Source organism: Rhizobium indicum (genome assembly GCF_005862305.2).
In the GTDB taxonomy this organism is placed as follows: Bacteria; Pseudomonadota; Alphaproteobacteria; order Rhizobiales; family Rhizobiaceae; genus Rhizobium; species Rhizobium indicum.
Map to the genome: position 1 here is coordinate 4319387 of NZ_CP054021.1, position 57407 is coordinate 4376793.

Consider the following 57407-nt stretch of genomic DNA (forward strand, 5'->3'; position numbering starts at 1 on the left):
GAGGGTATCGGCGAGGTCGTGGCGCGCGCCATCGTCGAATTCTACAAGGAGCCGCGCAATGTCGAGGTGATCACCCGGCTTATTGAGGAAGTGACGCCCGAGGAGGCCGAACAACCGAAGACGGCAGGCAGCCCGGTCGCCGGCAAGACCGTGGTTTTCACCGGCTCGCTGGAAAAGTTCACGCGCGACGAGGCAAAGGCGAGGGCGGAAAGCCTCGGCGCCAAGGTGGCGGGATCGGTCTCCAAGAAGACCGACATCGTCGTCGCCGGCCCCGGCGCCGGCTCCAAGCTCGACAAGGCGCGTGAGCTCGGCGTGCAGACGATGGACGAGGACGAGTGGCTGGCGCTGATCAGCGGGTGAGGGGCTGACGGCAAACCGCCAGCCCCGTTGCTCATAGCCTGAGCCGCGCCATCGTATAGGCGTCGACATATTGACCGGCGCGATATCCGAAGGCCTTCAGCAGCCCTTCCTGCTCGAAGCCGAATTTCCGGTAGAGGCCGATGGCAACATCGTTATCGGTGTAGACGGTCAGTTCCAGACGTTTGATATCGAGCCAGTCGTCAGCAGCATCGACCATTGCTCCGAGCAGGATCCGTCCGAAGCCGCGGCCGGTGAAGTCGTCATGCACACCCATGCCGATGCTGGCGACGTGCTGCCTGCGGCCGGAAAGACGGTTGAGGCCGCTATTGCCGACGATTTTGCCGTCCTGGGTGACGACGAGGTTGAGCGCGCCGGGCGATGGATTTTCCATGTGTTTGCGAACCTCTTCGATCCTCTGATATGGCGGCCGTAAGGTGCCGGCCCGGTAGCTCGGCAGATTTATGAGATCGGTGATCTCCTCCGCATCGGACAGGCGGACGGCGCGCACGAGGACGCCATCCGGCAAGCGCGCTCGGCCGCGAGGTTCATTCTCTTCGTTTTCAGACATTCATGCTCTCCATCGTGGTCGGGAGGAGAGCCGGTTTCCGAAAACCCTGCTCGCCTCGGCAGGGTTTCGGGATGATGATCGGATCGCTGCTAACGCGCCATCGCTCCCGCGTACCCTTCAAGGGTCGTGGTGTGATGGATAAGCGCTGCCATGGTTAGGGAACCGATCATGGCAATAAGTTTCGATATGCGGGTTAAAAAGTCAACCGGGCGTCGTGTCGAATTTGCGCGGCCAGAAGCGGGGCGGTATTCCTGTGCCGGAAGAAACGATTCGGACTGCGGCATTGAAAACTATCGCGATTGACTTCGAGACGGCGAACGAACAGCGCGGCAGCGCCTGTTCCGTCGGCCTTGCCTGGATCGAGGACGGCAGGGTGACGCGCGTCGAGGAGCGGCTGATCCGGCCGCGGGACATGCGCTTTTCAGGGATGAACATCGCAATCCACGGCATCCGGCCGGAGCATGTCGAGGACGCGCCCGAGTTCCCCGAGGTAATGGATGAGTTCGAGGAGGATTTTCGCGGCGCGACGATGATCGCGCACAATGCGGCCTTCGATTTCAGCGTCTGGCGGGCGAGTCTCGATCTCTACCGGCAATCCTATCCTGAGCTTACCTATCTCTGCAGCCTGAAGATGGCGCAGCGGATCTGGCCGCATTTCCTCTCGCACCGGCTGAACCTGATCGCCGAGCATCTCGGCCTGCGTTTCGTGCATCATAACGCCGCCGAGGATGCCGCCGTCTGCGCAGCGGCGGCAATCGAGATGGCAAGGGCGGTCAAGGCCCATGCCGTCCATGCTATACCGGCGCTGATCGGCATGAGACCCGGCCGGCTGACGGCGCAGGCCTATGAGCCCTGCACCTGCCGAAAAGGCTGATCCCTTTCCGCAAAGGCCGTTTTCTTGCAAAGCATGAGTGCATGCTTATCTAGAATGCGGATATTCAGGGAGCCGCCATGTCCAGACTGCGCAATCTTCTCCTCGCCGCCTTCTCCTTCGCCGCCCTTTCCGCCGGTGCTGCCTCGGCCGAAGTCGTCGGCAAGGTCGGGGTCGACTGGATCGGCAACGACATCATCGTCGAGGCGGTCTCCGACCCTGAGGTCAAGGGCGTTACCTGCCACGTCACCTATTTCGACCGCAGCCTGATCGACCGGTTCAAGAACGGCAACTGGTTCGAGGATCCGTCCAACAATTCCATTGCCTGCCGGCAGACCGGGCCGATCGAGATCGGCAATATCGACCTGTCCAAGGATGGCAGCGAGGTGTTCCGCCAGGGCATGTCGCTGATCTGGAAGACGTTGGTCGTCAACCGTATCTACGACAAGACGAACGACACGCTGATCTATCTCGCCCATTCGCGCGAACTGACCGACGGTTCGGCGAAGATGTCGATCTCGACCATTCCGCTCTATGGGCAGAGCGTGACCTGGAAGAATGGGAAGCCGCAATAAGTCTGGGAGGTTCCGGGGTCTTTCGCTATCGAGATTAAAGACCCCGCCCCAAACCCCTCCCCACAAGGGGAGGGGCTTAACTTGCCGCACCAGCTTTCCTGATTTTCGACGTTTCGGTAGGAGCGGGGCGTCGGATTAGTCCCTCCCCCTTGTGGGGAGGGGTTGGGGAGGGGTTTTCGCAAAGTCTGATCCCATGCCCGTTTTGCCTCCACCCCAAAATCAAAAAGGCCCGGACGAGCCGGGCCTTCGAATTCCAGGTATGAGCATTCCTCAGGCGGCTTGTGTCAGCTCGTCGGCAATGACCGTGTCGAGGTTCAAGAAGCAGACCATGGTCTTTTCGAGCGCGACGATGCCGCGGCAGAAGGCGCGCTGGGCTTCCGGGATGATTTCCGGCGGCGGCTGCAGGTCTTCGCTCTTGATGGTCATCATGTCGGAAACCTGCTCGACCAGCAGGCCGACCAGCTTGCCGGCGATGTCGGTGACGATGATCGCCGAGCGCTCGGAGGGCTCGGTCATTTTCATGCCGAGACGGCAGGCCATGTCGATAACGGGGATCACGGCGCCGCGCAGGTTGATGAGACCCAAGACGTAGGGCGGGGTGTGCGGCATCGGCGTCACCGGCGCCCAGCCGCGGATCTCGCGGATGGCCATGATGTCGATGCAGAATTCCTGATCGCCCAGGTGGAACGAAACGATTTCGAGATAAGCGCCCGACTGCTTGATGGCGTTATTGTTGTTCATGGTCAGAATTCTTCCCAGTTGTCCCCAGCGGGAGAGGCGATGTAGAACCGCCGTTAAATATAGATGTGACGGCTTAAGTCTTTCCTAACGATATGTATTTTCGGATTGGCAGTCGCTCTAAAGGTAAGCTATTCAAACACATGCATTTTTGATCGGTGCAGATTCCTGAGGGCGGATTTCGTTGCCGTGGCAGTTTCTACCGGTGAGACAATTCAACACGGGTTCGAAAACATATTCTTGAATTGCGCGCCTCCGGTCGAGGCTATAATCACGCCAGCAGGGGCGGGCGGCACATCCGCCTGAATCGAGGATCATGCCAATGAAGACATTCCGCATCGCCGTCTGGGTCGGTGTCCTGATACTTGCCGGGTTTCTTGGCGCGTACACGCTCTACCTGACGAAGTCGAAGAATGTCGTGGCGGAAGCGCCTTTCGGCGTGCCCTTCACCCTGGTCTCCCAGAACGGACAGCCGATCACCGAGGAGGCGCTGCGCGGCAAGCCGACGGCGCTGTTCTTCGGCTTCACCCATTGCCCGGAAGTCTGCCCGACGACGCTTTTCGAGCTGAACGGCTGGATGGAGAAGGTCGATCCGAAAGGCGATAAGCTGCAGGCCTTTTTTGTCACCGTCGATCCGGAGCGCGACACGCCTGAGATCATGAACGAATACGTCTCCAATGTTTCCAAGCGCATTACCGGCATTTCAGGCGCGCCTGACAAGATCGCCGAGGTCGTCAAGGGGTTCCGCGTCTACGCCAAGAAAGTGCCGGTCGACGAGAAGGATCCAAACGGCGACTATACGATGGATCACACCGCCTCGGTCTTCCTGCTCGATTCGGCCGGGCGGTTTGCCGGAACGATCGCCTATGGCGAAAACCCGGACACGGCGGTAAAGAAGCTGGAGAATCTCGTCAGCAAGGGGTGACAGCTTCAGCGTGATGGGGCGTTGGCTCGAGCGGCGGCGGGTAACGGAAACGGGAAAGACCGCCTATCGTGAGTGAAATCCGCCTTTACGTGACGACGACCGAAGCCAAGGCCGAAGAGATCCTCGACCTTCTGAGCGCGGTCTTCGGTGAAGAAGACTTTGCCATCGGCACCACCGAGATCGATGAGAAGAAGGATATCTGGGAAGCCTCGATCTACATGATGGCCGAGGACGAGGCTGAGGTGCAATCCCGGGTCGAGGACGCATTGAAGGTCTCTTTCCCCGATGCCCGGCTGGAGCGGGAAGTCATCCCCGAGATCGACTGGGTGGTGAAATCGCTGGAGGGGCTGAAGCCGGTCCGGGCAGGGCGTTTCCTGGTGCATGGTTCGCATGACCGCGACAAGATCCGCCCCGGCGATATTGCCATCGAGATCGATGCCGGCCAGGCCTTCGGCACCGGCCATCACGGCACGACGGCCGGCTGCCTCGAGGTGATCGATAGCGTGGTGCGTTCGCGCCCGGTCCGCAACGCGCTCGATCTCGGCACCGGCAGCGGTGTACTGGCGATTGCGGTGCGCAAGCTCAGGAACATACCGGTGCTGGCGACCGACATCGATCCGATCGCGACGAAGGTGGCGGCGGAGAATGTGCGCCGTAACGGCATCGCCTCGGGCATCGTCACCAGGACCGCGCCGGGCTTTCATTCGACGGCCTTTTCCGAGCATGGTCCCTTCGATCTCATCATCGCCAACATTCTCGCCCGGCCGCTGATCCGCATGGCGCCGAAGCTTGCGACGCATCTTGCGCCTGGCGGATCGGTCATTCTCTCCGGCATCCTTGCCGGGCAGCGCTGGAAGGTGATTGCCGCCTATAGCGGCGCGAGGCTTCGCCATGTCAGAACCATCTGGCGCAACGGCTGGGTGACCATCCACTTCGACCGGCCTTGAGTTTTTTGGCGGGGCGAAGGCTTGTCCTGCACTGCACGCCTTATTTGAGGCGAGACGTCTCCTCCTCACCTCATTCCTGTGCCTGTCACAGGAATCCAGCCATCGCGCGTCTGCGTGGTGAATGACTCCGTGACCTTGAGAGTTCCCGCGCCCAAGGACTTGGGCGCACTGGATCCCTGTGACGAGCACCGGGATGAGGGTGGGGAGAGGTCTGCACACCTATCGAAACGAAGCCGCTTCTTGCGCTGCCTTAAGGGCAAGAAAGCCTTTCCTGACACAACAAAAAAGGCGGTGCCGATGGCACCGCCTTGGACCGGTCTATCCGGTCAATGCCCGCGAGCTCAAGGGGAGGAGCGCTCGAGCGGGCTCTACTGCATTCCAATAGGCCGGTCCGGGAGGGAGGAGACGGACTGGCTTTCAGGCTTAGAACGCGTAGCTGAGGGCGCCCTTGTGGCGCGTGGCCCGCTGGCCGGCGCCGAGCAGCTTGAGGCTGTCCTCGTTCTGCGGGCGGCGGGCGCCGATTACGTGACGCACGGTCTGGCGTTCGCCAGCCTGCACCGGGCTGCTATATGCGAAGCGCGAGAGAGAGGCGGTCATTTCAAGAATTCCTTTGTTTATAGGTTCATCGCGAACCGTTCGATGACGCTTATATAGCTATTCTGAAATGCGGAGGCAGAGGGTTTTGCTCATGGGAGCCATGCGGCCAACGCATAAAGCGTGCCAAATTAACTTTTGGCGTCACAGTTCTGTCAAAATGTTGAGCGGCCCCAGAGGTTTCGACTCGTTTGGTCGCTTTTTCTCCCCATCGATTGAAATTTCGCTAACATGGCCGGCATCCCATTAACCGGATTCGTCTCAATCATTCGGGTTTCCAGCATGTTCCAGTCCTTTGACGTCACCTCCACGCCGCAATTCGGCAGGGATCGGGTTTCCGCACTGCGCGCCAGTTTCGATTCTCTTGGCATCGACGCCTTCCTCGTGCCGCGCGCCGATGAATTCAACGGCGAATATGTTCCCGCATGTTCGGAGCGCTTGGCATGGCTGACGGGCTTTACCGGCTCGGCCGGCATTGCGCTGATCCTGCGCACGCAGGCGATCGTCTTCGTCGATGGGCGCTATGTGACGCAACTTGCCGAACAGGTCGACAGTTCGGTCTTTTCGGGCGGCGATCTCGTCAACGAGCCGCCGCATGTCTGGCTTGCCGCAAACGGAGCCAAGGGTCTGCGGCTCGGCATCGACCCCTGGCTGCATGCAGGGGCCGAGGTGCGCCGTCTGGAAAGGGCGCTGTCGGAGATCGGCGGCACGCTGGTCTTCCTGCCGCACAATCCGCTCGACAGGCTTTGGGCTGACCGGCCGGCCGAGCCGCTTGGCGCGGTCAGCATCCAGAACGTCGCGCAGGCTGGCGTGCTGGCGAGGGAGAAGATCGCGACGATCGCCGCCGATCTTTCGAAGAAGAACCTTGCGGCGGTGCTGATCGCCGATCCCTCTTCGGTCGCCTGGACCTTCAATATCCGTGGCGCCGATGTGCCGCACACGCCGCATCCGCTGGCGCGCGCCGTCATCCATGCCGACGGCCGGGCCGAAATCTTTCTCGACAAGCGCAAGACCGGCATCGAGCCGGAGGCCTATCTCGGGCAGATCTGCACGCAGCTGCCGCCCTCGGCGCTGGAAGAAAGGCTTGCCGCCGTTTCGAGAGATGGCGGCCGCGTGCTGATCGACCCAGACATCGCCGCCTATGCGCTGGCAGAGATCATCCGCAAGGCGGGCGGCGAAGTGGTGGAGGGCGCCGATCCCGCCAAGTTGCCGCGCGCAGTGAAGAACGACGTCGAGATCAACGGCTCGGCCGCCGCGCATCTGCAGGACGGGGCGGCGATGGTGGAATTCCTCTATTGGCTGTCGCAGACGAAGCCCGGCACGGTGAGCGAGATCGCTGCTGCCGAGCATCTCGAAGCGGCGCGTGCCCGCGTCGGCCAGAGCATGCAGAACCCGCTGAAGGACATTTCCTTCGACACGATTTCTGGCGCCGGCGAACATGCGGCGATCATGCATTATCGCGTGACGACCGAGACCAACCGGATGATCGAGGCCGGCGAACTCTTCCTGATCGATTCGGGCGCGCAATATATCAACGGCACGACCGATATCACCCGCACCGTTGGCATCGGCACTGTTTCGGAAGAGCAGCGGCGCTTCTTCACGCTGGTGCTGAAGGGGATGATAGAGATCAGCACGGCGCGTTTCCCGAAGGGCACGCGCGGCTGCGACCTCGATCCGCTGGCGCGCATCGCGCTGTGGCGGGCCGGCGCCGATTTCGCCCATGGCACAGGCCACGGCGTTGGCTCCTATCTCTCGGTGCATGAGGGGCCGCAGCGCATCTCCAGGCTTTCGACGCAGGAACTGCTGCCCGGCATGATCCTTTCGAACGAGCCTGGCTATTACCGGCCCGGCAGCTTCGGCATCCGCATCGAGAACCTGATCTATGTGCGGGGTGCCGAGGAGATCGAGGGCGGCGATGCGCCGATGCTTGGATTCGAGACGCTGACTTTCTGCCCGATTGACCGCAGCCTCGTCATTCCCGAGCTTCTGACCCATGACGAGCTGCACTGGTTCAACGACTATCATCGCCGCACATGTGAGGCGCTGATGCCGCTCATCCACGATCACGATGTCAGGGCGTGGCTCGAAAACGCGACGCTGCCGCTGGAATATTGAGAAAACGGCATTACAGCGTCGGCGACGCTGTAATGCCTTGAATTTCTGTGCCGGCTTTCGGGCCGGTGCTCAGGCGCCGATCGAGTGGCGCCAGGTCATCACGACGATCCAGGCGGCGACCAGCATCCATGTATGGCTGAAGCGCAGGCCGATGAAGAGAGCGACGATCAGCGCCAGCTTCGATTCCCAGCCACCGATGAAGAAGGCGGGGGCGACCAGCGTCGTCAGCACGGCCGCCGGCACGGCGTTCAGCGCCGCTTCCATGCGCGGGGGAATGCTTTTCATTCGGGTGATGAGGATATAGCCGCCGATGCGGGTGGCGAAGGTGGCGGCTGCTGCGGCGAGGATGACGAGTGCCATGTGAAGATCGAATTCCATGGCTCAGACCTCGTGCACTTCGGATTTGAGGGCGTCGGCTTCGAGATCAGCCTCTTGCGGCGGCAAAGGCAGCACGGCGGCGAGCAGGATGCCGACGGCAGCACCGAGGCTGACATGCCAGGGCGAGCCGACATAGCGGTAGGCGAGCACGGAAGCCACCGCGCTGACGAGAGCCACGGGCAGGAAATTGTCTCGCTTGCGGAAGCCGAGGACGATGCCGAGGAAATAGGCCGGCAGCAGAATGTCGAGGCCGATGGCCTTGGGATCGCCAATGAAGCCGCCGAGCATGCCGCCGGCGACGCTGATCAGCACCCAGGGAATGTAGATGATGATGGCGAAGCCGAAATACCAGGCGAAGGTGAGTTGCCGGCCGGACTCGCCACGCTTTACCGCTTCGGCGAATTGCGGATCGACGAGCAGGAAGAAGGTGAAGAATTTCTGCACCGGCGTGAAATGGCCGATGTAGCGCGCCAGCGCCGCCGAATAGAGCACGTGGCGGAAATTGACGGCGAGGATCGACAGAACGATCAGCCAGGCATGGACATTGTGACCGAAGAGTTCGATGCCGACCATCTGGCTGGCGCCGGCATAGACGGTGGCGCTCATGAAGGCGGCTTCGGAGAGCGACATGCCGTTTTCGACCGCAAGCGCTCCGAACAGGGCGCCAAAGGGCGCCGATGCCAGCGCAACGGCGGAGCCGCCCCGCAAACCTTCAACAAAGTCGGCGCGATTCATGGGATCTTCCTGTTGGAATTCAGGTTTCCCCTTATGGCCTGCGGTTTGCAACGGCAATTGAATTTCATTGATTGACCAATCGATTTCGCTGAACCATCAAACTCCTGATCGCATTCGATAAAGAGGCAACCATGAAGAAGATCGAATTTTCGAAGGAAGAAAAGGCTGAGATCGTTTCGCGCATCCGCGCTTATTTCGACCGGGAACTCGATCCCATCGGTGCATTGCCGGCTGAATTCCTGCTTGACTTCTTCGCCGAGGAGATCGGGCCGTACTTCTACAATCGAGGGCTAAGAGATGCCCAGGCCGCCTTATTGCAGAGAATGGACGACGTAGCCGAGGATATCCATCTTCTTGAGAGGGAGGAAAAATTCTAAAGCGCGTCGCGATCTTTCAGATTCGCTTGTCGCGTTCAAACCGCTCCACAGTTTTGCGCGACATGCTTCAGCGCCCACGAAATCAAAAGATGGCCTTCACTTAACGCCAAATTATTTCTGCCCCGATATGGTCGTGACGCTTTCGTTCACCGGGTTGCGTGTTATTTGGCCGTGATTGTCTCTGTTATCGATGCGCCTCGATCCGCCAAGCTCGGCAAGGCGTTGATCTTCATGACCTGGCTTGCGCTGGCGTCTGCGCTTTGCTGGTCCGAAACGGTCTGGCGTGACGAGGTTCGTGCATTGTCACTTGCCCTCCAGGGGGATAATTTCATCGATATGCTTCGCCAGATGCATGGCGAGGGTCATCCTGCTCTTTGGTACATTCTGCTGCGCGCCGCCTATGTCGTGGTCGGCTCACCTGTCGTCCTGAAAGTCGTCGCCCTGACGATTGCGGCAGCGGCGGCCTATCTTCTTGTTTTCAGGCTGAAATTGTCGCTTTCCATCATGCTGCTGTCGCTGTTCAGCAGCTTTTCGATTTTCGACTACGCCGCGATGTCGCGAAATTACGGCATCAGCATGCTGGTGATTTTCCTTATCGTCGTGAGTTGGGAGAAAGGAACACGAAACGGGCTATTGCTCGGCCTGTTGTTTGCCTTGCTGGCAAATACCAACGTCCATTCAGTCGTCCTCGTCGGCGGCTTCCTCGCCTATTGGTTTTTCGATTTAATTCTGGCGCGGCCAAGGCCTGCCCTGACGGAATATCGGGGCTTTGCGACAGCCGCTGCCATTGCCGCGGTTGGAATTATTCTATGTTTCGTAACAGTCTATCCGACCTTCAATGATACGGGGCAGAACGATCTCACTGGCAAGAATTTCGCTTTGCTTGCCCTTGGTGCACTTGCCGCGCCCAGTTCCCATTTTATGGCATTCTATCCCGACCGGATCCTCGAATTGGTCGTGGCATACCCGTTGGCCTCCCGGGTTTTCGCAGCGTTGATGTCCGTGCTCATCTACGCCAGTCTTTTGGCGCTGGCGAACCGGCGGCCGGCGATGATCGCAGCCGGACTGGTTCTCTTAGGGCTTTCGCTGCTTTTTACGCTTGTCTATCCCGGCGGATACAGACATCAGGCGCTCTGGCTGGTTTTCATGATTGCGATCACCGCCTTGACCAGGCATACTCAGCGCGAGGGGGCGGGCGCTGCCGGCATCGAGGCTGCTGGCGGCATCGTAAAGTTCGGGCGCCTGTGCTTCCTGATATTGCTGGCGCTACAAGTCGTGTCCGGCATTGAAAAGGTCAATCAGGCCTTCATAGCCGAAATACCGCTGAGCCGAAGCAAGGATTTCGGTGCGTTCATGCAATCGCGCCCTGATCTCAAGGACGCGGTCATCATGGCGGATCCCGACTATCTCGTGGAAGCCTTGCCCTATTACGTTTCCAATCGCACCTATCTCCTGCGGGAGGAGCGGTTCGGCGCCATCGTGCGATATACCCGGAACGCGCGGCTTTCGCTCAGCCTTGCCGATATTCTGCAAACGGCACATCGATTGCAGCAGAGTGAGCATGCGCCTGTCGTCATTCTTCTTTCGCAGCGGCTCGATCAGATTGCTGCGCCCGTCTCCCTGCGTGAAAGCTATGTTTGGCGGTTGTCTCTGACGCCGGAAGACATTTCTGCTTTCCAGAGCGCGACAAGCCTCGTCAAGCGCTTCGGCCCGGTTGCCGGAAGCGATGAGACGTTCGACGCCTACGTATTGAAATAAGACGCCGGTCGGCAGCCTATTTGGGCAACACGTCCACACTGTCGCGGCTGGCATCCTCGATGAAGCGCAGGTGCCTGTGGAATGCGCCCGGCGCGTCTCAGCCCTCGCGCTTCATCCGTTCTCTGCGTGCGATCTCGGCTTGCGAAGGCTCGGGCATTCCGAAGCTGCCGGTTTCGACCTCGCCGGCGCGCTCGTAGACGCTCATGATAACGCCGGTCGTCGATACCGAGTTGGCCGTGAGCTTCAGCGCTTCCGGCCTGGCGCCCTTGCCGAACAAGCGCTTCCCGGGGCCAAGGATGAGCGGGAAGGTCAGGAGCCGGAGTTCATCGATCAGGTCGTGCGCCAGCAGCGTTTGCAGCAAGCCACTGCTGCCCTGCGTCAGGAGGTCGGGACCATCCTGCTGCTTCAAGCGGGCGATTTCGGCGGCGACGTCGCCGCGCAGCGCAAAGGAATTTTCCCAGGTGAGCGGCTCGTTCGAGGTGGTTGCGACATATTTGGTCGCGGCATTGAAGGCTTTTCCGATGGGATCGTCTTTGCCGACGAAGGGCCAGTGCGCCGCGAAGATCTCGTAGGTCTTGCGGCCGAGCAGCAGCGCGAAGGGGTCGGTAAAAATCCCGTCCATGAAACCGCCCATCGACTCGTCCCAGTAATTGACGGTCCAGCCGCCAAGGGTGAAGCCGCCGGTCGGATCCTCCTGCGGCGCGCCCGGCGCCTGCATGACGCCATCCAAGCTCACGAAGGCTGCGGTAACAAGCTTTCTCATCTCTCAACTCCCATGATTGGTGTGTTCAGAGCCAAGGACGGATGGACGTGTGCCGATCCGACATTCGCCACATTGTCTTTTATCGCTGATCTCAATCAGTCGGCCAGGACCCTGGCGCTGTCGATGATCGCGATGCCATGCGTCCGCATCTCCTCGATGGCGGCGGTGACGCCTTCGGGCGTGATGCCGCGGCTTGCATCCTCGACGAAGCGCACGCGAACGTCAGGCATCATCTCCAGCGCGTCGAGCGCGGAGAACTTGACGCAATAGTCGGTCGCCAGCCCGCAGACGTCGAGGTCGGTGACGCCCTGGTCCTCGAGGAAATCGGAAAGGCCGGTCGAGGCGTCGCGGTCATTGTCGCGGAAGGCCGAATAGCTGTCGATATCAGGATTCTCGCCCTTCTGCTGGATCAGGTCGATCTCTTCGGATTTGAGCTCGGGATGCAGTTCGGCATCGAGCGTACCCTGAATGCAGTGGTCGGGCCACATCATCTGCGGCTTGCCCGACAGTTCCCCCATCTCGAAGGGGGCGGCACCGGGATGGGCGGAGGCGAAGCTGCCGTGGCCTGGCGGATGCCAGTCCTGCGAGGCGACGATCAGATCGTATTTGCCGCTGTCGATCAGTCTGTTTGCGACGGGAACCACCTTGTCGCCATCAGGCACCGGCAGATTGCCGCCCGGACAGAAGCCGTTCTGAATATCGACGAGCAGCAGCGCTTTCATCAAGGCCAATCCCTTCGCTCTATTGCAGTGTAAGACGCCAAGCACACTGAATGGATCAACTAGTGGATTTCCAGGCGCGGACGCGCAAGTGTTAATTCTGGCACTAGCGGTAGTAAGTCTTCGAAACAGAATGCTCTAATGCAATCATTGCGATAGCCGGCGGCGGTTCTCGTGTTGAAATCGAACGGAGGGGGAAGGCGCGTGCATGATTTCCGGATCGCAGACACGGCCCACGACGGTGGCAAGTGCCGGCAAATCGATCTGCCTACGTAGGATACTTTTGTGCTGCATCGATGGATCGAGGCTCCCCCGGCAGAGCCCGGATCTCGGCCAGCTAGACCGCCGCCACGTCTTCGGCCGCGGAATCACCTGCTACGGCGGAAGCGCCGTAGGTATTGCGGTAGGCCTGAAGGGCCGTCTGCATGTCGCTCAGCACCTTGGTGAGGAGCGGATCGCTGTCGCCTGAAGTCTTGATGCTGTTCGGATCGGCGGCAAGAAATTCAGACTCGGTCAACTTGCCGTCGCCATCCGTATCCATCGCGGTGAAGACGCCCTTGGAAGCGTCGTCGCTCTGATCGCTGCCGTCGCCCTGATCGTCGCTGCCGTCGGTCTTCTGCATCGACAGCATCAGCGACAGGATGTCGGCGGTGATCTTCTTGACGATGTCGGTGCTGCTGTCGTCGCTGTCGGTCGACGCCGTGCCCGATGTAGAGGACTGCGAGGCGGCGGCCAACTCGTCCGCCGATATGACGCCGTCGCCATTCTTGTCCAGACTGGAAAGCGGAGACTGATATTGAGTTAAGGTGCTGCCGAGAGATGAAACACTGGTCACTGGAACCTCCTTCGAAAAGTTCGTCGTGAAGCCTGCCTTTCATGGGCGGGCAGCCTCTGGGCTAAGCTGATTTGCGAAAGACGTCAAAGCGACGTTTTGACAGGGCAGAAGTGCGATTGACGACGTGAGGCAACGCACGTTAACCTTTCGGTTACCAAAGTTTTTTCATTGGATTTATTGGCTTTTGTGGGCGGTCGGTTTGTCTGGGCGCGATTAAATCCATGCCGGTGTTGGCCCGAAATTGCCGTAACGCAGCGCGCGGAGGAGCTCTGGGCGGAGTGCCCGCGTTTGCGCGGCTGCGACATTTCGTCTGCTTTCTGCGAGAGGCGACGTCAGGCCGATCTTGCTCCGGGTCATGATTTCTGCCTTTCTTACTCAGAAGCAAGCCGGAAGCGAAGCCATGTCAGAGCCGGATCCCGACGAAAAGATCGATGCGACGTTTCGCAACGGGTCGCTGACGGCGGCCGGGATCATCCTCGGTTTCTCGCTTAATTTCATCAGTGTCTGGGTCTCCAATCCCAATGACTGGAGCCGCATCGATATTCTGCCGATGCTGTTCCTGACCGTGGGCATTGCCGTCCAGGTGAAGGTCTTTGCCGATTTGCTGGCGCGGGACTCCCTGTTTGCCGCCAAATATGACCGGTCTCGCCGGCTCTTTCTGATCGGATTGGGAATCGTCGCTGCGGGCATTGGCGTCGCCCTGATCAACGATATTCTCGGGCTCGGAAGGATGCGGATGCTCGGGTAAGCCTTTTCGCGTCGTGCTGACGCGGTCAGACGCGCTCGACGAACCCGTCCAGCACCCGTTTCTGTCCCGCCCGGTCGAACTCGATCGTCAGCTTGTTGCCTTCGATGCCGGTGATGTTGCCGTTGCCGAATTTCAGGTGGAACACGCGATCGCCGAGCGTGAATTTCGATGGCTCCGACGAGGTCGATTTCGCCACCAGCTCGCCTTCGATTGTGCGCCCCTTCGGGCCGCTTTCGCCATAGCCGATGCGTTCGACGGCGTGGCCGGAGCGGGTGCCCCAATTGTCGCGTGTGGCGTCGGTCTTGTTGGCCTGGGCTCGTTTCCAGCCGGGAGTGGAATAGGAGTTGGCGAAGGGTTCGGCCTTGTCGAAGCGGGACTGGCCGTAGCCGCCGCGGCCGTACCCGCCGTAGCTCTGCTCCATTTCGGCGACCTCGACATGGGTTTCGGGCAGTTCGTCGAGGAAACGCGAGGGCAGGGTCGATTGCCAGAGGCCATGGATGCGACGGTTGGAGACGAACCAGATGTGGCAGCGGTGCTTGGCGCGGGTGATGCCGACATAGGCGAGGCGGCGTTCCTCCTCCAGGCCGGCGCGGCCGCTCTCATCCAGCGAGCGCTGGTGCGGGAAGAGGCCTTCCTCCCAGCCGGGCAGGAAGACGGTGTCGAATTCCAGGCCCTTGGCAGAGTGCAGCGTCATGATCGAGACGGCATCGAGGTTCTCGTTGGTCTCGGCATCCATGACCAGGGAGACGTGTTCGAGGAAGCCGCGCATCGACTCGAAGCTTTCCATCGAGCGGATCAGTTCCTTGAGGTTTTCGAGCCGACCCGGCGCTTCGGCGCTTTTGTCGTTCTTCCACATGTCGGTATAGCCGGACTCTTCGAGGATCTGCTCGGCAAGTTCGGTATGAGGTGTGTTTTCAAGTAGTTCCTGCCATCGGCGGAAAGATTGAATCACGTCGAAGAGCGCCTTTCGCGCCTTCGGCTTCAGCTCGTCGGTCTCGATGATGTCGGCGGCTGCCGCAAGCATCGGGATATCGCGGGCACGGGCATAGTCGTGCAGCGCACGCACCGTCGTATCGCCGAGGCCGCGCTTCGGGGTGTTGACGATGCGTTCGAAAGCGAGGTCGTCGGAGGCTTGAGCGACCAGGCGGAAATAGGCCATGGCATCGCGGATCTCGAGGCGCTCGTAGAAGCGCGGGCCGCCGATGACGCGGTAGTTGAGGCCGAGGGTGACGAAGCGGTCTTCGAATTCGCGCATCTGGAAGGAGGCGCGCACGAGGATCGCCATGTCGTTCAAGAGATGCTTGCCGCGCTGGAGTTGCTCAATCTCCTCGCCGATGGCGCGGGCTTCCTCCTCCGAATCCCAGGAAGCGTGGACCTGCACCTTGACGTCGTCTGGATCGGAGCGGTCGGTGAACAGCGTCTTGCCGAGGCGGCCCTCATTATGGGCAATCAGATGGGCGGCGGCCCCGAGGATATGTTCGGTCGAGCGGTAGTTGCGCTCGAGCTTGATGACCTTGGCGCCGGGGAAATCCTTTTCGAAGCGCAGGATATTGTCGACCTCTGCGCCGCGCCAGCCATAGATCGACTGATCGTCGTCGCCGACGCAGCAGACGTTCTGCGGCTCGCCCTTGGAGCGCTGGGCGAGAAGCCTGAGCCACATGTACTGGGCGGTATTGGTATCCTGGTACTCGTCGACGAGGATGTAGCGGAAGCGGCCGTGATATTCCTTCAAGAGATCCGGGTTCTTGCGGAAGATCGCGATCGGATGCATCAGCAGGTCGCCGAAATCGCAGGCGTTCAGCGTCGTCAGGCGCGCCTGATAGGCGAAATAAAGATCGCGGCCGCGGCCATTGGCAAACGCGCGGGCGTCGCCCTCGGGGATATCGGCAGGGCCGAGACCCTTGTTCTTCCAGGTGTCGATCATGCCGGCGAACTGCTTGGCCGGCCAGCGCTTGTCGTCGAGGCCTTCGGCCTGGATGATCTGCTTGATCAGGCGGATGACATCGTCGGTATCGAGAATGGTGAAATCGGAGCGCAGGCCGACAAGCTCGCCGTGACGGCGCAGAAGTTTGACGCCGATCGAATGGAAGGTGCCAAGCCAGGGCATGCCTTCGACGGCGCCGCCGACGAGCAACGCGATGCGCTCCTTCATCTCGCGGGCAGCCTTGTTGGTGAAGGTGACGGCGAGGATCTGCGAGGGGAAGGCGCGGCCGGTATTGAGGATATGGGCAATGCGGGTCGTCAGCACGCGCGTCTTGCCGGTGCCGGCGCCGGCGAGCACGAGGACGGGGCCTTCCAGTGTTTCGACGGCTTCGGTCTGCTCGGGGTTCAGCCCGGCGAGATAATCCGGTCGCTTGCCGCCATCGCGAGCCGCCATGGCGCGGGCGGCGATGCCGCCACTGGCGGCGGGCGCCCTTTCGGCGGTTGCGGCAGGCGGCTGCGGCTTGCGCGCCATCTCGCCCGGCTCTTCGTCGAAGAAGGGCATATCGTCGAAACTATTGCTCATGGCGCGTAATGTAGTGATTCGGGAAGGAAAGACCAGAAAAGATGTTCTGCTTTCATTCCCGAGCCGGCGCTATCCCAAGCGGTATGTTGCGGGCGGCAATGCCGCCGCCTAGCCCGGCTGTGGTCGCCATGCGGGCGGGCGGAGCTAAAATTTCGATCGCGGCGTGTCGGAACCGGCGCCGGCGGGGCGTCCTTGGGTCATCGGACAGCAGTCCGGATCAACACCCGTCAACAAGGAGGCCGTTTCATGCCGAAGGTCGTTTCAAATCTCTGGTTCGCCGAGGAAGCGCGCGAAGCCGTCGAATTCTACGTGTCTGTTATCCCGGACTCCAGCATCGGCCGCACTACCATATTGCCGGCGGAAACGCCGAGCGGGCCTCCCGGCAGCGTCGAGCTGATCGAGTTCACGCTCGCCGACCAGGCCTTCCTGGCCATGAAGGCCGGCCCGCTCGATAGTTTCAACCATTCCTTTTCGATCGCGATTCTCGTGGAAAGCCAGGCCGAGATCGATCGGATATGGGAGGCCTTCCTCGGCAATGGCGGCACGCCGGAGGCCTGCGGCTGGCTAAAGGACCGCTGGGGCCTTTCCTGGCAGATCGTGCCGCGCGTGCTGTCCGAGATGATCGCCGACAGCGACCGCGAGCGGGCCAAGCGCGTGACCGAAGTGATGCTCGGCATGGTCAAGATCGATGTCGCCGCGCTGGAGAAGGCATTCAACGGCTGAGTCGCGCCGGGTAGCCGCATGATCACGATGCGGGGCGCATGGCTGGGATGCGCCGTTTTCCAGCATGTCTGGAGCGGATCGGCACACGCTGTCCCGCATCGACTTTGGGCAGTTTCACAGCCAAATCGTCGATTTCTCCAGAGCTCGAATCACGGGCGACATTGCACACCCTTTTCATCTTTCTGTCACGTCGCGAAATGTGCTGATATCGCAATAGCCCTTTTCTCAACTACAATAAGAAACAGTTTCGTAGAGTAAAAAAATAACCGGTGCACGCACGTTTTTGTGCATTGCCAGAAACAGCCGGTGAGCGTGGAATATACCTGCGAAACTATTGATTCTTAGGAATGTCGTGGCCATCTCCTTTGGTATGACGACCTAGAGCCTGTGGCATTAACCTTGATGGAGGGCCCATGCTGAGCGAATCCGTATTCGATGCGTTCACCCGCAGCTATGATGCGCGTCGCGAGACCGATATGTCGATCTCGGAGTATCTCGATCTTTGCAAAAAGGAACCGCTTGCCTATGCCAATGCGACCGAGCGGCTGCTCGCCGCGATAGGCGAGCCGCAGATGGTCGATACTGCCAGGGACACGCGCCTCGGCCGGATCTTCATGAACCGGACCATCCGGATCTATCCGGCCTTTGTCGGCTTCCACGGCATGGAAGAGACAATCGAACGCATCGTTTCCTTCTTCCGGCATGCAGCGCAGGGGCTCGAGGAGCGCAAGCAGATCCTCTATCTGCTCGGCCCGGTCGGCGGCGGCAAGTCATCTCTGGCCGAGCGGTTGAAGCTGCTGATGGAGCTTCATCCGATCTACGTGCTGAAGGCGGGTGACGAGATCAGCCCCGTTTTCGAAAGTCCGCTCAACCTGTTCGACCCGGACACGATGGGATCGCTCCTGCAGGAGCAATACGGCATTCCGCTGCGGCGCCTGAGCGGACTGATGAGCCCGTGGTGCCTGAAGCGGCTCGACGATTTCGGGGGCGATATTTCCCGCTTCCGCGTCGTCAGAGTACAGCCTTCGCGGTTGCGCCAGATCGCCATCGCCAAGACCGAGCCTGGAGACGAGAACAATCAGGATATCTCGTCGCTGGTCGGCAAGGTCGATATCCGCAAGCTGGAGACCTATTCCCAGAACGATCCCGATGCCTACAGCTATTCGGGCGGCCTCAACCGCGCCAATCAGGGCGTGCTCGAATTCGTCGAGATGTTCAAGGCGCCGATCAAGATGCTGCATCCGCTGCTGACGGCGACGCAGGAAGGGAACTATATCGGCTCCGAGAATATCGGCGCCATCCCCTTCTCCGGCATCGTCCTTGCGCATTCGAACGAGGCGGAATGGCAGACCTTCAAGGCCAACAAGAACAACGAAGCGTTCATCGACCGTATTTGCGTGATCAAGGTGCCCTATTGCCTGCGCGTGACGGAAGAGCAGAAGATCTACGAGAAGCTGATCGAGGGATCGGAACTCACCGATGCGCCATGCGCCCCGGCAACGCTCGAAATGCTGGCCCGCTTCTCCGTGCTTTCACGTCTGCGCAAGCATGAGAATTCGACGTACTTCTCGAAGATGCGCACCTATGACGGCGAAAGCCTGAAGGAGACGGATCCGCGCGCCCGTAGTGTCCAGGAATATCGGGATGCCGCCGGCATCGACGAGGGCATGGACGGCATATCGACCCGCTTCGCCTTCAAGGTGCTCGCCTCCACTTTCAATCACGACACCACGGATATCGGTGCCGATCCGGTTCATCTGATGTATGTACTGGAGCAGTCGATCCGCCGCGAGCAGTTTTCCGACGATGTCGAGAAGCGATATCTGGAATTCATCAAGGCCGATCTTGCGCCGCGTTACGCAGAGTTCATTGGAAATGAAATCCAGAAGGCCTATCTTGAATCCTATGCGGATTACGGACAGAATCTGTTCGACCGCTACGTGGATTATGCCGATGCCTGGATCGAAGACGTGGACTTCAAGGATCCCGATACCGGCCAGCTTCTCGATCGCGAGCTCCTCAACCAGGAACTGACGAAAATCGAAAAGCCGGCAGGAATCGCCAATCCGAAGGATTTCCGCAACGAAATCGTCAAGTTCTGCTTGAGATCGCGGGCAGCCAACGGCGGAAAGAATCCGTCATGGACGAGCTACGAGAAAATCCGGGAAGTCATCGAAAAGCGAATGTTCTCGCAGGTCGAAGATCTTTTGCCGGTCATTTCCTTCGGGTCGAAGAAGGATTCCGAAACGGAAAAGAAGCACAGCGAATTCGTCTCGCGCATGGCCGCGCGGGGTTACACGGAGAGGCAGGTTCGGCGCCTCGTCGAATGGTACATGCGCGTCAAACAGGCAAGTTAATGTGGAGCCAATATGCACATTGTCGACCGTCGGCTAAATCCGCGCGGTAAAAGTCTGGAAAATCGGCAACGGTTTCTTCGGCGCATGAAAGGCGCCGTGCAGCAGGCGGTAAAACGTTCTCTGCAAAACCGGAACATTCGCGATGTGCTCGACGGCGGGGAAATCAGCCTGCCGATCGATGGAATGGCCGAGCCGAACTTGAGAAGGGGCGACGGCGGCATCCGCGACCATATCCTGCCGGGAAACAGGGCCTTCGTCGAAGGCGACATTCTTCCGCGCCCGCCAGGGAGCCGGGGCGGAAAACCCAAGGATGCGGGTGAGGGCGACGGCGAGGACGGCTTCCGCTTCGTGCTGACGCGCGAGGAATTCCTCGATGTGTTCCTGGACGATCTGGAACTGCCCGACCTTGCCAAGCGGCGCCTGGCCGAAACCGAGGAGGAAACTCCGTTCCGTGCCGGTTATTCCGTGTCGGGATCGCCGTCCAACATCGCCGTCGGTCGCACGACCAGGCTCGCGATGATGCGCCGTGTCGCGCTTCACCGTCCGCGCCGCGAGGAAATCGAAGCCCTGCAGCGGCAGATCGAGGAATGCGAGGACGACGAGAGCCGGCTGGCGCTTGAGGCAAAACTCAAATCCCTGACGGAAAAAAGCCGGCGCATTCCCTATATCGATCCGCTCGACGTGCGGTATCGCCGCTTCGAAAACGAGCCGAAGCCTGTGGCGAAAGCCGTGATGTTCTGCTTGATGGACGTCTCCGGCTCCATGTCGGAACACATGAAGGACCTGGCGAAGCGGTTCTACCTGCTGCTCTACCTTTTCCTGTCGAAGCGCTACAAGAAAGTGGAGATCGTCTTCATCCGCCATACCGACAAGGCCGAGGAAGTCGACGAGGAAACCTTCTTCTATGGCCCGGCAACGGGCGGCACGCTGGTTTCCAGTGCGCTGGCGGCAATGCGGGCGATCATCGCGGCGCGTTTCGATCCGGCAGAATGGAATATCTATGGCGCCCAGGCATCGGACGGCGACAACGCCCATTCGGACGGGAACCTGAGCGGACAACTGCTGCGCGAGATTTTGCCGCTGTGCCAGTATTTCGCCTATATCGAAGTCGGCGAAGAAGGCGGTGACTCCTCGGTATCCCGCTCGCCGCTTTGGATGCTTTATGACGGGATCCGTTCCGAGCTGCAGCCGCTTTCGATGCGCAAGGTCTGCCGGCGAAACGAAATATTCCCTGTTTTCCACGATCTCTTCCAGAAACGTGACGCACAGTCGAAGGTGACGCCATGACCATGACGATGAGGCCACGAGAGCGGCTGTTGTTCGAGGGGGCCGACTGGGATTTCGCAACGCTCCAGCGCATCCACGACGCCTGCGAGGAGATCGCGCTCGGCGAACTCGGCCTCGACGTCTACCCGAATCAGATCGAAGTCATCACCTCGGAGCAGATGCTCGATGCCTATTCCTCGACCGGCATGCCGCTCTTCTATCGCCATTGGTCCTTCGGCAAACACTTTGCTCATCACGAAACCTTCTACCGCCGCGGGATGCGCGACCTCGCTTATGAGATCGTCATCAACAGCTCGCCCTGCATCTCCTACCTGATGGAGGAAAACACGGCGACGATGCAGACGCTCGTCACCGCGCATGCGGCCTTCGGCCACAACCACTTCTTCAAGAACAACTATCTCTTCAAGCTCTGGACCGATGCGGAGGGCATCCTCGATTACCTCGATTTCGCCAAGGGTTATATCACCCGCTGTGAGGAACGTTACGGCGAGACGGCCGTCGAACGCACGCTCGACGCAGCCCATGCGCTGATGTCGCACGGGGTGCATCGATACGCGGGCAAGACCACGATCGATCTTCGCCAGGAGGAAAAGCGGCAGCAGGAGCGCCGCGCCCACGAGGAGCAGATGTTCAACGACCTGTGGCGCACGGTTCCCGTCGGCAAGGCGCGGAAGGCGGGTGACATCGGCCTAGAAAAGCGCCGCGCCGCCCTCGGGCTTCCTCAGGACAACATCCTATACTTTCTGGAAAAGTCGGCGCCGCGGCTGCAGCCGTGGCAGCGTGAGATCCTTCGCATCGTCCGCCATGTCGCGCAATATTTTCATCCCCAGCGGCAGACCAAGGTGATGAACGAGGGAACCGCCACCTTCGTCCACTACCAGATCATGAACCGGCTTCACGAGCGGGGGCAGATCAGCGACGGAAACTTCCTCGAATTCCTGAAGTCGCACGCCAACGTCGTGTTCCAGCCGAGCTATGACGACCGGCGGTTCTCGGGCTTCAATCCCTATGCGCTTGGCTTTGCGATGATGCAGGACATCGAGAGGATCGTCACGACGCCGACGGAAGAGGACCGTGCATGGTTTCCCGATATCGCCGGACGAGGCGATGCAATGGCGGTCCTGCGCGACATCTGGGCCAATTACCGGGACGAGAGCTTCATCAGCCAGTTTCTGAGCCCGAACCTGATCCGGCAGTTGCGACTGTTCCATCTCTACGACGATCCGGAACAGACCGAGGGGGTACTGGTTTCGGCGATCCATAATGAGCGTGGATACCTGCGCATCCGCCGCCAGCTCTCCCGCGAATATGATATCGGCTGGACCGATCCGGCAATCGATATCGTCGATGTCGACCTCGCTGGCGACCGCCGCCTGTTGCTGCAGCACATCGTCATGAATGGCTGCTATCTTCAGGAAAATGACACGAAACTCGTCCTGCAGCATCTCGCCGATCTCTGGGGCTATGACGTGTTGCTTCAGGAAATCGACAGTTCCAGCACGGTGGCGAGAGAACACGCGGCGAGCCCGCGCAAGATCGTTCAGTGATCACAGATTATGCTGACGGCGATAATGAACAATTATCGGTGGCAACAAACACAAAGCCTTAGTAGTTTACCGCCGTTGCAATCGCCCACTTGATCTCGACCAGTTTCACCCTTTGCAGCGATCTTCCGGGGCGGATAGCGCGGAGACGAGAGACCATGAGTGAAACGCGGCGCAAGCTGACGACGATCTTCTGTGCTGACGTGCAGGATTATACGCGGCTGATGGGGGCTGATGAGGAAGGGACGCTCGCTGCACTCAAACGCTGCCGGGAAGCGATGGGGCGCCTGATCGAAAGCCATGGTGGCCGCGTCATCAATACCTGGGGCGATGGGCTGATCGCCGATTTCCCGAGCGTGGTCGAGGCGGTGCGCGCGGCCGTCGACACCCAGAACGAACTCGCGGGTTTCAACGCCCGCCGCCCGGCCGACGGGCGCATGCTCTTCCGCATCGGCATCAATCTCGGCGACGTGATCGTCGAAGGCGACGACATCTATGGCGACGGCGTCAATATTGCGGCGCGGCTGCAGACGTCGGCTGCGGCAGGCGGCATCGTGATATCGAACACCGTCTATGACCATGTCCGCAACAAGGTGGCGGTTGGTTTCGAGTTTCTCGGACCGCTGATGGTGAAAAATGTCGATGAAGGCGTGCCGAGCTACGCGGTGAAGATCGGCGATGCCAAAGACGAGACGCCTTCTGCGGAACGATCCGGCCCCGCGCGGCCGCAGCCGGCGTCGGTTATGGCGGCCGCTAAGGCCGAGACAACCCCAGCACCGGGCGGACGCAGGCTGTATGGCGTGCTCGGCGTCATCGCCGCCGTCCTGATCGGTATCAATCTCCTGTCGTGGCAGGGCGTCTTCTGGGCGCGTTTTCCGGTGCTCGCGCTGGCCGTCGTCGCGGCGCTCGCCTGGAACCGTGATCAGACCCGATTCAATCGCAAGATCACCTTGCTGGCGATCCTGGCGCTTGGTCTTGCCGGCATCAACCTTTTCACCTGGACGGGGCAGTTCTGGGCGGTGTGGCCGATACTGGGGATTGCGGCTACCATGGGTGTGCGGTGGTCGATGCGTCGATAGACATCCAACCCGCATCCTCGGGGATTTTGTACGGTATTTGCTCGACAATCGGCAGGATCAAAGACACGGGCCAGTGTTCATTCAAGCAAAAGTGAGCGGCCGGGTTATTTCCATTCTTTGCTGATATTACAAATCGGTAATGCCGGCTGCTTATGCTTGCCGGTAAGCTGTAAACGCGCGATATTGTCGCATCAGACGGGAGTGTCGATCCCGCAGCGCCTCTTTCGACCGACCCTGGTCCAACCTCGAGTCCCTCCGGAGACGTGAATGGCCTTTTGGAAGCAGTTTGTACTTTCGCTCATCGTCATTATTGCCGGCTTTGCCGCGTGGGTTTTCTTCGTGCCCGGCGCCGGCGATACGATGCGCGATGCAGGCATTCCAGACAGCATCGTTTCCAAGATCGCGCCGAAGGCCGGGGAGACGGCCGATGCCGACGCTCCCGCCCGGGCGCAAGGGCAGCGTGGCGAGGGACAAGGGCAGGGACAGAACCGCCGCAATGGCGGCGGGCGCAACAACACCATTCTCGTCGCGACGCAGGCCGTCGTCCAAGGGATCGTCAACGACCGGCTGAACGCCATCGGCACGGGTGACGCGATCCGTTCGGTTGCGGTCACGCCGCAGGCATCCGGCACGATCCGCGAAATTCTCATCAAGTCGGGCGATAGGGTGACGGCCGGCCAGGTGCTGGCCAAGCTCGACAGCGAGGAGCAGGTGATCGCCCGCGGCCAGGCTGATGTGGCGGTCAAGGCCGCCGTCGAGAAGTCGAATCTCTATCACAACATCAAGTCCAGCGTGTCGCGCATGGACGTGTTCGATTCGGAGATCGCCGAGCAGGGCGCGCGGCTGCAGCTGCAGGCCGCCGAGCTCAATCTCGCCCGGCGCAACATCACCGCGCCGATCGACGGCATCGTCGGCATCGTGCCGGTCAATATCGGCGACAACGTCACGACGAGCATCCCGATCGTCACTCTTGACGACCGTTCGGAAATCCTTGTCGACTACTGGGTGCCGGAGCGCTTCGCCAATACGGTGTCGGTCGGCCAGCCGGTCGAGGCGATGTCTGTGGCAAGGCCGGGGCAGGTGTTTTCGGGCTTGGTCGAAGCCGTCGACAACCGCATCGACGCGGCAAGCCGCACGCTGCGCCTACGCGCCCGGATCGACAACAGTTCGGACGAGCTGCGTGCCGGCATGTCCTTCAGTGTCAGCATGAAATTTCCTGGCGACAAATATCCGGCTGTCGACCCGGTCTCCGTGCAGTGGGATTCGCAGGGCTCCTTCGTCTGGCAGGTCAACGACGACAAGTCGCATAAGGTGCGGGTCAGCATCGTGCAGCGCAACCCGGATTTCGTGCTCGTCAAAGCCGATCTCGAGGATGGCGACGTGATCGTCACACAGGGACTGCAACGCGTGCGTGAGGGTGGGGCGGTGCGCGTGAGCGCCGATGTCGCCGCGACTGCGGAGGTCGCCACCCAATGAACGTGACCGAAATTCATCAGGACCGGGCGTCGGGCAAGCAGAGCTTCACTGCACTTTTCGTTCGTCGACCGATCCTGGCGCTGGTGTTCAACACGCTGATGGTCGTTGCCGGCCTTGCCGCCTATGTCGGCGTCGAGGTGCGCGAACTGCCCGATGTCGACCGTCCCGTCGTCACCGTGCGCACCACCTTCGACGGCGCATCGCCGCAGACGATCGACCAGGAACTGACCAAGGTGATCGAGGGGGCGGTCGCGCGCGTCAGCGGCCTGAAATCGATTTCGTCGACCTCGTCCTTCGGTCAGAGCCGGGTGACGCTGGAATTCTCGGATGCGATCGATCTCTCGGTCGCCGCCAACGACGTGCGCGACGCGATCGGCCGCATTACCCAGAACCTGCCCGACGAAGCGGATGCGCCGCAGATCGTCAAGGCGGATTCGGATTCCTCGGCGATCATGCGCCTTGCCGTCACCTCCACCAATCTCAACATGGACGATCTGACCCAGCTCGTCGAAAACGAGGTGATCGATCGCCTCGCCTCCGTCGACGGGGTTGCCGACGTCGAGGAATATGGCGACCAGGAGAAGGTCTTCCGCGTCGATGTCGACCAGGGGGCTCTTGCCAGCCGCGGGCTGACCATCGGCGACCTGACGAAGGCACTCGACAATGCCGCACTCGACGTGCCGGCCGGCTCGCTGAAGAGCAATACGCAGGATATCGTGGTGCGCGCCACCGCCAACCTGCAGACCCCGGCGGATTTTTCCAACGTCATCCTGCAGGACCGCGTCCGGCTCGGTGACGTCGCGACGGTGATGCTTGGACCACGCGACGGCGAAACGGCGCTGCGCTCCAACGGCAAGCCGGGCATCGGCCTCGGCATCATCCGCCAGGCGCAATCGAATACGCTGAACATCTCGACCGGCATCAAGGCCGCCGTCGACCAGCTGTCGAAGACGCTGCCCGAGGGCACGACGATCGCCATCACCAGCGACGACGCCGTCTTCATCCAGGGTGCGATCCACGAGGTGGTGCTGGCGCTGGTGCTCGCCGCCGTCATCGTCACCGCCGTCATCTACCTCTTCCTGCGCGACTGGCGGGCGACACTGATCCCGGCGGTCAGCATGCCGGTGGCGCTGATCGGCACGCTGGCGGCGATCTACATGGTCGGCTTCTCGATCAACATCCTGACGCTGCTCGCAATCGTACTGGCGACCGGCCTCGTCGTCGACGATGCGATCGTGGTGCTCGAAAATATCGTACGCCGGCGCTCCGAAGGCATGGGGCCGCGCGCTGCCGCCGTGCTCGGAACGCGCGAGGTGTTCTTCGCCGTCGTCGCCACGACGGCGACGCTGGCGGCGGTGTTCATTCCGCTCTCATTCTTGCCGGGACAGGTCGGTGGCCTCTTCCGCGAATTCGGCTTCGTGCTCGCCTTCTCGGTCGGGCTGTCGTCGATCGTGGCGCTGACGCTGTGTCCGATGCTCGCCTCGCGCATGCTGACCAAGCCGATGCTGGAAGATCACGGCATGCTCGGCCGCTTCGGCGGGGCGCTCGCCGATCTCTACAAATGGGCGCTGCACGGCTGTCTCAACGCGCCCTTCGTCGTCATCCTGTTCTCGGTGATCTTTGCCGGTGCGGCACTCATCGCTTTCTCGACGGTGAAGAGCGAGCTGACGCCCGAAGAGGACCGGTCGCTGGTGATGATGCGGCTGACGACGCCGCAGGGATCGAGCCTCGAATATACCCGCGACAAGATGCAACTCGTCGAAGAATATCTGCAGCCGTTGGTCGACAGCGGCGACATCCGCAATATCTTTTCGATCTCCGGGCAGGGCGGTTCGCTGAACAGCGGCTTCATGGTGCTGACGCTCGCTCCCTGGGGAGAGCGTGACAGGACGCAGACGGAGATCGTCGGCGATATCAACCAGGCAGCCTCCAGGGTGCCGGCCCTGCGCGGCAATGCTATTTCCTCGAACAGCCTTCGCATCCGCGGCGCCGGCAGTGGTCTGCAGATGGCGCTGATCGGCAATGATCACGAGGCGCTGACGGCGGCAGCCGCCAAGCTGGTTCAGTCGCTCGAGGCCACCGGCCAGTATGATACGCCGCGCCTGACCAACGAGCCCAGCCAGGCGCAGGTATCGGTCGCGATCGATCGCGAGCGCGCCTCGGATCTCGGCATCGACATAACCGGGCTTTCGACGGCAATCCAATCGCTGCTCGAAGGGCGATCGGTGGTCGACGTCTTCGTCGACGGCGAATCCTATCCTGTGCTTCTGACCTCGACGACGCGGCCGATCGACGATCCGACCGACCTTGAGAACGTGTTCCTGAAGACCGGCGACGGCAAGATCGTACCGATGTCGGTCATCGCCACGATGAAGGAAGGTTCGGTCGCGCCGCAGCTCAACCGCGAGCAGCAGCTCGCCTCCGTGGCGATCACCGCCGGCCTCAGGAACGGCATGTCGCTCGGCGATGCCGTCAGCCAAGTGACTGCGCTCGCCGAGCCGCTGCTGCCGCCAGGCTCCCGCCTGTTGCCGCTCGCCGAGGCGGCGACGCTCGAAGAGAATTCGAGCGGCATGGCGCTGACCTTCGGCTTCGCCATCGTCATCATCTTCCTGGTGCTGGCCGCGCAGTTCGAAAGCGTGCTGTCCTCGCTGATCATCATGTCGACGGTGCCGCTTGGTCTTGCCTGCGCCGTCTTCGCACTTGTTATCACCGGCTCCAGCCTCAACATCTACAGTCAGATCGGCCTGGTGCTGCTCGTCGGCGTCATGGCGAAGAACGGTATCCTGATCGTCGAATTCGCCAATCAGCTGCGCGACCGGGGCGAGGATGTGCGGTCCTCTATCGAGAAGGCCTGCGCGCTGCGCCTTCGCCCCGTGATGATGACGATGATCGCCACCATCCTCGGCGGCGTGCCGCTGGTCTTTGCTCATGGCGCCGGTGCCGAAGCACGCGTTGCGCTCGGCTGGGTGATTGTCGGCGGCCTCGGTTTCGCGACGCTGGTGACGCTGTTCATCACGCCGGTCGCCTATCTGCTGCTTGCCCGCTTCGCCAAGCCGCACGCCCACGAGGAAGCGCGCCTGCACGAAGAAATGTCGGTCGCCACACGGCCGCGCGCCGCACCCGACGACGAGCAGCTGCAGGCCGCCGAATAAGGTTTTATCCGATTGCGAAACGCCGCCGGCCAACCTCGTCCGGCTGCGTTTTTTTTGGTGTATGAAACCTTGCAAAATTAGCTAAATTACTTCTGAAGTTTAGTCGTTTGTTAAGCATAAACGGCAATGATTGTGACCAGTAACCGACTGGTCTTCTTCGTTTCTTGAAGGCTGCGATGCGCTGGAGTTTCAGCGACCCCGGACATGAACGTCCGTGCGGCACGGTTCATTTTTAGTTCAGTTTGCGTCTGTTGTGTTTTGGAGTTTAGTCCCGTGAGTATTTATCAGCGCGTCTCCGTGGATGCGGCGCTTTATGTGCTGCGCGATATCAATCGGAATATGACGGTCACGCAAAACCACATCACGACGGGTATGCGTGTCGCAAAAGCCAGCGACAATGCCGTCTACTGGTCGATCGCCACCACCGCGCGGACCGACAATAAAGCGGTTTCGGCCATCCAGGATGCGCTCGGCATGGCCGCAGCGACGATGGGAACGGCCTATACCGGCGTTCAGAGCGTCATCGACGTCGTCTCCGAAATCAAGGCAAAGCTGGTTGCCGCAACCGAAGACGGCATCGACAAGAACAAGATCAACGAAGAGATCAAACAGCTGCAGGAGCAACTGCGCAGCGTTTCGGAATCGGCGACCTTCAACAGCGACAACTGGGTGGTCCTCACCAACGATGCGACGCCGACGCAGCCGCGCCAGATCCCGGCCTCGTTCATCCGCAACGCCGACGGCACGATCTCGATCGGCATGCTGAGCTACCATATCGACAACACGCCCGTCGGGGCGACGACCTCCAAGGACGCGCGCTACTTGATCGACGACCGGGCCACCGGTTCCGGCGAATACGGGGTGCTGACATCGGCCTATTTCGCCACCGAACTTGGTGCTGCGCAAAATTACGTGCTGATGACGAGCAAGAACGGCACCACCACCGGGCAGGTGGTGATCTCGGTGACATCAAGCACGACGCAGGGCCAGATCGGCCAGATGATCAGCGTCGTCGATGCCGCGCTGACGCAACTGACGACGGTCGGTTCGGCCTTCGGCGCGCTGGAAAAGCGCATCAACCTGCAGAACGACTTCGCCACGAAACTGCACGACAACATCACCGCCGGCATCGGCCGGCTTGTCGATGCCGACATGGAGGAGGAGTCGAGCAGGCTGCGGGCGTTGCAGACGCAGCAGCAGCTCGGCCTGCAGTCGCTGAACATCGCCAACGCCACTTACGACACCATGCGGCAGCTCTTCCAGAACGTCTAAGAGGGCGACCCCACTTTCCCTCATTCCTGTGCTCGTCACAGGAATCCAGTGCGCCCAAGCCCTTGGGCGCGATAGACTTTTTCAATCGCAACATTGAGCCATTCACCGCGCGGACGCGCGGTGGCTGGATTGCTGTGACGAGCACAGGAATGAGGGAGGAGAAGTGGGCGCTCCAACACGCGTTACGGAGACGTCAGTCGATAACGGCAATCGTAATGAACGGCACCATCGGCCTGAAAACCGCAATGGCAGGCACGGCTTTATACCTATGGAGGCGCAGGAGCAGTCATCGGCTAAAACTGGTGATATCAGCGCATTCCCGCAACATGGCTGTGTTTCGACGTCCGAATTTGCCCTATCAGGAGAGCATCTTCATTTTCTTGCCGCAATCCTTGCCATTTGCTCGCATCAGTCGAACGGAGACCGTCCTGTCCATGATCAAAAAATTCATACTTCTCGCTATTGCCGCAAGCTATCTCAGCGCCTGCACGACGACCGATCCCTATACCGGTGAACAGAAGGTTTCCAATACGGCCGGCGGCGCGGCGCTCGGCGCGCTGGGCGGTGCTCTCGTCGGCGTGGCTGTCGGAGGCGGTGGCCACGGCAAGCGTAATGCGGCGTTGATCGGCGCAGGCGTCGGGGCTCTCGCCGGCGGTGCGATCGGCAACTACATGGACCAGCAGGAATCTGAGCTTCGCGCCCAGCTCGAAGGCACCGGCATTTCGGTGACCCGCAACGGCGACAACATCATCCTCAACATGCCGTCGAACATCACCTTCGATGTCGATCAGGACGCGGTGAAGCCGGGCTTCTATCCGACGCTGAATTCGGTGGCGATCGTACTGCGCAAGTTCAACCGCACGCTGATCGACGTCAACGGCCATACGGATTCGACCGGCAGCCTGCAGCATAATCAGGACCTGTCGCAGCGCCGTGCACTTTCGGTTGCCGATTATCTCGGCGGCCAGGGCATCGACCAGCGCCGCGTCTCCGCCGTCGGTTTCGGCCCGTCCCAACCTGTCGCCTCCAATGCGAGCGAGGCCGGCCGCGCACAGAACCGCCGCGTCGAGATCCAGATCGCGCCGATTACACAGGGCTGATTCTGGCTCATACCGTTTGCGGAAAGGCCGGGTCACGCCCGGCCTTTTTCGTCAGTGCTGCATCGTTGCGCCCTTGGTGATCTTGTCGACGATCTTCTTTTCGGCGCGCAGGGCGATGCCGACCACCTTGGCGTCTTCGGGCGCAAATTCTGCGAAGACGGCGCGGTTGGCCGCGTCGTGGCCGGTCGCAAACATCTCCTCGATGAACAGCGAGCTGGTGATATCGCGCTCCAGCGCGCGGCGGTGAACGGCTGATATGGTCGCCTCGTCGGCGGAGAGCACGATGATCGGCTGGATCGATAGGGGGGTGTAGAGATTGCCGGCGCGATCCCTGTAGGCTTCACCGATGATCTCGGGATGCCGGCCGGCGATGCCTGTCATCAGGAAGGCGGTGACGTTCAGCTTCTGCCAGCCGGCAAGATTGTTTCGCAGGACGACGGCAATTTTGGTATCAAACATCGGACGGTCTTTCACCTATCTACGGGTTATGGAGTATCGGGCGCGTTGAACCAGGACTTACATCCGCAGGTCTTCGAAGGTCTTGAACGTTTGTGCGCGGGACCATCCGGCAACGCCATCCTGGCTGCGCCAGCCTTTCCCGGCATCGAGCGCATCGAGGCGCAGTTCTCAGGCAATGCTTTCGAGCCGCATCGGCACGACACCTATGCACTCGGCGTGACTCTGAAGGGGGTTCAGACCTTCCGCTATCGTGGCGAGCGGCGCTTCAGCCTGCCGGGGCAGGTGATCGTGCTACATCCCGACGAAGAGCATGACGGCGGGGCGGGGACGGAGGATGGGCTGCAATACCGCATGCTCTATCTGGAGCCATCGCTGCTTCTCGAATGCCTGAAGGCGGATGGCGTCGGCCTGCCTTTTGTCGATGAACCCGTGATCGGCGATCCTGCGCTAGCAGGCGTGCTGCTGGCAGCACTCGGCGAACTCGACCGCGAACTAGACGCGCTTTTCGTCGACGATTTCGTATCTCAGGTGACGGGCGGGCTGTCACGGCATGCGCGTATGCCTCGCCGGCCGCTGGGCCTGGTCGCCTGGCGGCAAGCGCGGGCGGCACGGGATTATCTCGAGGCGCATGCGACCCGGGCAGTGAATTCCGGCGAGCTTGAGGCGGTGACGGGTCTCGATCGTTTCGCGCTGGCGCGGCATTTCCGGGCGGCCTTCGCCACCAGCCCGCATCGCTACCTTCTGATGCGGCGGCTGCAGCGGGCCCGGGCGATGATCGGCGCGGGCGAGGGGATTTCCGATGTGGCGGCGGCGACCGGCTTTGCCGACCAGAGCCATCTCAACCGCCATTTCAAGAAGGCCTACGGCATGACGCCCGGCCAATGGGTAGCGCTCGCGCACAACCCCAAGCAGGGCACTAGAGCAATTCCAGGAAAAGTGTGAAGCGGTTTTCCGTCCGGAATTGCGTAAAAACAAAAACTTAGAGCGGTTCTGCGTTTCCATGAAAAGCTGAACCGCTCTAGACGGGATTTTCCGCAAGGCCGGAACGGCGGGCGATGAAACGCGCGAGCATCGGGCCGATCATCAGGATCACCAGGAAACGGCCGGTCTGCATTGCCATGACGAAGGGCACGTCGACATCGCTGGAGGCGGCGATGATGGCGACGGAATCGGCGCCGCCGGGGCTGGTGGCGAGATAGGCGGTCAGCGGATCTATGCCTGCGAAGACGTGAAGCGCCACCGCCATGCAGCCGCAGAGCGCCATCAGCAGCACGATGCAGGCCGATACCCTCGGCAGGGCGCGCGCCACGTGCTTGAGGATCGAGCGGGTGAAACGCAGGCCGATGCTCCAGCCGACCAGTGCATAAGCGATGGCGAGCAGCCACATCGGTAACTCAATTTTCAGAAGGCCCATGCCCTGCAGCAAGGCGCCAAGAAAGAGCGGCACGATGATCGTGCCGCCTTGGAGGCGCAGGCGCCGGACGCCATAGGCACAAAAGGCGGTAAAAGCCATCGTCGATGCAAAGGCTGGCCAGTCGATCTCGGGAAAGAGGACGAGCGGCGGCGGTTCGGCGCCGTCGGCTGCCACCCACAGGCGCGAGATCACAGACGCGCCGACGGCAACGAAGACGACGCGCAGATACTGCATGAAGGCGACGAGACGGGCATCGGCGCCATAGGCTTCCGACATGATGACCATGGCGGAGGCGCCGCCCGGCGAGGAACCCCAGACCGCGGTCGTCCCAGGCAGCACCTGCCAGCGCGTCAAAAGCCAGCCGAGGCCGGTGGCGATGGCGATGACCGAGAAGATGAACAGCAGGAAGAGCGGTGCGTCCTTCGCCATCGTGCCGAGAATGTCAGGGGTGATGGTGCGCGCCATCATCAGGCCGACGAGGACCTGGCCGAACTGCAGCGGCCAGAAGGGCACGCGAAGCTTTCCCTTGCCGACGGTCAACGCCAGTGCGATTGCCGCGACCATCGGCCCGATCAGCAGCGAGGCCGGCAAAGCGAAGAGTTCGAGGAAGACGACGAGGGCGGTCGAAAGTGCCAATAGCAGCGCCCATTTCGGCAGGCCGGCATCCCGCAGCAGGCGGCTTGCGTCGCTGAGTGACATGATCCCCGTGTCTTTCCTGGCCGGCGCCAAGCCCTGAGGCTGAAGATGGGAGGGGCTCCGGCATGACGAAGAAAGGCCGGCTGCAGGAGCCGGCTGGCGCGGGTTCGGTATAGGCGGGTGGAAGGCGAGCGGTCAATTGCCAAATTTGGCTTCTCGGCGTCTTAACATGCGAATTTGATTCATGCAGCCGCTTTAAGTCATTGTTTTTGTGTATGTCGCCCTCCTACGTCGCTGCACGGTTTTGGGCGCGGTACGGTCAGAAACGCACATGGCTGGCGAGAAAATCGAGCAGTGCGCGTACGCGTGCCGGCAGCGGACCGCCCTGGCCCATATAGACGGCGTAGAACTCCTCGATATCGCCGGGATTGGCCTCTTCGAGCACCGGCACTAGGCGGCCGGCATCGATATCGGCGCGCACGGTGAAGGCGGCGAGCCGGGCAAGACCGGCGCCTGATAAGGCGAGGTGGCGCATGGCTTCACCGTCTCCCACCTGCAGGCCCGGGGTGATCGGGATCGTTACCGTTTCGCCACCTTCGCGCAGCAGCCAGCCCTCGATGGCGCGGGTGTAGGAAAAGCCGATGCGGCAATGGCGACGGAGATCGGCGATCGAGCGTGGTTTGCCGTGACGCGAGAGATAATCCGGCGATGCGACGATGATCTTGCCGGTGGCGCCGAGCTTGCGGGCGATCAGGCTGGAATTCTTTAAGGGGCCGGCGCGGATTGCGACATCGGCGTGCTCCTCCATCAGGTCGACCATCCTGTCGGTATGGGAAATATCCAGCGTCACGGCCGGATGCAGCGCCATGAAGGCAGGCACGAGCGGCGCCAGCACATGGTTGCCGAACGAGCCGCTGGTGTTGATGCGGATGCGGCCTGAGGCCTGTTCGCCTGTCGATGCCTGACGTTCAGCTTCGGCGATATCGGCAAGGATGGTGATGCTGCGCTCGTAGAAGGCACAGCCTTCCGGCGTCAGCTGCAGCCTGCGGGTCGAACGGTTGAGGAGGCGGGCGCCGAGGCGTGTCTCCAGCCGGGCGACGAGCTTGCTGACGGCGGACGGCGTCATGCGCCGGGCCGTGGCGGCGGCGGAAAAGCCGCCGCGCTCAACGACGCTGACGAAGACTTCCATTTCGCCGGAGCGGTTGATGTCCTGACGGCTCATGATGAATTCAAGTCACAGATGATTTGCTTGTAGGCACTCTATATCATCGAATGCCCGGGGTCTATCTCATAGGAAACACAGGAGACAGATCCATGGACTACAGAAATCTCGGCGCCTCCGGCCTCAGAGTGCCGGTCTTGAGCTTCGGCGCGGGCACATTCGGCGGCAGCGGGCCGCTGTTCGGCGCCTGGGGCAATACCGATGCCGAGGAAGCGCGGCGGCTCATCGACATCTGCCTGGAAGCCGGCGTCAATCTCTTCGACACGGCCGACGTCTATTCCGCCGGCGCGTCCGAAGAGGTGCTTGGCCAGGCGATCCGTGGCCGGCGCGACGCTGTGCTGATCTCAACGAAGACGGCGCTGCCGATGGGCGAGGGGCCGCAGGAGTGGGGAACGTCGCGGGCGCGGTTGATCCGCGCGACCGAGGATGCGCTGCGCCGGCTCGGGATCGACTATATCGACCTGCTGCAGCTTCATGCTTTCGATGCCTCGACGCCGGTCGAGGAGGTGCTGTCAACGCTCGATGGGCTCGTTGCAGCAGGCAAGATCCGCTATGTCGGCGTTTCCAATTTTGCCGGCTGGGAATTGATGAAGTCGCTCGCCGCCGCCGAGCGCCACGGCTATCCGCGTTATGTCGCCCATCAGGTCTATTATTCGCTGGCAGGGCGCGATTACGAATGGGAGCTGATGCCGCTCGGCGCCGACCAGGGTGTGGGCGCCCTCGTCTGGAGCCCGCTTGCCTGGGGACGGCTGACCGGCAAGATCCGCCGCGGCCAACCGTTGCCTGAGGCAAGCCGGCTGCACGAGACGGCGCAATACGGCCCACCCGTCGACGACGAGAAGCTGTTCGACATCGTTGAAGTGCTGGACGCCATCGCAGGCGAGACTGGCCGGACGGTGCCGCAGATCGCCATCAACTGGCTGCTTAACCGGCCGACTGTATCGAGCGTCATCATCGGCGCCCGCAACGAGGAACAGCTTCGGCAGAACCTTGATGCGGTCGGTTGGAGCTTGTCGAAGGAGCAGGTCGAAAGGCTCGACGCCGTCAGCACTGTCACGGCGCCCTATCCCTATTTCCCCTATCGGCGGCAGGAGGGCTTTGCCCGGCTCAATCCGCCGATCGTATGAGACGCCGGGGACGGCGGATTTGTCTATAGCAGCCGGCCTATAACAAAGTGGGAATGAAATCTTCTGCCAATCTTAACTGGACAGCCGCTTTGACTTGCCGCATACCCAGCCTGCTGCATAATTCCTTAAATCGGAATCGATTTAAGGATGAAATTATGCAGCAATTCTAGAGTCCTACAGCGTCCTTTGCGCGGCTGAAAAGACGCGCGGCGCTGTAGCCTGCGGAACACGATATGGTTTCTGCGGAATGGCAGGGAGGTCAAAGGGATGGCGCTGAAGGACGCGAAGGCTGGCACACGCAACGAGGCTGGAATTGCCGCGGTGCTCGGCATTCTGAAGCAGAGCTTCGGCGAGCGTTTCCAGACCGGCCAGTCCTTCCGCGAACAGCATGCGCATACGACCACCTATATCCCGCCGCAACTGCCCGACGGGGTGCTTTTCGCTGAGAGCGCCGAGGATGTGAAAGCGGCGGTCAGAGCCTGTGCGACCCACAAGGTGCCGGTGATCGGTTTCGGTGTCGGCACCTCGCTGGAGGGGCAGGTCAATGCTGCCAATGGCGGTATTTCGATCGATTTCAGCCGCATGAACCGGGTGCTCGAGGTCAATCCCGAAGATCTCGACTGCACCGTCGAACCGGGGGTGACACGCGAGGCGCTGAACATCCACCTGCGCGATACCGGTCTGTTCTTCCCGATCGATCCCGGCGCCAACGCTTCGATCGGCGGCATGGCTTCGACGCGGGCCTCCGGCACCAATGCCGTGCGCTACGGAACGATGAAGGACAATGTGCTTGCCGTCACCGCCGTCACCGCCAATGGCGAGGAGATCCGCACAGCCCGGCGCGCCCGTAAATCTTCGGCGGGCTACGATCTGACGCGGCTCTTCGTCGGCGCCGAGGGCACGCTTGGCATCCTGACCTCGGTGACGCTGCGCCTGCAGGCGATCCCGCAGAAGATTGCCGGAGGGGCCTGTGCTTTTCCGAGCATCAAGGCCGCCTGCGATGCCGTCATCATGACGATCCAGATGGGCATTCCGGTGGCGCGTATCGAGTTGCTCGACACGGTACAGATGCGGGCCTGCAACGCCTATTCCAAGCTTTCCTATGCCGAAAGCCCGACGCTGTTCCTCGAATTCCACGGCACCGACGAGACCGTGCCGCTGCAATCGGCAGCGTTTGCCGAGATCGCCGCCGAATGCGGCGGCGGCGAATTCCTATGGACCGCCAATGCCGAGGAGCGGACGAAGCTCTGGAAGGCGCGCCACGACGCCTATTGGGCTGCAAGGGCGCTGGCGCCCGGGCTTGCCGCACTTTCGACCGATGTTTGTGTTCCGATATCGAGGCTTGCCGATTGTGTTTCCGAAACGCAGGCGGATATCGAGGAGCATGGGCTGCTGGGGCCGATCGTCGGCCATGCCGGCGATGGGAACTTCCATGTGCTGCTGTTGTTTGATGACAAGAGCACCGAAGGCGTCGCCGTGGCCGAGGCTTTCGTGCAACGGCTCAACCGGCGGGCGCTCGCAATGGACGGAACATGCACCGGTGAACACGGGGTCGGACAGGGCAAGATGGCGTTTCTGGAACAGGAGCTCGGCGGCGCGGTGGATCTGATGCGACAGGTGAAACAGGCGCTCGATCCGGACGATATCTTCAATCCCGGCAAGATTTTCCACCATGGCTGAAAACGAAACCTTCTCATGAAGTTGGGTCTTGCCCCCGGCATGAATAGCGCTAGAACAAGATGATGGTAGGCCGGCTCGCCCTGAAATCTGAATCCTGTTCTCAATTAAAGAGTTAGAGCATGATGTCGTCCGAAAACCGCTCACACTTTTCGGCATCATGCTCTAGTGTCGGCAACAGAATCCCGAATGGAGACGCTTTGCATTGGTAGGCCGGTTCCTCGTCTTTCTGGGGGGAGTGATCGTCGTAGTGCTGTTTGTGGCGCTGCTTGCGCCGCTGTTCATCGACTGGACGGATTTCCGCAAGAATTTCGAGGATCAGGCAAGCCGCATCATCGGCAAGAAGGTCACCGTCTACGGCACGGTGGATGCGCGCCTGCTGCCGTTCCCGTCGGTGACGCTGCATGACGTGCGCGTCGGCCAGGAAGCTGACGGCACGCCGATCGTCAAGGTCGAGCAGTTCTCCATGGATGCGGAGCTCGCGCCTTTCCTGTCGGGCGAAGCGCTGATCTTCGACATGCGCGTCGTCAATCCGAAGGTGCGCTTGAGATTGCTCAAGGACGGCACTCTCGACTGGATGCGTGGCAGCCGCGCGGAAATACCGGCAAGGACCGTCGTTCTCGAAAACGTGCATGTCAGCGGCGGCGAGGTCGAATTCATCGACGATCAGTCGGGTCGCTCGCGTCGCATCACCGGCCTCAACGCGGAAATGTCGGCAAAGTCGCTGGCTGGTCCCTGGCGCATCGAGGGCGACGCCGCGCTCGACGGCGAGCACGGCGGCTTCTCGATCTCGAGCAGTCAGCCGGACGAGAAGGGCGTGCTGCGCATGCGCACAAGGCTTTCGCCGGACAAGCACCCTGTCAGCGTCGATCTCGACGGCGAGCTGAAGCTCGTCGACAGCAAGCCGAACTATCAGGGCCAGCTTTCGGCCGCGGTCGAGATCCGCAACAGCGCCAAGCCCGCCAACAAGAAAGAGCAGCCGCCGCGCGTCAAGGGCCGCTTCGAGCTCACCAATGAACGCATTCGGATTCCCGAATACAGGATGGAGATCGGCCCGACGGACGACCCCTATGTCATAACCGGCGAGGCGACGCTCGATACCGGCAATGCGCCGGAATTCCTGTTGACCGCCGACGGCCAGCAGATCGATGTCAACCGCATCGGCAATCAGGGCTCGGCCGGCAAGACGACACGGGATCCCGCTGTTTCGGCGCGCCAGAGGCTGAATTCGCTGATCGATATCGTCGCGCAGGTGCCGATCCCGCAGGTGCCGGGCAAGGCGAGCGTCAAGCTGCCGGCGATCGTCGCCGGCGATACGACGCTGCGCGACGTACAGCTGGAGCTCGAACCGGCCGGCACCGGCTGGCTGATCGACAGCGTCACCGGCACGCTGCCGGGGCGCACGCAGGTGGAGGGCAAGGGCAAGCTCCTGCTTCAGGGCGAGCCTTCGTTCAACGGCCAGATCCTGGTGGCCTCCAGCCAGCCGACGGGGCTTGCCTCCTGGCTAGCCGGCTCGGTCGATCCGGCCATCCGGCAATTACGGCAGGCGGGCTTTTCCGCCAATGTCAGCCTGACGCACGAATTGCAGCGTTTTGAAAATCTCGAGGTCGCCATCGGACCGGCGACGCTGAAGGGCCGGCTGGAGCGCCAGGCGATCTCCGGCCAGACGCCGACGCTATCGGTGGCGCTGAACGGCGATACGCTCGATCTTGACGCGCTGCAGGCGCTGAGCGGGCTGATGACCGGCCAGGATGCCGGCGACAACGTGCTCGACCACAAGATCGCCGCCCAGCTCAAGGCCGACAAGTTCACCGCCTTCGGCGTCAGTGCCGAGAATGTCGAGACCACGTTTACGATCGCCGATGGGGCGCTCGCCGTCGATCGGCTGTCGATCAAGAATATCGCCGGCGCCGAGCTGACGGCGACGGGCAGGGCGGAAGGCTCGCTGCTCGATTACAAGGGTGCGGGCGAGATCACCTTCAAATCGGCCGATCCCGGCGGCTTCTTCACCATGCTGCGCGAGCACCTGCCGCATCACCCGGTGCTCGACCGGCTGGTGCGCAATGCCGGCTGGTACGGCAATACGGCGCTTCGCGGCGCGCTGACGCTCGGCGGCGACGAGGGCAATGCGCTGACGGTGACGCTTGCCGGCGTGGCGAACGGCAGCCGCGTCAATCTCGATTACCGCATGTCCGACCTCCTGGCGCTGACCGGCAACGGCACGACGAGCCTTGAGGCGACGCTCGAAAACGCCGTGCCATCAGTCCTGTTCGGCCAGGCCGGGCTCGACCCGCTGCCGGTCGATGTCGGCGCCAATGGCCGGCTGACGCTGAAAGTGAAGGCATCGGGCAATGATCCCGCCGACGCGGCGCTGACCTTTGCGACCGATCGGACCTCGTTCATGGCCAACGGCAAGGTCGATGTCCGGCCGGAGACCTTCATGAACGGCCAGATCGCGCTTTCGCTCGACAGCGCCGATATCGACCCCTATCTCATCATGAACGGCATCGCTCTGCCGCAGACCGGAACCGGGCTGCCGTTCGGCCTGCAGGTCAATGCCACCGTCGACAGCGACAAGATCGTCTTTTCCGATCTCAAGGGACATGCGGCCGACAACGAATTTTCCGGTGCGCTAACCTTCGACCGGAAGGCTGCGAAGACGACCGCGAGCGGCGGGCTGACACTCTCCAAGGCCGATGCCGGCTGGCTCGGCGAGGCGGTGTTCGGCCAGATCGTCGATCCCGCCAACGGTCAGCTGACGACGGCGGCGCTGGGGCTGCCCATCTTCAAGGATCTCGACGTCAATGTGAAGCTGGCGGCCAAGCAGTTCTGGCCCGGCCTGCCGGAAACGGCGGTGTCGGACTTCACCAGCAATGTTGCCTACAAGGGCGACGAGCTGCAGCTCAACGACATGGCCGGCAACTGGGACGGTGGAAAGCTCTCCGGCAACCTGCTCTTCACCAATGCCAGCGGCACCGGTTTCCTGCAGACGAAGCTTGCGCTTGCCGATTCCGATCTTTCCGGCGTCGTCTGGCTGCGCGACGGCGCGCCGATCGCCAACGGCAAGTTCGGATTGTCGCTGTCGATGGAGGCCTCAGGCAAGACGATCGGCGAGATCGCCAGCTCGCTCAATGGTTCGGGCGAACTGAGGCTCGGCGATACCAGCATACGCGGGTTGAACCTTGCCATCCTTCCGCCGCTGCTTGCCGCGACCGATACGATGCAGGAGCAGATCAATGCCGGCAAGGTGCATCCGATCATCGAGACGCTGCTCAGCAACGGCGAGGCGAAGCTGCCGCCGCTCGGCATCCCCTTCAACATCGCCGACGGGACGCTGAGGGTGCAGAATGTCACCGTCGCCAACGATCTCGCCCGCATCACCGCCGATGCGCAAATCGCGCTACCGGAAGAGCGGATCAGCGCGACGCTGGGTGTCGGGTTCAATCCCGGCACAGAAACGCTTTCCGGCGCCGAGCCGGCGCTCCGGCTGAATTTTTCCGGCATGCTGCCGTCGCCCGGCAAGACGATGGATGTGACCGATATCACCAGCTATCTGTCGCTGCGCGCCTTCGAGCGCGAGCGTCGGCGCGTCGAGCGGCTGCAGGCGATTGTGCTCGAAAAACAGCGGCTGCGCCGCGAGGTGGCGCTCTACCGGTTCAACGACGCCGAGCGCATCAAGGCGGCCGAGATCGAGCAACAGCGGCAGGCGGAGGAAGAGCGGCTGCGCGCGCTGGCGCAGAAAGCAGCCGCTGAGAAGGCTGCTGCGGAGGCGGAGGCCGCACGCGCGGCGGAAGCCAAAGCGAAGGCGGATGCGGATGCGCAGGCGAGGGCCGCTGCCGAGGCGGAAGCAGCACGGCGCAGCGGGCAAGCGCAGCCCGGTCCGCTCAATTTTGATCAGTTGCCGGGCGTTCAGGCGCAGTGAAAGCGCATAGAATTTGATTCATGCAAGACGCTTCAGGTCTTTGTTTTCATTGATGTCGCCCCAAATCGCTACGCAATTTTGAGCAGCACACATCAAGGCTGGTGGCCGCCGCCGGCCTTTATCCAGGAAAGCACATGCAAGCGCAGCGCCGAAGACAGGTTGCTGTCCGGTGGGCGGTGGTCGTCGATTTCGGAGATCAGGGCGGCGAGCGGTATCGAACGGGCTGCGGCAATCGTCTTCAGCTCGGTCCAGAACTCATCCTCCAGCGAGAAACTGGTGCGATGGCCGTGCAATGTCGCCGAATGCTTGCGAATCATGAGGCCTTCACATCCAGATAGAGCACGGGCGCCCGAGACGACGCGCTCAGGACGTTCTATCAAATTAAGCGTGGGTTGGCAGATCGATTCAAGGAAAGGGCGCAAGTGGCTGATCGCAGAATCCATTCCAGCTTTTCACGCTTTGCGTGAAAGCGTCACGCGCCGTCGTCATCCGTCTCGATCCGGCCGTCGCGATGGGCCTTGTCGGCCTTGTCGGTCAGGCTGCGGGTCAGCTGTTTCTCGGTCTTGGTGCGGCCGAAGGAGATGCGGTTCTGCTCGGCCTGCTTCTCCTTTTCGGAGCGGGCCTGCTTCTTGCGGAACTGGCGCAGATTGGTGATTTCGGCGCTCATGCGGTTGCCTGGACCCTCACGAAAAAGGGAGGCTTGGCCTCCCTTCAAATCACTGCTTCTTGCGGAAGGAGTCGAGCGAGACGACGGAGCCCGGTTTCTTCTCCTCGCCGTCGGCGGGTTTTGCGCCTGCGGCGTCATCGGGTTTTCCGGCCGCATCTACCGGATAGGCGGTGATTTCTCCGGACGGCAATTCCTCGCCATCGGCGAGCGGTACGTCGAATTCGAGCTCGAAGTTGACGGAGGGATCGTAGAAGCCGCGGATCGCATTGAATGGAATGACCAGCTTTTCCGGAACGTCTGAGAAGGAAAGACCGATCTCGAAATGCGTCTCGGTGATCTTCATGTCCCAGAACTGGTGCTGGATGACGATGGTCATCTGCTCGGGGTATTTCGACTTCAGGTGCTGGGAGATGCGCACGCCGGTGGCGCCCGTGAGGAAGGTGATGAAGAAGTGATGATCACCGGGCAGACGGCCCGTCGCTCCGACTTCCGCCAATACCTTGCGGATGACGCCGCGAAGTGCATCCTGTGCCAGAATGTCGTAGCGGATATGATCCTGCCCCATGCTTTTCCTGTCTTTCGTCGGTTCGGAGTCTTTTCACAAGGTTGTATGCCACGTCCGGGCGCCTTGGGAAAGACCGGAGCCGAGTCACGTTTTTAAGCAACATACATGATTTCGGCGGCAGGGAGAAGGTGAAGGCTTCTGTTGCCAGGTGCCTTCGGACCCCGCCTAGAGGTGCGAACCACTAGGACTTTATTTGAAGTGTCACACCGCGATTAAGCAGCGAGACGAGCTTCCGCATAGTTGTCGTTTGCAACTACAATTTTAGCCCGATAACGGCGGTACAATGCCGAGCAAAAAGACGATCTTTACACCCTTGTCGATCCTGTTTCGCCCCCATCAAAAGCCGGCCTTTGAGGCCGCCGGTTTTTGGTGGAGGCGCCGGGTACCGCCCCCGGGTCCAATAGGTTTATTACACCGCTCATTTATCGCCATAGCCGACCCGAAAGCCGGCAAGGCTGATATAGTGGTTTCCTCAGCCCAAGGAAAGGGCAAACGTCATAAAAGCGTTATGCGACCCATCAGAAACATTGGGAAAATACCCGCCGGTGATTGGTTTCCCGGTTCCGAGGGCTTAAATTGGCCGAAACGGAATCAGCGCGACATGAAGCAATATCTCGATCTCTTGAATCATGTGATGGAAAAGGGCTCCGACCGGGGCGACCGCACCGGCACCGGCACGCGCTCGGTCTTCGGTTACCAGATGCGCTTCGACCTCGAACAAGGCTTCCCCGTCCTTACCACGAAGAAGCTGCATCTGCGCTCCATCATCCATGAGCTTCTCTGGTTCCTGAAGGGCGAGACGAATATCCGCTATCTCAAGGAGAACGGCGTTTCGATCTGGGACGAATGGGCCGATGCAAACGGCGATCTCGGGCCGGTCTACGGCGCCCAGTGGCGCTCCTGGCCAGCGCCCGACGGCGGCCATATCGACCAGATCGCCAATCTCGTCAAAGGCATCGTCAACAATCCGAATTCGCGCCGCCACATCGTTTCGGCCTGGAATCCGGCCGAAGTGGACGAAATGGCGCTGCCGCCCTGCCATTGCCTGTTCCAGTTCTATGTGGCTGACGGCAAGCTTTCCTGCCAGCTCTACCAGCGCTCGGCCGATATCTTCCTCGGCGTGCCGTTCTTTCCCATAATGTCGACCGGTAGCACGCAAGTAATTCATTGAATTATCAGCGATAATTCTCATATCGTCAAGATACCGGTATCTTCGCCGAAACAGCTTAACGCGATAGTAATTAAACCACAGCGCTTGGGGCAATCCATGACCCGTCATCCAGAAAGTCAGTATCTCGGTCTCCTTCAGCGTGTTCTGGATTCCGGAGACCGCCGGATGGACCGGACCGGTGTGGGTACTGTCAGTTCGCTTGGCGCTATGATGCGATTTGATCTCTCGGAGGGTGATTTTCCAATATTCACGACGAAGAGGGTCTATTGGAAGCTCGCGGTCAAAGAGATGATCTGGTTTCTCACCGGAGGCACGAATATACGACCGCTTCTTGCCGAGGGGGTGAGGATATGGACTGATTGGCCGCTAGCAGCGTACCGGCGGGCTACGGGCGAAGAGATCAGTCAGCTAGATTTCGAGCAGCGTGTCCTCGGCGACGAAGGGTTCGCTATGCAGTGGGGCGATCTCGGTCCAGTATATGGGAAACAGTGGCGGGCGTGGGTGGCATCTGACGGCACGATCCATGATCAGGTGGCCACGCTCATCAACGATCTAAAGGTCAATCCCTCAAGCAGGCGTCTCATTTTTCACGCTTGGAACGTGGGCGAACTGCCCAAAATGGCACTCGCGCCTTGTCACATGGTGTACCAATTCCACGTTTCGGGGATAGGCTCGCGCCCGCGATTGAATCTCATGGTATTCCAGCGTTCCTGTGACCTTTTCCTCGGTCTGCCCTTTAACGTGTGCCAGCAAGCCGCACTACTGCACATGATTGCGCAGCAAGTGGACATGGAAGTGGGTGAACTTGTCTGGACGGGTGGCGACGTTCACATCTATTCCAACCATTTCGAACAGGTCCGGGAGCAGCTCAGCCGTGATCCACGGCCGTTCCCCAAACTCTCAATCAGCCGCCGGGCTTCCGACATCAACGACTTCACGATCGGAGATTTCAGCGTTACCGGGTACGAGCCTCATCCGCCAATAGCCGGAGATGTCGCAGTATAGCTTTATGTTTTACCTTGAAACGCGAGCACGGGATGCTGGCGAATGGGCTGGCAATCAAAGACGTCATCCAAGTCTTTAATTTCCGTGCTTTGCTAAAAAAGGAAGACTTCAACCATGCTATTCGGTATTGACTTAATAGAAGACTCCGAGCGTTAGTCTTTCTGCGGTTAGTCCTGCGTCGAATTTTTCATGTTGCGGATTTTATATTGGCCAGGATTCCTGTGTAACGAATAATTAACGAATTTGACTTCTGATTTCCGGCATCGGTGTTGTTCGATGGCGGCGGATATGAAGTTGCTTGCGAAATCGTTATTCAAAAAGGAGGGCCGCACTCGCCGGGCTGGTAGCGGCGATCTCACCCATCTGGCGTCAAGGGGGCCGGAGGCGGTCCTAGACGATGTCAGTCAGGGCGCATGGGGGCGAGAGAGGATTCGTCAATTTTTGGACGGCGCTCCGTCGTTCAACTTGGTGCCTTACACTGACCACGGATTCGTCAATCAGACCGAGCTCGCTCGACAGCTTGGCTTGTCTCAAGCTTGTGTGTCGAAAAACCAGGACCTCATTCGCGAATTTGAAGACAGGACAGCGGACGGATATGCCAACGACAGGCTGGCCAAGCTGCGTGCTTTTATCGATCAGGGCTTTCGCGATGGGACTTTGCACTATTCCACCCGCAAGTTCACGCGCGAACTATACGGCACAGCCAATCTAAAGGCCCTGCGCAAGGAGCTGGGTATACCCAGGCTCCATCAAGAGGCATTGGACCTTATCGCTTTGTTCGAGAATGAGAACATTACTCGTCTTCGAGCTGATCCCCTTTGCGCCGAAATCGAAGGACGGTTCTTTGCATTTAGCGGTCTCTGCGATCTCGGATATCCTCTGCCTTACGTTGAAAAAATGGCCGAGTCTTTCCGAAAATCATATTCGGAAGTGAAGGGACCGGAGGCCGGTCGATACCACCTCGCTCTTATGAAGCTGTTCACCTGGCTGAAGCATCAGGACAAGCTAGTAACTGCTGTAGCCAACAACATTCACATCAGAGGAGCTGTTAAGGACGTCGATTGGCTATATGTGCTGATGCAGTATAGAGACAGTGTCGATGAGGAGAGCCAACCTCGATTAGTTTCGGCGGTTAACAATCTCAGCCGCAGTCTCGCTGTCACCGGTCTCGTGCCATGGCTCGCTCGTGGCATCCCTGATGAGCGACGCAAGGCACCCACGGGCACCATCAAGTCTTTCGCAGAAGTTGCTACGACGCTGGTCGAAGGCCACGAGTCTACAGTCGACGGCTTTATGGAGTTCATCGAGAATTTCACCAATTCCGACAATCTCTCGTTGTTTGCGGAAGCCGATCGAGTTGATTCCAAGAATTTCTACGCGGCCCTGAAGCAGGACTTCCTTATCAACGGCAAAGAAGGTCCCCTTGAAGTGGTGGCTGCCACCCGCACTCTGATTGAAAAGAGGCAGGGTCTTTTCAACGAGCGGTTCAACACGCTGATCGCCGAGGGGGTGCAGACGCTGGAAGAGGGAGACCGCCTCGCGTCTCTTGGGGAGGACCCGGACCTTTATTGGGACCGTCTTTGTGACGGTGAATTGAATCAGGGCGAAAGATCACGCCTGATCAGAGAGTTTTTCCCGAACCCAGATACAGAAGACCGCACAGCCTTGAAGAACATTCTTAGGCTTGTCCGGGACAAGTTCAAAAGGAAAGCTCCGCTCGAAGGCGAGGAGGCAAGTTGGTTTTTCAAGAAGCGCTATCAGGAAATTGCACCATCCAGCGAGATTCAGGCCTACCTGCTTCCGACCAATGCCCTGATGTTGGCTTGCGCGTCGATATATTTCCAGGGGTCGGGCGTCAACCTTCCGGTTGGGCGCGGGTTACTGGAAAAATGCTACCAACCGTCTAATGACAAAAACTACCGCCGGGTGGTGGGCTTCAAGGCGAAGGCAAAAGGGAAGCCTATCATATACTATTTCGAGGTGAGGTCTGATGAATGCCTTGCTTTGGAAGTCGCACTGAAGTGGGGCAAGTATCTTAGGGATGTTGCTCCCCCAGAACATAAAGGCCTGATGTTTTTGCAGAAGGTTGGGCCACGGATACAACCGATCAATCAGTATGGGCTTCGAACGTTCTTCGAACAGCAGCGCAAGACGATCGAAGGGCTTGAGCAGGTTGCCTTAACTCCGCAGATGTGGAGACCTACGTTGCTTCTCCTTGCCGCGATCGACAGCGGCGGAAAGCTCGGCGTTGCCCTTGCGCTGGCTCAACATACCGAAGGCGTCAGCGGACACTATTATGACCGACTGCCGCTACGGCTAATGCACGAAGTCCGGCTCCGCTATTTCAAAGAGCTTCTGGAAGCGGCTGTAGTACACGCGGTCCCGGGTTCCCCTGCTTACATTGGGTTAGACCCCAAAACGATTGACCGGAGGCTCGCCGAAGCGATTGACGTCGGGATCGGCATAGCTTGCGCTGATCCTTATGAAAAGTCCGCCGGCCAGTCCATTTGCGATACGCTCGACTGCTTCCGATGCAAAAAAATGATGATCTCGATCGACGCTGAATCCCTATCATGGTTGATCATCTGGCGGAGTTCCCTCGAGCAGGCCGAGGGCGATTGGGTGAGAGACCACCCGGACCGCTGGGAAGAAGAGTTCCTTCCTTTCTTATCCCTCGTCGAGGTGGTCGAAGAGCTCATGCAGCCCGCGATGTACCTGCCGATCTGGCTAGAGGCGGAAGATATCGCCGGTCAAAGGTTAGAGGACCCTAATTTTCAAGCCTATCAGCCTTGGAGTTGAGATGAGAAGTCGAGAAAAACTTTTGATCGAACCAGTACGTCAGAGCTTACTTGCAGCTTCCTCCGAGCGCTCTGCAAAGTGGATGAGGGGTAGCAGCTACGGCGCTTCAAAATGGACGGTTTACGATGACTATGGACCGGGCTGTGCGACCCTAGACTTCGAGTTTAGAATGCCTGATGGCCGCTGTCTTATGCAGAGCCCAAATTGGCTTTCAGCCGCGCGAGAGTTCACCTTCTGGATTCGAGCGGGGCCTTATGTCAAGTTGAAGGATGCCGTGACCCATCAACGCTGGCACCGCATAGGCCTTAATACCGTTCATGGTCTCGCTCTCAGAGGGTTTAAATCCCTCGAACAGCTCACGGAAGACAACCTGGAGGATTACTTCGAGGAATCTGTTGTGATGGGCGTTGATGGCATTCTCAACGTCGACGGCCGGACTAATGCTCTATTGCTGCCGTTTCACACCATCGAGGATGTGCCAGAAGAGTTCCTGATTAGGAAACCGGAACTAAAGTTGAACGCAGTAGCGGTTGCGAAAGCATGCAACCTTCCTGCCTCGGTCGTAAGTTTGAAGGCCTTTCATTCCAAGCTACGCGTACATCTCGAACGCTTGACACCTCGGCGCTTGTCGCGGGAGGCCGAGGCCGAGTCCGACGGGATGGAAGGGAGTGTGCTTTCCGCCGGCTCCTTGTACGATTTCATATCGTACTTCGAAGCGCAACACGCGCTGCGAGATGTAATGAACTGTCCTACCATCAGGTTCAATCCTTTCATGGAGGAAACGCCGGCCGAGATCGCAAAGCGTCTCGGCCGAGCTGGCAGGAAAACACCGATTGCCCCTCACCACTTGATGATCCGATTATTTGAGGGGTGCACAAAGATTCTGGTGAACGACTGGGACGATATTCGAGCGGAATACATTCGAGCAGCCCGAGCCTATCTCAATTCGACTGTCAGTTGGTCGGCAGTGTCGCAGGCTCGCTCGAAGGTCCTTCACGTAGCGAACGCGTGCTTTGTTTTAATCAGCGGCTTTACCGCACGTCGTCCCGGCGAGGTCCGGCTGTTAGAGCGTGATTGTTTGGCTGGCAACAACGAAAAGGGGTGGTGGCTCAAGGTCACCATAATTAAGAACCACGATCACACGAAAACTTGGGTCACAATACCCAACATTGTGGCACGTGCGGTCAGCATTCTAATAGAAATCGCTGACTTCCACGCAGATGAAGCACGAACAGACAAACTTTTTGTCATTTACGCCCCCTCAAAAAAACGGTTCGTAGAGCTGACGGTATGTAGGGGGATCACAGAGTTTGCCCGCAAACTCGATGCCGTTTCGTACGTGGAAGACGGCGTAAACAAGGAATGGCTTTGGTATCCGCGCCAGTTCCGCCGCTTCTTCGCGGTTGTCTTCTTTCATAGGTTCAACGGTGGGATGGAAACCCTCTGCCACGAGTTGCGGCATTGGAGCGTTGATCAGGCGCGGGGATACGCGACGCTTGACACGGAGGCGGCTCGTTACTGGCTCAAGACGGAACAGGAATTCAAGCGTCACGTTGCCACTACAATTGCGAACGACGAAGAAGAGTTAACGGGGCCGCTAGCTAATCGTTACCGGAAGCTGTCGGAGCGCTTGAAGCGGATGTTACGAGGCAAAATAGTCCCGGTGGACCAAACAGCTGCAGAGATGATTGTCCGCCATATGGGCCGCGAGGCAAATGTGTTCACTGTTAACGCGTGGAGCACATGCGGGTGCCCAAATTCACAGAAAGGCACCGACAAAGCAAATTGCCGCAAGGGTGGAAAAGGGCAAGGCTTAGGCGCTAGTCTAAAGGACGCGGGGACGTCGGTCTGTGGTGACTGTCCTTGGAGCATGCAGAATGCAGCGCAGCGGGAGTATGTCGCGCGGGACGCCGCCAAGACAAGGGAAATCCTTGAGAACGATTGCCGCCCTCAGAATATTTTTAAGATGCTGCAGGAGCGTCGCTACTTGCGTCTGGTCGAGTTTGTGGAGGACGCAGCATGATCAAACGGACGAGGCGAATTCGAACAGCTGAGAGGAAGAAGAGACGTGTGTTCGAAGGCTCGATGGAACAGCGACTACGTTCTAGGATTGATGTTCTCGAGCAATTGAAGCCCGAAGATATCACTCCCGAACTTTGGGAGAAAATGGGAAGCCTCGAGGCCGTGAGAAACTGGGAATCTCAGGAATATGGCATTCAGCCGATCGGTTCGAAAAAGAAGTACACAACAATAGATGCGGATTTTGGTGGAATGGTCGTTCTGTTGCAGCGTGAAATCAACCGTCTTCGACCGCCTCCGGCGAGTGTCACTCCCGGTCCCAGAAAGCCGCTCGCGGTACAGCTCGTCGAAAGTAAACTAGCACGGGAAGTGCTCGCCACGCGTCTGGGCGTTGCCAAAAAGGACCGACGTCGTCTGTCGCAAGAATTGGGAAAGAAAACGAAAACCGCACGAGCGCAAGAAAAACTGATTGAACACTACGAGCAAAAGATCGATGCGCTTAGCCAAGAAAACAGGAACTTGAAAACCAGGCTCCTGGCTTTCGAAGGTTTCAAGGCTGTCCAATGAGTGTTTCGAACGCATCACTCAGCGCAACCTATAAACAACGACTGAAAGAACTCCGTCAGGAGCACGAGACAACGGCACCCATTGATCGTGGAAGGGTAATTCGCAAGTGGATAACCAAAGAGATAGCGTGCCATCCTTCTTTCTTGAGTACGTCCACCGTGAAGCCGTTTCTTGAAGAGTGGGATTCCGTCCGAGGGGGGAAGACGGCGGCTGACAAAACCACCTCGGAAATACCGGCAGCGAAACCGGTGCATCGAGATGCCCAGTTGGACGAGCTCACCATCGAACGCATTCGGCGCGAGCAAGCCCGGAAGTTTCGCGACGCGATTGAGTGGGGAGAAGCCCGCGTGGGTCGTAAGACCCGAAAGTGTCCCGAAGTCACTCTCAATGACGTCTTTCAAGAAGAGATTTACAGCTGGCAATGCGTTCGGGCAAGAATCGAACTACCAGACTCTCTCTGGGACAGTGCAAAGATCATGTTGCAGTTTTTTCGGTGGCTTCGCAAAAAGAGGCTTCACTGGGTCGACGTGGACGACGAGATTATTCTCGAGTTCCGGGAGGAGTTGCGAGCAAACGGCGACACAAAGGCCCACGTCAATAAAGTCATGGGCGTCATCCATTCCTTTTATCGGCACCAGGAACTTTCCGGTCGATTGAGATACAGAGTTCAGGTGTACGAACTGAATGCGCTACCCGAGGAATTGCGCGATTACCAATTCCCTATCACCAGTGAACTTCGAACGCGTGTGTCAAAACGTGGCGCTAAAACGAGCGGCTGGGCATCGCCTTGGTTGCTCAGAGGTAAGGAAAGCTCGTACGGGAAAAAGGCAACGCCAACTGACGAGGTTATGGAGGCCGTTCATAAGCTCCTCCGTAATCAAAAACATGGACTAAGAAACTCTGCGATGTTGTCGGCTTACGAGGACAGCGGCGGAAGACGTAAAGAGGTTCAATCGATAAACGTCGGCCAATTGCCTTCTGTGCAACAGCTGCACACACTTTTGACAACCAACGACGAGTGGGTGATTGAGGTTACCCGCAAAGGACAGGACGAGCAGACGGGCGAAACCGCGCCATTGCGTTTCAGGCCCGCTACTATGATGCGATTGATGAGTTATGTTGAGGGTCCGCGCGCGGCGATTGTTCGGGGAACTGGCTCTGCGACGCAACAACTTTTCCTGAAAGACAACGGTGAGACCTTGAGGCTCGACAGCGTTACCAAGATTGTGACGAAGGTGCTTCGCGAGGCGGGATTTCCGAACAGCACCCTCCATAAGGTGAGAAGCCGCTTCATCAAAAAGAAAATCAAGACGCGTTTGGACACCGCTAGAGCGCACGCGGCAAAGATTGGTCCGGCTTCCAATTGGACGGAAACAATCCTTTCCGGTTCTGCCATCGACATGAACCACAGCACCACTGAATCTCTTCAACCGTACATGTACGACATTTTCGCAGAGGAGACTGCTAATGGGGGGCCGGATACCCTAGACAATATTGAGCACAAGATACTGGAAGCCAAGCGAACACTTGCCGATATCGAGACGCGTCTTGCGGGTCCCTTGGCGTTCGACCAGATACTCCGGAGAGTCGAACTATCACCGCGCCGAGATTTCATTCTCAAGCAGCTTCAGGTCCAAGCGGAGGAGCTTCTAAGGGCATAGGTGGGGTTGGTCGCAGAGGTTGAGGCAACTCTGTAAAGGTTGCCCGAGATTGGCAGGCGGCCAGTTGTGCGCCTTTAAGGCCTAGACGTGCAAGTACCGTATCGCCTTCTAGCGGCATTACCTTCCACCTAACCCTTCAGACGCACCCACTCATGGAAGTCGCATCCTCGATCGGGGCATACCACGCTAGGCGATACAAACCCGTCCTGCGACACGACGTGGTTGCGAAGCGTCAGCGTGTGTCCGTTGGGGCATGTGAGGGATGCCTTGAACAGGCGCGCCGTGGACGGATGACAGGGTGACCATCGTGACCGCTTGCCGTTTCGGTGGGAATAGGGAGATGGAGCTTGCTTTGAGAGCCGGGCTACGGGACGTCTCAGTAACGCGATCATCATAGCCGATGCAAGTTCATGAGCGTCGCGATCCTGATCGTCATCGCCTGGACGCTGACATGGTACGTCCTCGCCAGGTCCTTGATCATGGCTTCATCTTCAACATCGACGAACCGGTCGCGCAAATCCTGCTGAAGAAACTGCTGGGGCATTAAGAGGCTTGCCGCGAACGCGTTGGCCTCAACCTCTTCCACGTCAACCGCCGCAGACTGCAGCAGCCAAGAATGCAGATACGCAAAAAATCCTGTGTGTATTCCCACCCGAGCAAGGTGAAAACTCGCGAGATGGTAGCACTTGCAACTTGGCCTCAGTACAACCGAGCTGAGGAGTCGCACATGAAATCGTTTTTTGCTTACCCGTCATCTCAATCGGAAGTCGTCAAGGTCATACGGTCAGCAAAAGACCAGCTTGCCCGAAGCGGACTGCAATTCGATATCCAATTGTGGGAAGAAAACGAAATTTGCGGGCGTCCGCTGACTTCGCCGATTTTCGAGGGAATTAAAGACGCCGACTTTCTGATCGCCGATATAACCTCTCTGAACTTCAACGTTACCTTCGAGATCGGGTATGCGATCGGTTTGGGAAAACGGGTCTATCTCACCAGGAACTCGAATTTCCGCAGAACCGGCGACCTGATCGACAAGATTGGCATCTTCGACACGCTGGGCTTCCAATCCTACGCGGACCAGGATGATCTCAAGAAGCTGATCGCCGGATTTGATGGCAGCTACCCCATTCCGTTGCGAACGGTCCTCAACGTCCGATCTCCCGTTTACCTTCTGAGAACACCCCAATCGAATTCGTCCGAGCTTGCGATTATCAGCCGGGTCAAAAAGGCCAGGCTTGGTTTCAGGGCATATATGCCTTCGGATGATCCGCGATTGTCCGCGTCGCAAGCGATAGACGACGTCTCGGCGTGCTTCGGCGCGATCATAACGCTTCTGCCGCTCGATTTCGCGGATGCCGAAGTCCACAATATTAGGGCCGCCTTCGTCAGCGGACTTGCCCTCGGCATGGGGAAGCTTACGACCATCCTGCAGCCGAGAACGGGTCCGGCCCCGCTCGACGTTCGCGACATCGTCAAAACTGTCGCCTCCGACGATCTGATCACCGAAATCATTGGGGAGTTCGCACTGGACGTCACGGAGCGGCTCCAGGCCGACGACCCGCTGCCTCTTCCAAAGGGCAATTTCCTGGCCGAGATGTCCATCGGCGACCCAGTGGCAGAGAACGAATTCCAGACCCTCGGGAGCTACTATCTGCGGACCGATCAGTTTCAACGCGCGTCTCGCGGCGAGGTCAACCTAGTCGTTGGCCGCAAGGGTGCCGGCAAGACGGCACTGTTTTCCCAGCTTCGTAATGCGAAGCGTAACAATGTTCAGAATATCGTCGTTGATCTCAAGCCTGAAGGCTACCAGCTGATCCGCCTCAAAGAAGACGTTCTCGATTATCTGGCCGACGGTGCGCGAATGCACCTGATCACAGCGCTCTTCGAATACGTGTTTTATCTGGAAATTTGCTACAAACTCCTCGAGAAGGATCAGGATCGACACCTCCGTGACCCCCGGTTGTACGAGCTCTACAATAATCTCCAGGAAGTCTACAAAAGCGGCGCGGCGGGCGAGGGCGACTTCTCGGAGCGCCTTCAGGGTCTTTCCCGCGACTTGGCAGCATCGTTTCAGAAGCGCTTTGGGACCACCTCGGATCAGCGGCTAACTGCAGCGGAGGTGACGGAGCTGATCCATAAACACAACATACGCGACATCCGGAAAGCCATGTCGGACTATCTGAGCGTCAAGGAAAGCGTGTGGGTGCTCTTCGACAACCTCGACAAGGGATGGTCGTCACACGGATTGACCGATGACGACATCCTTATCCTGCGAGGCTTGATTGACGCCGCGCGGAAAATCCAGCGGCAGATGCAATCGGAGAGGCACGACTTCAATTGCGTAGTGTTTGTTCGCAACGATGTTTACCAGCTCCTTGTCGAGGCGTCCTCAGATTACGGCAAGGAGAGCCGCGCAACTTTGGACTGGACGGATTCGGACTTGCTGCGCGAGATGTTGCGCAAACGGCTGATCTATAACTCGCTTCCTGATTCAACGCCGTTCGAACGGGTCTGGGCGCAAATCTGCATTTCGCACTACCAAGGCGAAGAAACCAGCCAGTTCATCATCGATCGATCTTTGATGCGTCCACGTAATCTGATTAAGCTGCTGAGCCACTGCCGCGGCTTTGCGGTCGGCATGGGGCGGGCGCGGATCGAAGAGGTCGATTTTGAGAAGGGACTCAAGGCCTATTCACTGGACCTCATCACCGAGGCCGATCAGGAACTCACCGACATTATCGGTCGTGACACCAACCTAATCTACCATTTCATCGGCGAGGGCGAGACCTTCACGGCCACACATCTCAAGGAGATTTTGGTGGGCGGAGGAATCAGCCAGGAGCAGCTGGAGAGCGTCACGAACTTCATGCTTTACTACGGATTCCTCGGAGTGAAAATCGGAGCCAATACCCCCAAGTTCATCTTCGACGTGGCCTACGACATGAAGCTGATCGGCGTTCTGATCATGAAGGCAAAGGAAGACATGGTCTACGTGCTCAACCCGGCCTTCCATGCGGGGTTGAATTTCTAAGGACGACGCGGGGCAGGCGTAGAGGGCGCGTCGCGCCCCAATCGAACTCCCCGGGATGTTTGTCGGTTTCTGTCATCGGGCGAAGTGCGCGGCATCTCCGGTAAGTCGATCCGGAACTCCAACCAAGCGGTTATGAGCCGCAGTCACCAACTAAGCCGAGGCTCCGGACCAACCGCCATATAGCGGACGGCCGCCGTCGACCCTTCCGCCCGATACCAATCGCTTTCGAGCAGGCAATTGGGTTCGTCCTCTCGGACGCCGGGGGGGCGTTGGTCTCGGACTTTGCCATGTGGAAGTAGATGGCCTTCCGCTCTGCAGCGTCAACGGCTACGCCAGGGCGGTAGGACTTATGCGCTACGGCTTCGCGTTTCGATCTTGCGTTGGCGTTGCAGGATCTGGGGGCCAAAGCTTTGGCAGCTAATGCCGGGTGTCCAGAAGTGGTTCGTCGTCGTCAAAGTTTCCATTGCTGGCGGCATCGTACGGGTTGATGCTCCGGCCGCCGCCACGCGTGCCATATGCCGTCAACTGAACCATGACCTCCTTCGCCCGCTCAATGGCCTCGTCTTCGCTTGCAGCGTGACCGTCCGCGACCTTGATCGAAACCTCTTCCCCGTCGTCGCCAACGAAATCTATCCGCCAGCCCGTTGTCTCGTGCGCAACCTTGGTTTCTAGCAAGTGCATGTGACTACCCGGCCTTCCTGTCTTTGAGATCGGCCTCGACGCTCTTCCGGAGCGCATCCATGATGTTGAACACATTCGACTTCGGAGCGGCTTCGGCAGCTTTCCCCTTCGCCGTTTTTTTCGGTTTCAACGCCTTTTTCTTCTCGTCGATGAGCCGCAGCAGGCTGGTCTGAATGGGATCGCTGACCATGTCCGGCGACCAGCGCGCGGTCTTCTGCTTGATGAGCTTCTGGACGAGCGGAATGAGATCGGGATCGGCCTGCTCGTCGATTTCCTCGAAGTAATTTTCCTCCGGCCGAACCTCGTCGCCGAAACGCAGCGTCCAGAGCACGATGCCTTCGCCGCGCGGCTCGAGGACAACGGCACGCTCTCGGCGGCCCATCACAAGCTTCGACACGCCGAAAACCTTGTCGGCCTTCATGGCATCCCTGATCACCGCAAATGCCTCGTTGCCGACGGCGTCGTCCGGCATCAGGTAATGCGGCTTCTCAAGGTAGATCCACTCGATGCTGTCGGCCGGGACGAACTTGTCGATGTCGATCGTCTTCACCGTGTCGAGCGCAACGGCATCCAGATCTTCCTCGGTGAGGATAACGTAGTCGTTCTCCCCGCGAGCGTAGCCCTTGGCTTCGTTCTCGTCCTTGACGGGCTTGCCCGTGACGGAATCGATGTACCGGGAGACGACGCGGTTGCCCGTCTCCTTGTTGAGTGTATGGAAGCGAACCTTCTCGCTTTCGCTTGTGGCCGGGGTCATAGCAACGGGGCAGGTGACCAGGGAGAGTTTGAGATAGCCTTTCCAGTAATATTTCGGAGCCATGACCTATCTCCCTAGCTGGCTTTGCGCTGCGGGGCAGCCTTTGAAGCGGCGGACTTCGCTGCCGCCCCGCGCGCGGCGCGCTGCCTCCCAGTGCCAGTGTTAGCGTTGGCGGCAGTGCGTTTCGGGTTGTCCGCAGCGGCCTTCAACATGCCTGCGCTCTCGCGGAGCGCGGCCAGCAGATCGTTGGGCTTCGAGACCTGCACCTTCTTCGGCTTTGGAAGCGACTTGCCTTCCAGCTTCGCCTTCACCAGGTCCGCAAGGGCGGCTTCGTAGCGGTCATCGAAGGTCGCCGGATCGAACTCGCCCTTCTTGGTGCTGATGATGTGCTTGGCGAGATCGAGCATCTCGCCCTCGATCTTGAGCTTGGGCATTTCCTCGAAAGCCTTTTCGGAGGAACGAACCTCGTAATCGTAGTTGAGCGTGCTGGCGATCAGGCCCTTGCCGTGCGGCCGTATCAGCACCGTACGCATTCGACGGAACAGGACGGTGCGGGCGATGGCCGCGACCATCGACTTCTTCATCGCATCGCGGAGAGCCGCGAACGCGTCTCCGCCCATCTTGTCGGGCGTGAGGTAGTAGGGCTTGTCGAAGTAGACGTCGTCGACGTCGGAGCAGGGGATGAACGCCTCGATCTCGAGCGTCTTGTTGCTCTCAGGGATCGCGGCGGAAACTTCCTCAGGATCGATGATGATGTACTGGCCGTTATCGATCTCGAAGCCCTTGGTCTGGGCTTCCTTTGGCACCGGATCCTCGGTCTCGCTGTCTATGAAGATGCGGTTGACCCGATTGCCCGTGGCCTTGTTGATGGTGTTGAAGGTGATGCGGTCGCTAGTCGAGGCTGCCGTGTAGAGAGCGACGCCGCAGCTTACCTCACCGAACTTCAGAAAGCCTTTCCACTGTGCACGCTGTCCTGACGGCATGACAAATTCTCCGAATCACTAATACGCGACTCAAAGACGTGTCAGGGTGATTCGTTCCGACTCAAAACGAATCATTTTTCAATACTTTACGGAATTTCTCTCCCAAATTGATTCCGCCGTCTCCACTGGTCGAATTGCGCCCGGCAGTGGTGGAAAGCGGTGGCGATTGCTTAGTTCGAGAGCCGCAGCAACCTGCTTCCTCCAGCACCATGCTTAGGAATTCCGCAGCCGCTTCAAGCGCAGCATCATGATCCACTATCTCCCGGGAACCACCGGAATCGTTGTGAGTTTCTGCTGCGGACGTTCATTCCGAGGAGAAGCCCGATGGCACAGACACCGACATCCCGCGGCCGCGCACAGGATCGAGCCCGCGTGGCCGGCGGCCAGGATCACGAGGTCAAGTACGAAGCAAAGAAGGAGGGCGTCTCGAAGGATGCCGTCAAGAAGGCCGTGAAGAGCGCTGGAAACTCACGGAAGAAGGTCGAGGCCGAGATTGGTCGCCGTTAGGCGGCCGAGCGGCGTTGCCCTGTCCACGGACGAGG

General features: G+C 59.7%; 49 protein-coding genes, 1 other RNA gene and 1 pseudogene (1 of these 51 cut by a window edge). 30 read left to right on the forward strand and 21 right to left on the reverse strand.

The features are described from left to right. Nucleotides 1-360: the final stretch of an NAD-dependent DNA ligase LigA gene (gene ligA / locus FFM53_RS20940; protein ID WP_138387079.1), read on the forward strand. It extends 1797 nt beyond the left edge of the window; the window shows 360 of its 2157 coding nt (coding positions 1798-2157); the start codon falls outside the window, past its left edge; it ends in the stop codon at nucleotides 358-360. Between the two features lie 31 nt (nucleotides 361-391). Here the strand turns inward: ligA and FFM53_RS20945 are convergent, their stop codons facing one another. Then, entirely contained in the window at nucleotides 392-928 is a 537-nt protein-coding gene (locus tag FFM53_RS20945; protein ID WP_138330527.1) for a GNAT family N-acetyltransferase, read from the reverse strand. Nucleotides 929-1211: 283 nt separating this feature from the next. Between FFM53_RS20945 and FFM53_RS20950 the strand changes: the two genes are divergently transcribed. Together FFM53_RS20950 and FFM53_RS20955 are read left to right on the forward strand one after the other, a co-directional pair. After that, nucleotides 1212-1802, forward strand: a complete 591-nt coding sequence (locus tag FFM53_RS20950) for a 3'-5' exonuclease (protein ID WP_138387080.1) — start codon at nucleotides 1212-1214, stop codon at nucleotides 1800-1802. Between the two features lie 77 nt (nucleotides 1803-1879). Then, the gene (locus FFM53_RS20955; RefSeq protein WP_017988943.1) at nucleotides 1880-2374 is read left to right on the forward strand and encodes a CreA family protein; all 495 of its coding nucleotides are present in this window, start codon (nucleotides 1880-1882) and stop codon (nucleotides 2372-2374) included. A 270-nt stretch (nucleotides 2375-2644) separates the two neighbouring features. Here FFM53_RS20955 and FFM53_RS20960 read toward each other — a convergent pair whose 3' ends face one another. Next, entirely contained in the window at nucleotides 2645-3115 is a 471-nt protein-coding gene (locus FFM53_RS20960; protein ID WP_003541378.1) for a chemotaxis protein CheW, read from the reverse strand. Between the two features lie 319 nt (nucleotides 3116-3434). Between FFM53_RS20960 and FFM53_RS20965 the strand changes: the two genes are divergently transcribed. Together FFM53_RS20965 and FFM53_RS20970 are read left to right on the forward strand one after the other, a co-directional pair. Beyond that, a complete protein-coding gene (locus FFM53_RS20965) occupies nucleotides 3435-4037 on the forward strand; it encodes an SCO family protein (RefSeq protein WP_138330528.1) in 603 nt (200 codons plus the stop codon). Between the two features lie 68 nt (nucleotides 4038-4105). After that, on the forward strand, nucleotides 4106-4984 hold the full coding sequence (locus FFM53_RS20970; protein ID WP_138330529.1) for a 50S ribosomal protein L11 methyltransferase: 879 nt from the start codon (nucleotides 4106-4108) through the stop codon (nucleotides 4982-4984). A 423-nt stretch (nucleotides 4985-5407) separates the two neighbouring features. Here FFM53_RS20970 and FFM53_RS20975 read toward each other — a convergent pair whose 3' ends face one another. Next, nucleotides 5408-5581: a hypothetical protein gene (locus tag FFM53_RS20975; protein WP_012758267.1), complete on the reverse strand. Its 174-nt coding sequence runs from the start codon at nucleotides 5579-5581 to the stop codon at nucleotides 5408-5410. A gap of 279 nt (nucleotides 5582-5860) precedes the next feature. Here FFM53_RS20975 and FFM53_RS20980 point away from each other — a divergent pair, with 279 nt between their 5' ends. Beyond that, entirely contained in the window at nucleotides 5861-7696 is a 1836-nt protein-coding gene (locus FFM53_RS20980; RefSeq protein ID WP_138387081.1) for an aminopeptidase P family protein, read from the forward strand. Between the two features lie 69 nt (nucleotides 7697-7765). Here FFM53_RS20980 and FFM53_RS20985 read toward each other — a convergent pair whose 3' ends face one another. Then, nucleotides 7766-8074 carry an AzlD family protein gene (locus FFM53_RS20985; protein WP_017961278.1) on the reverse strand — a complete coding sequence of 103 codons (309 nt, stop codon included), beginning with the start codon at nucleotides 8072-8074 and terminating at the stop codon, nucleotides 7766-7768. A 3-nt stretch (nucleotides 8075-8077) separates the two neighbouring features. Beyond that, nucleotides 8078-8809, reverse strand: a complete 732-nt coding sequence (locus FFM53_RS20990; protein WP_138387082.1) for an AzlC family ABC transporter permease — start codon at nucleotides 8807-8809, stop codon at nucleotides 8078-8080. A gap of 131 nt (nucleotides 8810-8940) precedes the next feature. Here FFM53_RS20990 and FFM53_RS20995 point away from each other — a divergent pair, with 131 nt between their 5' ends. Further along, nucleotides 8941-9186, forward strand: coding sequence for a DUF2164 domain-containing protein (locus FFM53_RS20995; protein ID WP_033181033.1), 246 nt, complete (start codon nucleotides 8941-8943; stop codon nucleotides 9184-9186). 165 nt (nucleotides 9187-9351) lie between these two features. Continuing rightward, entirely contained in the window at nucleotides 9352-10944 is a 1593-nt protein-coding gene (locus tag FFM53_RS21000; protein WP_138387083.1) for a hypothetical protein, read from the forward strand. A gap of 97 nt (nucleotides 10945-11041) precedes the next feature. Here the strand turns inward: FFM53_RS21000 and FFM53_RS21005 are convergent, their stop codons facing one another. The 3 genes from FFM53_RS21005 to FFM53_RS21015 all read right to left on the reverse strand — a co-directional run bounded on the left by FFM53_RS21005 (nucleotide 11042) and on the right by FFM53_RS21015 (nucleotide 13261). Further along, nucleotides 11042-11707 (reverse strand): dihydrofolate reductase family protein, encoded by a 666-nt coding sequence (locus FFM53_RS21005; protein ID WP_138387084.1) that lies wholly within the window; start codon nucleotides 11705-11707, stop codon nucleotides 11042-11044. Between the two features lie 95 nt (nucleotides 11708-11802). Next, entirely contained in the window at nucleotides 11803-12429 is a 627-nt protein-coding gene (gene pncA, locus FFM53_RS21010; RefSeq protein ID WP_138387085.1) for a bifunctional nicotinamidase/pyrazinamidase, read from the reverse strand. A 334-nt stretch (nucleotides 12430-12763) separates the two neighbouring features. Further along, complete coding sequence (locus tag FFM53_RS21015; RefSeq protein ID WP_138387086.1) at nucleotides 12764-13261, reverse strand: EF-hand domain-containing protein; 498 nt, start codon at nucleotides 13259-13261, stop codon at nucleotides 12764-12766. Nucleotides 13262-13661: 400 nt separating this feature from the next. Between FFM53_RS21015 and FFM53_RS21020 the strand changes: the two genes are divergently transcribed. After that, nucleotides 13662-14009, forward strand: a complete 348-nt coding sequence (locus FFM53_RS21020; RefSeq protein ID WP_138330536.1) for a hypothetical protein — start codon at nucleotides 13662-13664, stop codon at nucleotides 14007-14009. 25 nt (nucleotides 14010-14034) lie between these two features. Here FFM53_RS21020 and FFM53_RS21025 read toward each other — a convergent pair whose 3' ends face one another. Continuing rightward, nucleotides 14035-16515, reverse strand: coding sequence for an ATP-dependent helicase (locus FFM53_RS21025; RefSeq protein WP_138387087.1), 2481 nt, complete (start codon nucleotides 16513-16515; stop codon nucleotides 14035-14037). A 246-nt stretch (nucleotides 16516-16761) separates the two neighbouring features. Between FFM53_RS21025 and FFM53_RS21030 the strand changes: the two genes are divergently transcribed. The 9 genes from FFM53_RS21030 to FFM53_RS21070 all read left to right on the forward strand — a co-directional run bounded on the left by FFM53_RS21030 (nucleotide 16762) and on the right by FFM53_RS21070 (nucleotide 30505). Beyond that, on the forward strand, nucleotides 16762-17238 hold the full coding sequence (locus FFM53_RS21030) for a VOC family protein (RefSeq protein ID WP_138387088.1): 477 nt from the start codon (nucleotides 16762-16764) through the stop codon (nucleotides 17236-17238). Between the two features lie 413 nt (nucleotides 17239-17651). Continuing rightward, nucleotides 17652-19595, forward strand: a complete 1944-nt coding sequence (locus tag FFM53_RS21035; RefSeq protein WP_138330539.1) for a PrkA family serine protein kinase — start codon at nucleotides 17652-17654, stop codon at nucleotides 19593-19595. 12 nt (nucleotides 19596-19607) lie between these two features. Continuing rightward, on the forward strand, nucleotides 19608-20882 hold the full coding sequence (locus FFM53_RS21040; protein WP_003541349.1) for a YeaH/YhbH family protein: 1275 nt from the start codon (nucleotides 19608-19610) through the stop codon (nucleotides 20880-20882). After that, nucleotides 20879-22429 (forward strand): SpoVR family protein, encoded by a 1551-nt coding sequence (locus tag FFM53_RS21045; RefSeq protein ID WP_138330540.1) that lies wholly within the window; start codon nucleotides 20879-20881, stop codon nucleotides 22427-22429. Before FFM53_RS21040 ends, FFM53_RS21045 begins: the two co-directional genes overlap by 4 nt. A gap of 155 nt (nucleotides 22430-22584) precedes the next feature. After that, nucleotides 22585-23505: an adenylate/guanylate cyclase domain-containing protein gene (locus tag FFM53_RS21050; RefSeq protein WP_138387089.1), complete on the forward strand. Its 921-nt coding sequence runs from the start codon at nucleotides 22585-22587 to the stop codon at nucleotides 23503-23505. A 267-nt stretch (nucleotides 23506-23772) separates the two neighbouring features. Then, nucleotides 23773-24981 (forward strand): efflux RND transporter periplasmic adaptor subunit, encoded by a 1209-nt coding sequence (locus FFM53_RS21055; RefSeq protein WP_138387090.1) that lies wholly within the window; start codon nucleotides 23773-23775, stop codon nucleotides 24979-24981. Then, entirely contained in the window at nucleotides 24978-28133 is a 3156-nt protein-coding gene (locus FFM53_RS21060; protein ID WP_138387091.1) for an efflux RND transporter permease subunit, read from the forward strand. The genes FFM53_RS21055 and FFM53_RS21060 overlap by 4 nt, the downstream gene beginning before the upstream one ends. Nucleotides 28134-28406: 273 nt before the next feature. Further along, on the forward strand, nucleotides 28407-29405 hold the full coding sequence (locus tag FFM53_RS21065) for a flagellin N-terminal helical domain-containing protein (RefSeq protein ID WP_138387092.1): 999 nt from the start codon (nucleotides 28407-28409) through the stop codon (nucleotides 29403-29405). A gap of 434 nt (nucleotides 29406-29839) precedes the next feature. After that, nucleotides 29840-30505: a YiaD family glycine zipper/OmpA-like lipoprotein gene (locus FFM53_RS21070; RefSeq protein WP_003541337.1), complete on the forward strand. Its 666-nt coding sequence runs from the start codon at nucleotides 29840-29842 to the stop codon at nucleotides 30503-30505. A gap of 51 nt (nucleotides 30506-30556) precedes the next feature. On the opposite strand, the gene FFM53_RS21075 is transcribed toward FFM53_RS21070, so the two are convergent. Beyond that, nucleotides 30557-30964 carry a DUF2000 family protein gene (locus tag FFM53_RS21075; RefSeq protein WP_138387093.1) on the reverse strand — a complete coding sequence of 136 codons (408 nt, stop codon included), beginning with the start codon at nucleotides 30962-30964 and terminating at the stop codon, nucleotides 30557-30559. A 45-nt stretch (nucleotides 30965-31009) separates the two neighbouring features. Between FFM53_RS21075 and FFM53_RS21080 the strand changes: the two genes are divergently transcribed. Further along, entirely contained in the window at nucleotides 31010-31906 is an 897-nt protein-coding gene (locus tag FFM53_RS21080) for an AraC family transcriptional regulator (protein WP_138387094.1), read from the forward strand. Between the two features lie 76 nt (nucleotides 31907-31982). On the opposite strand, the gene FFM53_RS21085 is transcribed toward FFM53_RS21080, so the two are convergent. Both FFM53_RS21085 and FFM53_RS21090 read right to left on the reverse strand, forming a co-directional pair. After that, nucleotides 31983-33077 carry an AbrB family transcriptional regulator gene (locus FFM53_RS21085; protein WP_138387095.1) on the reverse strand — a complete coding sequence of 365 codons (1095 nt, stop codon included), beginning with the start codon at nucleotides 33075-33077 and terminating at the stop codon, nucleotides 31983-31985. A gap of 256 nt (nucleotides 33078-33333) precedes the next feature. Continuing rightward, entirely contained in the window at nucleotides 33334-34236 is a 903-nt protein-coding gene (locus tag FFM53_RS21090) for a LysR family transcriptional regulator (RefSeq protein ID WP_138387096.1), read from the reverse strand. Between the two features lie 92 nt (nucleotides 34237-34328). Here FFM53_RS21090 and FFM53_RS21095 point away from each other — a divergent pair, with 92 nt between their 5' ends. The 3 genes from FFM53_RS21095 to FFM53_RS21105 all read left to right on the forward strand — a co-directional run bounded on the left by FFM53_RS21095 (nucleotide 34329) and on the right by FFM53_RS21105 (nucleotide 40962). Continuing rightward, nucleotides 34329-35363 carry an aldo/keto reductase gene (locus tag FFM53_RS21095; RefSeq protein WP_138387097.1) on the forward strand — a complete coding sequence of 345 codons (1035 nt, stop codon included), beginning with the start codon at nucleotides 34329-34331 and terminating at the stop codon, nucleotides 35361-35363. A gap of 267 nt (nucleotides 35364-35630) precedes the next feature. Next, nucleotides 35631-37043, forward strand: a complete 1413-nt coding sequence (locus tag FFM53_RS21100; RefSeq protein WP_138387098.1) for an FAD-binding oxidoreductase — start codon at nucleotides 35631-35633, stop codon at nucleotides 37041-37043. Between the two features lie 202 nt (nucleotides 37044-37245). Further along, nucleotides 37246-40962, forward strand: a complete 3717-nt coding sequence (locus tag FFM53_RS21105; protein ID WP_138387099.1) for an AsmA family protein — start codon at nucleotides 37246-37248, stop codon at nucleotides 40960-40962. A gap of 92 nt (nucleotides 40963-41054) precedes the next feature. Here the strand turns inward: FFM53_RS21105 and FFM53_RS21110 are convergent, their stop codons facing one another. From FFM53_RS21110 to ssrA, 4 genes are all read right to left on the reverse strand, one after another. Then, entirely contained in the window at nucleotides 41055-41279 is a 225-nt protein-coding gene (locus FFM53_RS21110) for a ribbon-helix-helix domain-containing protein (protein WP_138387487.1), read from the reverse strand. A gap of 155 nt (nucleotides 41280-41434) precedes the next feature. Beyond that, on the reverse strand, nucleotides 41435-41629 hold the full coding sequence (locus tag FFM53_RS21115) for a DUF4169 family protein (protein WP_138387100.1): 195 nt from the start codon (nucleotides 41627-41629) through the stop codon (nucleotides 41435-41437). Between the two features lie 49 nt (nucleotides 41630-41678). Next, nucleotides 41679-42194 carry an SspB family protein gene (locus tag FFM53_RS21120; protein WP_138387101.1) on the reverse strand — a complete coding sequence of 172 codons (516 nt, stop codon included), beginning with the start codon at nucleotides 42192-42194 and terminating at the stop codon, nucleotides 41679-41681. A 127-nt stretch (nucleotides 42195-42321) separates the two neighbouring features. Further along, nucleotides 42322-42684, reverse strand: a transfer-messenger RNA (tmRNA) gene (ssrA, locus tag FFM53_RS21125). A gap of 111 nt (nucleotides 42685-42795) precedes the next feature. Here ssrA and FFM53_RS21130 point away from each other — a divergent pair. The 6 genes and pseudogenes from FFM53_RS21130 to FFM53_RS21155 form a co-directional block, all read left to right on the forward strand. Further along, nucleotides 42796-43323 (forward strand): annotated as a pseudogene (locus FFM53_RS21130) (thymidylate synthase); the annotation flags it as partial. 138 nt (nucleotides 43324-43461) lie between these two features. Then, the gene (locus FFM53_RS21135; protein ID WP_138387102.1) at nucleotides 43462-44370 is read left to right on the forward strand and encodes a thymidylate synthase; all 909 of its coding nucleotides are present in this window, start codon (nucleotides 43462-43464) and stop codon (nucleotides 44368-44370) included. A gap of 276 nt (nucleotides 44371-44646) precedes the next feature. Beyond that, nucleotides 44647-47169 (forward strand): hypothetical protein, encoded by a 2523-nt coding sequence (locus FFM53_RS21140; protein ID WP_138387103.1) that lies wholly within the window; start codon nucleotides 44647-44649, stop codon nucleotides 47167-47169. A 169-nt stretch (nucleotides 47170-47338) separates the two neighbouring features. Next, nucleotides 47339-49192: a hypothetical protein gene (locus tag FFM53_RS21145; RefSeq protein WP_138387104.1), complete on the forward strand. Its 1854-nt coding sequence runs from the start codon at nucleotides 47339-47341 to the stop codon at nucleotides 49190-49192. Beyond that, complete coding sequence (locus FFM53_RS21150) at nucleotides 49189-49755, forward strand: hypothetical protein (protein WP_138387105.1); 567 nt, start codon at nucleotides 49189-49191, stop codon at nucleotides 49753-49755. Before FFM53_RS21145 ends, FFM53_RS21150 begins: the two co-directional genes overlap by 4 nt. Beyond that, entirely contained in the window at nucleotides 49752-51416 is a 1665-nt protein-coding gene (locus FFM53_RS21155) for a site-specific integrase (protein WP_138387106.1), read from the forward strand. The genes FFM53_RS21150 and FFM53_RS21155 overlap by 4 nt, the downstream gene beginning before the upstream one ends. A 391-nt stretch (nucleotides 51417-51807) precedes the next feature. Here the strand turns inward: FFM53_RS21155 and FFM53_RS21160 are convergent, their stop codons facing one another. Next, nucleotides 51808-52002: an ImmA/IrrE family metallo-endopeptidase gene (locus FFM53_RS21160; protein WP_246413020.1), complete on the reverse strand. Its 195-nt coding sequence runs from the start codon at nucleotides 52000-52002 to the stop codon at nucleotides 51808-51810. A 141-nt stretch (nucleotides 52003-52143) separates the two neighbouring features. Between FFM53_RS21160 and FFM53_RS21165 the strand changes: the two genes are divergently transcribed. After that, on the forward strand, nucleotides 52144-54447 hold the full coding sequence (locus FFM53_RS21165; RefSeq protein ID WP_138387107.1) for a P-loop ATPase, Sll1717 family: 2304 nt from the start codon (nucleotides 52144-52146) through the stop codon (nucleotides 54445-54447). A gap of 417 nt (nucleotides 54448-54864) precedes the next feature. On the opposite strand, the gene FFM53_RS21170 is transcribed toward FFM53_RS21165, so the two are convergent. The 4 genes from FFM53_RS21170 to FFM53_RS21185 form a co-directional block, all read right to left on the reverse strand. Beyond that, the gene (locus FFM53_RS21170) at nucleotides 54865-55128 is read right to left on the reverse strand and encodes a hypothetical protein (protein WP_138387108.1); all 264 of its coding nucleotides are present in this window, start codon (nucleotides 55126-55128) and stop codon (nucleotides 54865-54867) included. 4 nt (nucleotides 55129-55132) lie between these two features. Beyond that, a complete protein-coding gene (gene ku / locus FFM53_RS21175) occupies nucleotides 55133-55945 on the reverse strand; it encodes a non-homologous end joining protein Ku (RefSeq protein ID WP_138387109.1) in 813 nt (270 codons plus the stop codon). Nucleotides 55946-55956: 11 nt separating this feature from the next. Next, nucleotides 55957-56865 (reverse strand): non-homologous end joining protein Ku, encoded by a 909-nt coding sequence (gene ku / locus FFM53_RS21180; protein ID WP_138387110.1) that lies wholly within the window; start codon nucleotides 56863-56865, stop codon nucleotides 55957-55959. 61 nt (nucleotides 56866-56926) lie between these two features. Next, nucleotides 56927-57121 carry a hypothetical protein gene (locus FFM53_RS21185; RefSeq protein WP_138387111.1) on the reverse strand — a complete coding sequence of 65 codons (195 nt, stop codon included), beginning with the start codon at nucleotides 57119-57121 and terminating at the stop codon, nucleotides 56927-56929. A gap of 68 nt (nucleotides 57122-57189) precedes the next feature. On the opposite strand from FFM53_RS21185, the gene FFM53_RS21190 reads away from it, so the two are divergent. Further along, nucleotides 57190-57372 carry a DUF3606 domain-containing protein gene (locus tag FFM53_RS21190; RefSeq protein ID WP_130673810.1) on the forward strand — a complete coding sequence of 61 codons (183 nt, stop codon included), beginning with the start codon at nucleotides 57190-57192 and terminating at the stop codon, nucleotides 57370-57372. Nucleotides 57373-57407 lie beyond the last annotated feature (35 nt).

What these genes read in the sequence shown, in the direction of transcription:
- FFM53_RS20945 (WP_138330527.1), bottom strand. Translation starts at nt 928, where the DNA reads ATGTCTGAAAACGAAGAGAATGAACCTCGCGGCCGAGCGCGCTTGCCG.
- FFM53_RS20955 (WP_017988943.1), top strand. Translation starts at nt 1,880, where the DNA reads ATGTCCAGACTGCGCAATCTTCTCCTCGCCGCCTTCTCCTTCGCCGCC.
- FFM53_RS20960 (WP_003541378.1), bottom strand. Translation starts at nt 3,115, where the DNA reads ATGAACAACAATAACGCCATCAAGCAGTCGGGCGCTTATCTCGAAATC.
- FFM53_RS20965 (WP_138330528.1), top strand. Translation starts at nt 3,435, where the DNA reads ATGAAGACATTCCGCATCGCCGTCTGGGTCGGTGTCCTGATACTTGCC.
- FFM53_RS20975 (WP_012758267.1), bottom strand. Translation starts at nt 5,581, where the DNA reads ATGACCGCCTCTCTCTCGCGCTTCGCATATAGCAGCCCGGTGCAGGCT.
- FFM53_RS20980 (WP_138387081.1), top strand. Translation starts at nt 5,861, where the DNA reads ATGTTCCAGTCCTTTGACGTCACCTCCACGCCGCAATTCGGCAGGGAT.
- FFM53_RS20985 (WP_017961278.1), bottom strand. Translation starts at nt 8,074, where the DNA reads ATGGAATTCGATCTTCACATGGCACTCGTCATCCTCGCCGCAGCAGCC.
- FFM53_RS20990 (WP_138387082.1), bottom strand. Translation starts at nt 8,809, where the DNA reads ATGAATCGCGCCGACTTTGTTGAAGGTTTGCGGGGCGGCTCCGCCGTT.
- FFM53_RS20995 (WP_033181033.1), top strand. Translation starts at nt 8,941, where the DNA reads ATGAAGAAGATCGAATTTTCGAAGGAAGAAAAGGCTGAGATCGTTTCG.
- FFM53_RS21005 (WP_138387084.1), bottom strand. Translation starts at nt 11,707, where the DNA reads ATGAGAAAGCTTGTTACCGCAGCCTTCGTGAGCTTGGATGGCGTCATG.
- pncA (WP_138387085.1), bottom strand. Translation starts at nt 12,429, where the DNA reads ATGAAAGCGCTGCTGCTCGTCGATATTCAGAACGGCTTCTGTCCGGGC.
- FFM53_RS21020 (WP_138330536.1), top strand. Translation starts at nt 13,662, where the DNA reads ATGTCAGAGCCGGATCCCGACGAAAAGATCGATGCGACGTTTCGCAAC.
- FFM53_RS21025 (WP_138387087.1), bottom strand. Translation starts at nt 16,515, where the DNA reads ATGAGCAATAGTTTCGACGATATGCCCTTCTTCGACGAAGAGCCGGGC.
- FFM53_RS21030 (WP_138387088.1), top strand. Translation starts at nt 16,762, where the DNA reads ATGCCGAAGGTCGTTTCAAATCTCTGGTTCGCCGAGGAAGCGCGCGAA.
- FFM53_RS21035 (WP_138330539.1), top strand. Translation starts at nt 17,652, where the DNA reads ATGCTGAGCGAATCCGTATTCGATGCGTTCACCCGCAGCTATGATGCG.
- FFM53_RS21040 (WP_003541349.1), top strand. Translation starts at nt 19,608, where the DNA reads ATGCACATTGTCGACCGTCGGCTAAATCCGCGCGGTAAAAGTCTGGAA.
- FFM53_RS21045 (WP_138330540.1), top strand. Translation starts at nt 20,879, where the DNA reads ATGACCATGACGATGAGGCCACGAGAGCGGCTGTTGTTCGAGGGGGCC.
- FFM53_RS21050 (WP_138387089.1), top strand. Translation starts at nt 22,585, where the DNA reads ATGAGTGAAACGCGGCGCAAGCTGACGACGATCTTCTGTGCTGACGTG.
- FFM53_RS21055 (WP_138387090.1), top strand. Translation starts at nt 23,773, where the DNA reads ATGGCCTTTTGGAAGCAGTTTGTACTTTCGCTCATCGTCATTATTGCC.
- FFM53_RS21060 (WP_138387091.1), top strand. Translation starts at nt 24,978, where the DNA reads ATGAACGTGACCGAAATTCATCAGGACCGGGCGTCGGGCAAGCAGAGC.
- FFM53_RS21070 (WP_003541337.1), top strand. Translation starts at nt 29,840, where the DNA reads ATGATCAAAAAATTCATACTTCTCGCTATTGCCGCAAGCTATCTCAGC.
- FFM53_RS21075 (WP_138387093.1), bottom strand. Translation starts at nt 30,964, where the DNA reads ATGTTTGATACCAAAATTGCCGTCGTCCTGCGAAACAATCTTGCCGGC.
- FFM53_RS21085 (WP_138387095.1), bottom strand. Translation starts at nt 33,077, where the DNA reads ATGTCACTCAGCGACGCAAGCCGCCTGCTGCGGGATGCCGGCCTGCCG.
- FFM53_RS21090 (WP_138387096.1), bottom strand. Translation starts at nt 34,236, where the DNA reads ATGAGCCGTCAGGACATCAACCGCTCCGGCGAAATGGAAGTCTTCGTC.
- FFM53_RS21095 (WP_138387097.1), top strand. Translation starts at nt 34,329, where the DNA reads ATGGACTACAGAAATCTCGGCGCCTCCGGCCTCAGAGTGCCGGTCTTG.
- FFM53_RS21100 (WP_138387098.1), top strand. Translation starts at nt 35,631, where the DNA reads ATGGCGCTGAAGGACGCGAAGGCTGGCACACGCAACGAGGCTGGAATT.
- FFM53_RS21110 (WP_138387487.1), bottom strand. Translation starts at nt 41,279, where the DNA reads ATGATTCGCAAGCATTCGGCGACATTGCACGGCCATCGCACCAGTTTC.
- FFM53_RS21115 (WP_138387100.1), bottom strand. Translation starts at nt 41,629, where the DNA reads ATGAGCGCCGAAATCACCAATCTGCGCCAGTTCCGCAAGAAGCAGGCC.
- FFM53_RS21120 (WP_138387101.1), bottom strand. Translation starts at nt 42,194, where the DNA reads ATGGGGCAGGATCATATCCGCTACGACATTCTGGCACAGGATGCACTT.
- FFM53_RS21135 (WP_138387102.1), top strand. Translation starts at nt 43,462, where the DNA reads ATGACCCGTCATCCAGAAAGTCAGTATCTCGGTCTCCTTCAGCGTGTT.
- FFM53_RS21140 (WP_138387103.1), top strand. Translation starts at nt 44,647, where the DNA reads ATGGCGGCGGATATGAAGTTGCTTGCGAAATCGTTATTCAAAAAGGAG.
- FFM53_RS21145 (WP_138387104.1), top strand. Translation starts at nt 47,339, where the DNA reads ATGCCTGATGGCCGCTGTCTTATGCAGAGCCCAAATTGGCTTTCAGCC.
- FFM53_RS21150 (WP_138387105.1), top strand. Translation starts at nt 49,189, where the DNA reads ATGATCAAACGGACGAGGCGAATTCGAACAGCTGAGAGGAAGAAGAGA.
- FFM53_RS21155 (WP_138387106.1), top strand. Translation starts at nt 49,752, where the DNA reads ATGAGTGTTTCGAACGCATCACTCAGCGCAACCTATAAACAACGACTG.
- FFM53_RS21165 (WP_138387107.1), top strand. Translation starts at nt 52,144, where the DNA reads ATGAAATCGTTTTTTGCTTACCCGTCATCTCAATCGGAAGTCGTCAAG.
- FFM53_RS21170 (WP_138387108.1), bottom strand. Translation starts at nt 55,128, where the DNA reads ATGCACTTGCTAGAAACCAAGGTTGCGCACGAGACAACGGGCTGGCGG.
- ku (WP_138387109.1), bottom strand. Translation starts at nt 55,945, where the DNA reads ATGGCTCCGAAATATTACTGGAAAGGCTATCTCAAACTCTCCCTGGTC.
- ku (WP_138387110.1), bottom strand. Translation starts at nt 56,865, where the DNA reads ATGCCGTCAGGACAGCGTGCACAGTGGAAAGGCTTTCTGAAGTTCGGT.
- FFM53_RS21190 (WP_130673810.1), top strand. Translation starts at nt 57,190, where the DNA reads ATGGCACAGACACCGACATCCCGCGGCCGCGCACAGGATCGAGCCCGC.